This window comes from Kitasatospora sp. MBT66, assembly GCF_000710405.2.
Lineage (GTDB): Bacteria > Actinomycetota > Actinomycetes > Streptomycetales > Streptomycetaceae > Kitasatospora > Kitasatospora purpeofusca.
In genome coordinates this window covers 724,828-771,041 of the sequence record NZ_JAIY01000010.1, presented here as the reverse complement: position 1 = coordinate 771,041, position 46,214 = coordinate 724,828, and the positions used below count along the sequence as shown (strand labels likewise).

The 46,214-nt window shown below is 72.4% G+C and carries 36 protein-coding genes; 29 read left to right on the top strand and 7 right to left on the bottom strand.

Annotated elements, in window-relative coordinates:
• The 14 genes from BI06_RS28130 to BI06_RS28065 form a co-directional block, all read left to right on the top strand.
• Window positions 1-1,948, top strand: a 1,948-nt coding sequence (locus tag BI06_RS28130) for a penicillin-binding protein 2 (protein ID WP_082558718.1), incomplete at its 5' end; no start/stop codon positions are given.
• A 6-nt stretch (window positions 1,949-1,954) separates the two neighbouring features.
• Window positions 1,955-3,616, top strand: a complete 1,662-nt coding sequence (locus BI06_RS28125) for a UDP-N-acetylmuramoyl-L-alanyl-D-glutamate--2,6-diaminopimelate ligase (protein ID WP_078879579.1) — start codon at window positions 1,955-1,957, stop codon at window positions 3,614-3,616.
• Entirely contained in the window at window positions 3,613-5,013 is a 1,401-nt protein-coding gene (murF, locus tag BI06_RS28120) for a UDP-N-acetylmuramoyl-tripeptide--D-alanyl-D-alanine ligase (protein ID WP_030391453.1), read from the top strand. Before BI06_RS28125 ends, murF begins: the two co-directional genes overlap by 4 nt.
• The gene (mraY, locus tag BI06_RS28115; protein WP_030391452.1) at window positions 5,013-6,074 is read left to right on the top strand and encodes a phospho-N-acetylmuramoyl-pentapeptide-transferase; all 1,062 of its coding nucleotides are present in this window, start codon (window positions 5,013-5,015) and stop codon (window positions 6,072-6,074) included. The genes murF and mraY overlap by 1 nt, the downstream gene beginning before the upstream one ends.
• Window positions 6,071-7,561, top strand: coding sequence for a UDP-N-acetylmuramoyl-L-alanine--D-glutamate ligase (murD, locus tag BI06_RS28110; RefSeq protein WP_051741997.1), 1,491 nt, complete (start codon window positions 6,071-6,073; stop codon window positions 7,559-7,561). The genes mraY and murD overlap by 4 nt, the downstream gene beginning before the upstream one ends.
• Window positions 7,562-7,697: 136 nt before the next feature.
• Window positions 7,698-9,011, top strand: coding sequence for a putative lipid II flippase FtsW (ftsW, locus tag BI06_RS28105; protein WP_030391450.1), 1,314 nt, complete (start codon window positions 7,698-7,700; stop codon window positions 9,009-9,011).
• A gap of 6 nt (window positions 9,012-9,017) precedes the next feature.
• Window positions 9,018-10,124 carry an undecaprenyldiphospho-muramoylpentapeptide beta-N-acetylglucosaminyltransferase gene (gene murG / locus BI06_RS28100; protein ID WP_030391449.1) on the top strand — a complete coding sequence of 369 codons (1,107 nt, stop codon included), beginning with the start codon at window positions 9,018-9,020 and terminating at the stop codon, window positions 10,122-10,124.
• Window positions 10,117-10,893 (top strand): cell division protein FtsQ/DivIB, encoded by a 777-nt coding sequence (locus BI06_RS28095; protein ID WP_051741994.1) that lies wholly within the window; start codon window positions 10,117-10,119, stop codon window positions 10,891-10,893. The genes murG and BI06_RS28095 overlap by 8 nt, the downstream gene beginning before the upstream one ends.
• 410 nt (window positions 10,894-11,303) lie before the next feature.
• Window positions 11,304-12,530 (top strand): cell division protein FtsZ, encoded by a 1,227-nt coding sequence (gene ftsZ, locus BI06_RS28090; RefSeq protein ID WP_030391447.1) that lies wholly within the window; start codon window positions 11,304-11,306, stop codon window positions 12,528-12,530.
• On the top strand, window positions 12,527-13,258 hold the full coding sequence (gene pgeF / locus BI06_RS28085; RefSeq protein WP_030391446.1) for a peptidoglycan editing factor PgeF: 732 nt from the start codon (window positions 12,527-12,529) through the stop codon (window positions 13,256-13,258). The genes ftsZ and pgeF overlap by 4 nt, the downstream gene beginning before the upstream one ends.
• Window positions 13,258-14,064, top strand: coding sequence for a YggS family pyridoxal phosphate-dependent enzyme (locus BI06_RS28080; protein ID WP_082558717.1), 807 nt, complete (start codon window positions 13,258-13,260; stop codon window positions 14,062-14,064). The genes pgeF and BI06_RS28080 overlap by 1 nt, the downstream gene beginning before the upstream one ends.
• Before the next feature lie 227 nt (window positions 14,065-14,291).
• Window positions 14,292-14,894 (top strand): cell division protein SepF, encoded by a 603-nt coding sequence (locus BI06_RS28075; protein WP_030391444.1) that lies wholly within the window; start codon window positions 14,292-14,294, stop codon window positions 14,892-14,894.
• 94 nt (window positions 14,895-14,988) lie between these two features.
• Window positions 14,989-15,270 (top strand): YggT family protein, encoded by a 282-nt coding sequence (locus BI06_RS28070; protein WP_030301231.1) that lies wholly within the window; start codon window positions 14,989-14,991, stop codon window positions 15,268-15,270.
• Window positions 15,271-15,329: 59 nt separating this feature from the next.
• Window positions 15,330-16,667 carry a DivIVA domain-containing protein gene (locus BI06_RS28065; protein WP_043472375.1) on the top strand — a complete coding sequence of 446 codons (1,338 nt, stop codon included), beginning with the start codon at window positions 15,330-15,332 and terminating at the stop codon, window positions 16,665-16,667.
• Window positions 16,668-16,833: 166 nt separating this feature from the next.
• Here BI06_RS28065 and ileS read toward each other — a convergent pair whose 3' ends face one another.
• Window positions 16,834-19,965, bottom strand: coding sequence for an isoleucine--tRNA ligase (ileS, locus tag BI06_RS28060; protein ID WP_043472374.1), 3,132 nt, complete (start codon window positions 19,963-19,965; stop codon window positions 16,834-16,836).
• 580 nt (window positions 19,966-20,545) lie between these two features.
• Here ileS and BI06_RS28055 point away from each other — a divergent pair.
• From BI06_RS28055 to BI06_RS28030, 6 genes are all read left to right on the top strand, one after another.
• The gene (locus tag BI06_RS28055) at window positions 20,546-21,061 is read left to right on the top strand and encodes a TraR/DksA family transcriptional regulator (protein WP_233290308.1); all 516 of its coding nucleotides are present in this window, start codon (window positions 20,546-20,548) and stop codon (window positions 21,059-21,061) included.
• 96 nt (window positions 21,062-21,157) lie between these two features.
• Complete coding sequence (gene lspA / locus BI06_RS28050) at window positions 21,158-21,973, top strand: signal peptidase II (protein ID WP_030391439.1); 816 nt, start codon at window positions 21,158-21,160, stop codon at window positions 21,971-21,973.
• An 89-nt stretch (window positions 21,974-22,062) separates the two neighbouring features.
• Window positions 22,063-23,001, top strand: coding sequence for an RluA family pseudouridine synthase (locus BI06_RS28045; protein ID WP_030391438.1), 939 nt, complete (start codon window positions 22,063-22,065; stop codon window positions 22,999-23,001).
• A 64-nt stretch (window positions 23,002-23,065) separates the two neighbouring features.
• Window positions 23,066-23,527 carry a GNAT family N-acetyltransferase gene (locus tag BI06_RS28040; protein WP_043472373.1) on the top strand — a complete coding sequence of 154 codons (462 nt, stop codon included), beginning with the start codon at window positions 23,066-23,068 and terminating at the stop codon, window positions 23,525-23,527.
• A 124-nt stretch (window positions 23,528-23,651) separates the two neighbouring features.
• On the top strand, window positions 23,652-26,483 hold the full coding sequence (locus BI06_RS28035) for an alpha/beta fold hydrolase (protein ID WP_043472371.1): 2,832 nt from the start codon (window positions 23,652-23,654) through the stop codon (window positions 26,481-26,483).
• Complete coding sequence (locus BI06_RS28030; RefSeq protein ID WP_051741992.1) at window positions 26,480-27,346, top strand: ABC transporter permease; 867 nt, start codon at window positions 26,480-26,482, stop codon at window positions 27,344-27,346. Before BI06_RS28035 ends, BI06_RS28030 begins: the two co-directional genes overlap by 4 nt.
• A 98-nt stretch (window positions 27,347-27,444) precedes the next feature.
• On the opposite strand, the gene BI06_RS28025 is transcribed toward BI06_RS28030, so the two are convergent.
• Window positions 27,445-29,079, bottom strand: a complete 1,635-nt coding sequence (locus BI06_RS28025) for an alkaline phosphatase (protein WP_043472369.1) — start codon at window positions 29,077-29,079, stop codon at window positions 27,445-27,447.
• A 193-nt stretch (window positions 29,080-29,272) separates the two neighbouring features.
• Between BI06_RS28025 and BI06_RS28020 the strand changes: the two genes are divergently transcribed.
• Window positions 29,273-29,857, top strand: coding sequence for a dienelactone hydrolase family protein (locus tag BI06_RS28020; protein WP_043472367.1), 585 nt, complete (start codon window positions 29,273-29,275; stop codon window positions 29,855-29,857).
• Window positions 29,858-30,129: 272 nt separating this feature from the next.
• Here the strand turns inward: BI06_RS28020 and aspS are convergent, their stop codons facing one another.
• The 3 genes from aspS to BI06_RS28005 all read right to left on the bottom strand — a co-directional run bounded on the left by aspS (window position 30,130) and on the right by BI06_RS28005 (window position 32,799).
• On the bottom strand, window positions 30,130-31,437 hold the full coding sequence (gene aspS, locus BI06_RS28015) for an aspartate--tRNA(Asn) ligase (RefSeq protein WP_043472365.1): 1,308 nt from the start codon (window positions 31,435-31,437) through the stop codon (window positions 30,130-30,132).
• Window positions 31,438-31,699: 262 nt separating this feature from the next.
• Window positions 31,700-31,927, bottom strand: a complete 228-nt coding sequence (locus BI06_RS28010; RefSeq protein ID WP_030391431.1) for a DUF397 domain-containing protein — start codon at window positions 31,925-31,927, stop codon at window positions 31,700-31,702.
• Entirely contained in the window at window positions 31,924-32,799 is an 876-nt protein-coding gene (locus BI06_RS28005; protein ID WP_043472363.1) for a helix-turn-helix transcriptional regulator, read from the bottom strand. The genes BI06_RS28010 and BI06_RS28005 overlap by 4 nt, the downstream gene beginning before the upstream one ends.
• Window positions 32,800-32,963: 164 nt before the next feature.
• Between BI06_RS28005 and BI06_RS28000 the strand changes: the two genes are divergently transcribed.
• On the top strand, window positions 32,964-33,356 hold the full coding sequence (locus BI06_RS28000; RefSeq protein WP_051741990.1) for an ATP-binding protein: 393 nt from the start codon (window positions 32,964-32,966) through the stop codon (window positions 33,354-33,356).
• A gap of 38 nt (window positions 33,357-33,394) precedes the next feature.
• Window positions 33,395-34,645 carry a hypothetical protein gene (locus tag BI06_RS27995; protein WP_043472361.1) on the top strand — a complete coding sequence of 417 codons (1,251 nt, stop codon included), beginning with the start codon at window positions 33,395-33,397 and terminating at the stop codon, window positions 34,643-34,645.
• Here the strand turns inward: BI06_RS27995 and BI06_RS27990 are convergent.
• A complete protein-coding gene (locus tag BI06_RS27990) occupies window positions 34,615-35,943 on the bottom strand; it encodes a DUF2252 domain-containing protein (protein WP_043472360.1) in 1,329 nt (442 codons plus the stop codon). The two genes, BI06_RS27995 and BI06_RS27990, sit on opposite strands and share 31 nt — an antisense overlap.
• Window positions 35,944-36,134: 191 nt before the next feature.
• Between BI06_RS27990 and dnaE the strand changes: the two genes are divergently transcribed.
• On the top strand, window positions 36,135-39,704 hold the full coding sequence (gene dnaE / locus BI06_RS27985; protein ID WP_051741988.1) for a DNA polymerase III subunit alpha: 3,570 nt from the start codon (window positions 36,135-36,137) through the stop codon (window positions 39,702-39,704).
• Window positions 39,705-39,741: 37 nt separating this feature from the next.
• Here dnaE and BI06_RS27980 read toward each other — a convergent pair whose 3' ends face one another.
• Window positions 39,742-40,629 carry a LysR family transcriptional regulator gene (locus tag BI06_RS27980; RefSeq protein WP_030391425.1) on the bottom strand — a complete coding sequence of 296 codons (888 nt, stop codon included), beginning with the start codon at window positions 40,627-40,629 and terminating at the stop codon, window positions 39,742-39,744.
• 72 nt (window positions 40,630-40,701) lie between these two features.
• On the opposite strand from BI06_RS27980, the gene BI06_RS27975 reads away from it, so the two are divergent.
• The 5 genes from BI06_RS27975 to BI06_RS27955 all read left to right on the top strand — a co-directional run.
• Entirely contained in the window at window positions 40,702-41,592 is an 891-nt protein-coding gene (locus BI06_RS27975; protein WP_043472358.1) for a dihydrodipicolinate synthase family protein, read from the top strand.
• A 108-nt stretch (window positions 41,593-41,700) separates the two neighbouring features.
• The gene (locus BI06_RS27970; protein WP_030391423.1) at window positions 41,701-42,747 is read left to right on the top strand and encodes an aspartate-semialdehyde dehydrogenase; all 1,047 of its coding nucleotides are present in this window, start codon (window positions 41,701-41,703) and stop codon (window positions 42,745-42,747) included.
• Between the two features lie 241 nt (window positions 42,748-42,988).
• Window positions 42,989-44,260, top strand: coding sequence for an NYN domain-containing protein (locus BI06_RS27965; RefSeq protein WP_043472356.1), 1,272 nt, complete (start codon window positions 42,989-42,991; stop codon window positions 44,258-44,260).
• 147 nt (window positions 44,261-44,407) lie between these two features.
• Window positions 44,408-45,406: an ABC transporter ATP-binding protein gene (locus tag BI06_RS27960; protein ID WP_030391421.1), complete on the top strand. Its 999-nt coding sequence runs from the start codon at window positions 44,408-44,410 to the stop codon at window positions 45,404-45,406.
• On the top strand, window positions 45,403-46,214 hold an 812-nt coding region (locus BI06_RS27955), incomplete at its 3' end, for an ABC transporter permease (protein ID WP_030391420.1). The genes BI06_RS27960 and BI06_RS27955, both read left to right, overlap by 4 nt.

Genomic DNA, 46,214 nt, shown 5'->3' with positions numbered 1-46,214 from the left:
CGAGGGGCGCCCGGCGGCCGGTGCGCCGCCGCGCCGCCGCCCCCCGCAGCGCCGTCCGGCCTCCCGGGGGATCCGGCTGGCCGATCCGCGCCGCCGGCTGCGGGTGATCACCGTCGTGCTGTCGGTGGTGTTCTCGGTCTTCGCCGGGCGGCTGGTCCAGCTCCAGCTGCTGGACTCGGACGCGCTGGCCTCCGACGCCAACACCAACCGCTACCTGAACATCCCGATCACCGCCGAGCGCGGCTCGATAACGTCCTCCGACGGCGTCGCGCTGGCCACCACCGTGGACGCCTACGACATCACCGCCGACCCGGCGATGTTCACCCCCGGGGCGACCGGCCTGCCCGACGCCCCCGAGCAGGCCGCCGCCCTGCTGGCGCCGATCCTCGGCGTGCCCAAGGAGAAGATCGCCGCCGATCTGCGCACGCCGAAGACCCGCTACAAGCGGCTCGCCGCCCAGCAGACCCCGGACGTCAAGAACCAGATCACCGACCTCAAGTCCAGCCTGGAGAAGCAGGCCGGCTCGCGTGCCTGCCAGGCCCAGAAGCGGCTGCTGAACAAGCCCGTCGACGAGGGCGGCCGGACCCGGGTCGACAACGAGTGCGTCAATCCGCTGGCCGGCGTCTTCAACCGGGACACCCAGAAGCGGGTCTACCCCTCCGACGGGCTGGCCGCGAACCTGGTGGGCTTCGTCAACGCCGAGGGCGAGGGCGCGGGCGGCCTGGAGCAGCAGTTCCAGAACCAGCTGGCCGGCAAGGAGGGCCACAGCAGCTACGCCCAGGCCGGCGGCCGGCTGGTGCCGACCGCGGGCGGCTCGCTGGAGCCCGCCGTGCCCGGCACCGACCTGCGGCTGACCGTCAACCGGGACATCCAGTGGGCGGCCCAGCGCGCCATCACCGACCAGGTCGCCAACGCCGGGGCGGAGAAGGGCTATGTGATCGTCCAGGACGTCAAGAACGGCCAGGTCCTGGCGATGGCGACCTCGCCCGGCTTCAACCCGAACGACCTGAGCACGGCCAAGAACTCGCAGCTCGGCAACGCCGCCCTGCAGGACGCCTACGAGCCCGGCTCCACCGCCAAGCTGATGACCATGGCGGCCGTCCTGGACACCGGCAAGGCCACCTGGGACACCAAGGTCACCGTGCCGTACCCGCTGGTGCGCGGCGACGTGGCGTTCAAGGACGACGTCGAGCACGACACCTGGTACCTGACCCTGGCCGGCGTGCTCGCCAAGTCCTCCAACATCGGCACCATCGAGGCCGCCCAGACCCTCGGCGCCACCCAGCCCGAGGCCAACCGGGTCCTCTACGACTACCTGCGGAAGTTCGGCATCGGCCAGCAGACCGGTCTGGCCTTCCCCGGCGAGACCGCCGGACTGCTCGACAAGCCGGAGGACTGGAAGGCGTCCAAGCAGTACACCATCCCGTTCGGCCAGGGCCTGTCGGTCAACGCGCTCCAGGCCACCTCGGTGTTCTCCACCATCGCCAACGGCGGTGTCCGGGTGGCGCCCAGCGTGGTCCAGGGCACCACCGCGCCGGACGGCAAGTACACGCCGGCCCCGGCGGGCGCGCAGTCCCGGGTGGTGAGCGAGCAGACCGCGAAGACCCTCACCGAGATGCTGGAATCGGTCGTCTCCGACGAGCAGGGCACCGGTGGCAAGGCCGCGATCCCGGGTTACCGGGTCGCCGGCAAGACCGGCACCGCCAACCGGGTGGACCCGAAGAACGGCGGATACCGCGGGTACACCGCCTCCTTCATCGGTTTCGCGCCCGCCGACCAGCCCCGGGTCACCGTCTCCTGCGTGATCCAGGACCCGGTCAACGGCCACTTCGGCGGCCAGCTGTGCGGCCCGGTGTTCAAGCAGGTGATGGAGTTCACCCTCAAGACCCTCCAGGTCCCGCCGAGCGGGAGCGAGGCGCCCAACCTGCCCGTCGAGTGGAAGCCGTGATCGACCATGGACAACGACCTGGCGGGTGCGGCCGCCGGTGTGCAAAAGGGCCGGTTTGGCCCTGGACACCCTTCGGCGGATAGCCTCTCCGCCGTGCCGAAACCCGATCAAAACACCGTGAGCCCGCCCCGCCCCACGCGGACCGGCGCCCGGACGCTCGCCGAGGTCGCCCGTCTGCTGGGCCTGGATCCCGTCGAGGGGCCCGAGGTCACCGGCGTCACCCACAACGCCCGCGAGGTCCGCCCCGGTGACCTCTACGTGGCGTTCCCGGGGGCCAACCACCACGGCGCGGCCTTCGCCGGACAGGCCGCCGGAGCCGGCGCCGTCGCGGTGCTCACCGACCCGGCGGGCGCCGAGCTGGCGGCCGGCACCGGTCTGCCGCTGCTGGTCGTCGACCGGCCCCGGGCCCGGATGGGCGAGCTCGCCGCGGCCGTCTACGACCGCCCCTCCGAGCGGCTGCTGATGATCGGACTCACCGGCACCAACGGCAAGACCACCACCTCGTACCTGGTCGAGGGCGGCCTGCGCGGCGCCGGGCGCCACCCCGGGGTGATCGGGACCGTGGAGATGCGGGTCGGCGACGAGCGGATCAAGAGCGAGCGCACCACCCCCGAGGCCACCGACCTGCACGCGATCCTCGCCGTGATGGGCGAGCGCGGCGCGGACGCGGTGACCATGGAGGTCTCCAGCCACGCCCTGGTCTACGGCCGCACCGACGGCGTGGTCTACGACGTCGCGCTGTTCAACAACCTGACCCCCGAGCACCTCGACTTCCACCCGGACATGGAGGACTACTTCCAGGCGAAGGCCCGGCTCTTCCAGCCCGGCAAGTCCCGCGCCGGCGTGGTCAACCTGGACGACGCCTACGGCCGCCGGCTCGCTGCCGAGGCCAAGATCCCGGTCGCCACCTTCTCCGCCACCGGCGCCCCGGAGGCGGACTGGCGCGCGGTCGACGTCCAGCTCGGCCCGGTCGGCTCGACCTTCCGGGTGCTCGGCCCCGGCGGTGTCGAGGCCGACGCCGCCGTCCCGCTGCCCGGCCCCTTCAACGTCGCCAACGCGCTGGCCGCGATCGTGCTGCTGGCCACCGCCGGACTCCCGCTGGAGTCGGCCGTGGCCGGTGTCGCCGCCGTCCCCGGGGTGCCCGGCCGGCTGGAGCGGGTGGACGCCGGACAGCCGTACGTCGCGGTGGTCGACTACGCCCACAAGCCGGACGCCCTGGAGGCCGTCCTCGGCTCGCTGCGCGAGGTCACCAAGGGCCGGCTGCACGTGGTGGTCGGCTGCGGCGGCGACCGCGACCCGCACAAGCGCGCCCCGATGGGCGGCATCGCCGCCCGGCTCGCCGACACCGCCGTCCTGACCAGTGACAACCCGCGCAGCGAGGACCCGCTGGCGATCCTCGCCAGCATGCTGAACGGCGCCGCCGCAGTGCCCGAGGCCGAGCGCGGCGCCGTGCTGGTCGTGCCGGACCGCGCCGAGGCGATCGAGCTCGCGGTCGCCCGGGCCCAGGCCGGTGACACCGTGCTGGTGGCGGGCAAGGGCCACGAGCTCGGCCAGTACGTACGAGACGAGATCCGCCCCTTCGACGACCGGGAGGTGCTGCGCGAATCCATCGTGCGGACCACGGCCGCGCAGGGCAGCCAGGGCACCCGAGGAGTGGACCAGCCGTGATCGCACTGACCCTCGCCGAGGTGGCCGCCGCAGTCGGGGGAACCCTGACCGACGCCGACCCGGACGCCCTGGTGACCGCCCCGGTCGAGGTCGACTCCCGCAAGGTCCGCCCCGGCGGGCTCTTCGCGGCCTTCGCCGGCGAGAACGTGGACGGCCACGACTACGCGGACCGGGCGCTCGCGGCCGGCGCCGTCGCGGTGCTGGCCTCCCGCCCGGTCGGCGGCCCGACCGTCCTGGTCGACAGCGTGGTGGACGCGCTCGGCAAGCTCGCCCGCGCCGTCGTCGGCCGCGCCGACGCCGCAGTGGTCGCGCTGACCGGCTCGGCCGGCAAGACCAGCACCAAGGACCTCATCGCCCAGCTGCTCCAGCGCCTGGGCGACACCGTCTACCCGCCGGGCTCGCTCAACAACGAGATCGGCCACCCGATGACCGCCCTGCGGGTCGAGGACACCACCCGGCACCTGGTGCTGGAGATGGGTGCCCGGCACAAGGGCGACATCGAGTACCTCACCTCGATCACCCCGCCCCGGATCGGCCTGGTGCTCAACGTCGGCACCGCCCACGTCGGCGAGTTCGGCTCCCAGGAGGCGATCGCCGAGGCCAAGGGCGAGCTGGTCGAGGCCCTGCCCGCCGACGGCGTCGCGATCCTCAACGCGGACGACCGCCTGGTGCGCGCGATGGCCTCCCGGACGAAGGCCCGGGTGGTGTACTTCGGCGAGTCCGCCGAGGCCGACGTCCGGGCACAGGATGTTCGCCTCGACTCCACCGGACGTCCATCGTTCACGCTGAGCACCCCGGCCGGTTCCGCACCCGTGCAGCTGCGCCTGTACGGTGAGCACCACGTCTCGAACGCCCTCGCCGCCGCAGCGGTGGCGACGGAGCTCGGGATGACCGTCGACGACACCGCCGAAGCACTGAGCGAGGCGGGTGCGCTGTCCCGCTGGCGCATGGAGGTCGTCGACCGGGCCGATGGTGTCACCGTCGTCAACGACGCCTACAACGCGAACCCCGACTCGATGCGGGCCGCGCTGCGGGCGCTGATCTCGATGGGTGGGCGCGGCCCGGAGCGCCGCCGCACCTGGGCGGTGCTCGGCGAGATGCGGGAGCTCGGCGAGGACAGCCTGGCCGAGCACGACGCCATCGGGCGGCTCGCGGTCCGGCTCGACGTCACCAAGCTGGTGGCGGTCGGCGGACGCGAGGCGGCCTGCATGGAACTGGGCGCGAGGAACGAAGGTTCGTGGGGTGAGGAGTCGGTGCTGGTGTCCGACGCGGACGCGGCGGTCGAACTGCTGCGCAGTCAGCTGCGGCCGGGGGATGTGGTGCTGGTGAAGGCGTCCCGTTCGGTGGGGCTGGAGAAGGTGGCCGAGGCCCTCCTCGCGGACGGTGCGGCCGAGTAATGAAGCAGATCCTCTTCTCCGGCATGATCGGTCTGATCCTGTCGCTGGCCGGTACCCCCGCGCTGATCAAGCTGCTCGCCCGGCAGGGCTACGGCCAGTACATCCGCGACGACGGCCCCAAGGCGCACCACAGCAAGAAGGGCACGCCCACCATGGGCGGCATCGCGTTCATCCTGGCGACCCTGATCGCCTACTTCGCCACCAAGGCGATAACGCGCGAGAGCCCGACCGCCTCCGGCCTGCTGGTGCTGTTCCTGACGACCGGTCTGGGCCTGGTCGGCTTCCTCGACGACTACATCAAGGTCGTCAAGCGCCGCTCCCTGGGCCTGCGGGCCAAGGCCAAGCTGGCCGGCCAGTCCATCGTCGGCCTGGCGTTCGCGGTGCTGGCCCTGCAGTTCCCCGACAACGCCGGCCGTACCCCGGCCTCGGAGCACCTCTCCTTCGTCCGGGACTTCGAGTGGGCCGTCGGCCCGGTCCTGTTCGTCATCTTCGCGTACTTCCTGATCGCCGCGACCTCCAACGGCGTCAACCTGACGGACGGTCTGGACGGCCTGGCCACCGGTGCCTCGGTGATGGCCTTCGGCGCCTACACCTTCATCGGCGTCTGGGAGTACGGCCAGAGCTGCGCCTACGTCTCCTCGGCCACCGCCAACTGCTACGACGTCCGCGACCCGCTGGACCTCGCGGTGGTCGCCGCCGCCCTGATGGGCTCCTGCTTCGGCTTCCTCTGGTGGAACACCTCGCCCGCCAAGATCTTCATGGGCGACACCGGCTCGCTGGCCCTCGGCGGCGCGCTGGCCGGTCTGGCGATCTGCTCGCGCACCGAGATCCTGCTCGTCCTGCTGGGCGGCCTCTTCGTGATCATCACCCTCTCGGTGATCATCCAGGTCGGCTCGTTCCGGATGACCGGCAAGCGCGTCTTCAAGATGGCCCCGCTGCAGCACCACTTCGAACTCAAGGGCTGGAGCGAGGTCCTGGTCGTGGTCCGGTTCTGGATCATCCAGGGCCTGTGCGTGGCCGTCGGCCTCGGCCTCTTCTACGCGGGATGGGTGACCGGATGACCGACTCCGACCGGCCCGGCCGCCCGGACACCGATCTGCCCGACCTGCCTGATCTGCCCGACTGGACCGGCCTGCCGGTCACCGTCGCCGGGCTCGGCGTCTCCGGCATCAGCGCCGCCCGGGTCCTGCACGGCCTCGGCGCCCTGGTCACGGTCGTCGACGGCGGCTCCGGCGAGGGCCTGAGGGCCCGCGCCGCCGAACTGGAGACGCTCGGCGTCACCGTCCGCCTCGGCGACGGCGACCCCCTGCCCGAGGGCACCCGGCTGGTCGTCACCTCGCCCGGCTGGCCGCCGAGCAGCCCGCTGTTCGAGGCCGCCGAGCGGGCCGGCCTGGAGATCTGGGGCGACGTCGAGCTGGCCTGGCGGCTGCGCCGGCCGCACCCCGCCACCGGCGAACCGGCCCCCTGGCTGGCGGTCACCGGCACCAACGGCAAGACCACCACGGTCCAGATGCTCGCCTCGATCCTGACCGCCGCGGGCCGGCGCACCGCCGCCGTCGGCAACGTCGGCGTCTCGGTGCTGGACGCGGTGCTCGCCGAGGAGCCCTACGACGTGCTCGCCGTCGAGCTCTCCAGCTACCAGCTGCACTGGGCGTCCTCGCTGCGCCCGCACTCGGCGGCCGTGCTCAACCTGGCCCCCGACCACCTGGACTGGCACGGCTCGATGGAGGCGTACGCCGCCGACAAGGGCCGGATCTACCAGGGCAACACCGTCGCCTGCGTGTACAACCTGGCCGACCCGGCCACCGAGGCGCTGGTCCGCGAGGCCGACGTCGAGGAGGGCTGCCGGGCGGTCGGCTTCGGCCTCGGCGCACCCGCCCTGTCGAACCTCGGCGTGGTCGACGGCCTGCTGGTGGACCGGGCGTTCGTGGCCGACCGGGCCAAGAACGCGGCCGAGCTCGGCTCGGTCGAGGACGTCAGCCCGCCGGCCCCGCACAACATCAGCAACGCGCTGGCCGCCGCCGCGCTGGCCCGCGCCTACGGCGTGGAGCCGAAGGCGGTCCGCGAGGGCCTGCGGGCCTTCCGCCCGGACGCGCACCGGATCGCCGAGGTCGCCGTGGTCGACGGGGTCACCTGGATCGACGACTCCAAGGCGACCAACACCCACGCCGCCGCGGCCTCGCTGGCCGCGTACCGGCCGGTGGTCTGGATCGCCGGCGGCCTGGCCAAGGGCGCGGAGTTCGACGACCTGGTGCGGGGCGCGGCCGACCGGCTGCGGGCCGCCGTACTGATCGGCGAGGACCGCGCGCTGATCCGGGAGGCGCTGGCGCGACACGCGCCGGATGTCCCGGTGATCGAGGCGGCCGAGGGCCAGACTGGCGCGGTGGCGATGACCGAGGTGGTCCGCGCGGCCGCTTCGCTCGCCCGAACGGGTGACACGGTGCTGTTGGCCCCGGCCTGTGCCTCGATGGACATGTTCACCAACTACGGCGAGCGCGGAGACCTCTTCGCTGCGTCCGTCCGGGAGCTGGCGGACGGGGACCAGTAGCGGGACGGACGGCCTCCGGCCGCCGTCGCCGCGCCCGCCGGAGGCCGACGAGGCACGAAACAAGGGGAGCGTTGTGGCCGGGAGCGGCAGGGCGGGCGGTTCGAGCGCGCCGGAGAAGGGCCGCCCGGCCGAACCCCTGCGGGTGATCTCGGCCACCACCACCGCCTACAAGTCGGCCGGTCCGCTGGCCCGCCTGCAGGCCTTCCGGGCCCGCGCGCGGTACACCCTGGACCGGCCGCTGACGCCGTACCTGCTGATCGCCGGCACGGCGCTGCTGCTGGTCGTGCTCGGTCTGATGATGGTCTTCTCGGCCTCGCAGATCCTCGCGCTGGGCCAGCACCGCTCGACCCAGTTCTACTTCTACAAGCAGCTGCTCGCGGTGGTGCTCGGCTTCGCGCTGCTGCTCGGCTTCGCCCTCGTCCCGGTGGCCGTGCTGCGGGTGATCGTCTACCCGGTGATGCTCGCGGTGATCGGGGCCATGGCGCTGGTGGCGATCCCCGGCATCGGCATGGAGGTCAACGGCAACCGGAACTGGCTGGATTTCGGCGTGTTCCAGTTCCAGCCCTCCGAGTTCGCCAAGCTCGCCCTCGTCCTCTGGGGCGCCGACCTGCTCGCGCGCAAGCAGAAGACCGGCACCCTCGGCGAGTGGAAGCACCTGCTGATCCCGCTGGTGCCCGGCACCCTGCTGCTGCTGATGCTGATCATGCTCGGCGGCGACATGGGCACCACGATGATCCTGGTCGCCATGCTGTTCGGGCTGCTCTGGATGGTCGGCGCGCCGCTGCGGCTGTTCGTCGCCACCCTCGGCGTGGCCGTGGTCGTCTGCACCGCGCTGGTGGTCACCGTCCCGCACCGGGCCGAGCGGCTCTCCTGCATCGGGGTGACCAAGCTCGACCCGGCCGGCTCCTGCTTCCAGGCCCTGCACGGCGTCTACTCGTTCGGCCTCGGGGGCCTGTTCGGCTCCGGACTCGGCGCCGGCGTCGAGAAATGGGGCCAGCTCCCGGAGGCGCACACCGACTTCATCTTCGCCACCACCGGCGAGGAACTGGGTCTGGTGGGGACGCTGTCGGTGATCGGTCTCTTCGCGGCACTAGGCTACGCGGGTATCCGTGTGGCCATCGGTACGAGGGATCCCTTCGTCAGGTACGCCGCGGGGGCCGCCACCACCTGGATCATGGCTCAGGCCGTGATCAACCTGGGGTCGGCGCTGGGACTGCTGCCCATCGCGGGCGTCCCGCTCCCGCTGTTCTCCTACGGCGGTTCCGCCATGCTGTCGGCCATGTCCGCGATCGGGGTGCTGCTCTGCCTGGCACGCAGCAGCTCGGGAGCGAAGGCGGCCCTGGCCGCCCGGAGCAAGAACTCCCGGATCAGGAAGCAGCTGGCCCGGGTGCTGCCACGACGACGAACCACAGCGCGCCCGGTCCCAGGACCGGCACGCAGGGAGCGGTGAATTTCGGTGCATGTCGTACTCGCCGGCGGGGGGACCGCCGGTCACATCGAGCCGGCCATGGCCCTCGCGGACGCCCTCCGCAGGCACGACCCGTCCGTCGGGATCACCGCCCTCGGCACCGAGCGCGGCCTGGAGACCCGGTTGGTCCCCGAGCGCGGCTACCAGCTGGAGCTGATCCCGGCCGTCCCCCTGCCCCGCAAGCCCACCCCCGAGCTGATCACCGTACCCGGCCGGCTGCGCGGCACCGTCCGGGCCGCCCAGGAGATCATCGAGCGGGTGAAGGCGGACGCCGTGGTCGGCTTCGGCGGCTACGTCGCGATGCCCGCCTACCTGGCCGCCAAGCGGGCCGGCGTGCCGATCGTGGTGCACGAGGCCAACGCCCGGCCCGGCCTGGCCAACAAGATCGGCGCCCGGTACAGCGACTTCGTCGCCGTCTCCACGCCGGACAGCAAGCTGCGCGACTCCCGGTACATCGGCATCCCGCTGCGCCGGACCATCGCTACCCTGGACCGGAACGCGGCCCGGCCCGAAGCGAGGCACTACTTCGGCCTCGACCAGCGGCTGCCCACGCTGCTGGTCACCGGCGGCTCGCAGGGCGCCCGCCGGCTGAACGAGACGATCACCGCGATCGCCCCCCGGCTCCAGCAGTACGGGGTGCAGATCCTGCACGCGGTCGGCCCGAAGAACGAGCTGCCCCAGGTGGACGACATCCCGGGGATGCCGCCGTACCGCGCGGTGCCGTACCTGGACCGGATGGACCTCGCCTACGCGGCGGCCGACATGATGCTCTGCCGGGCCGGCGCCATGACGGTGGCCGAGCTGGCCGCGGTCGGCCTGCCGGCCGCCTTCGTGCCGCTGCCGATCGGCAACGGCGAGCAGCGGCTGAACGCCCAGCCGATGGTGAAGGCCGGCGGCGGCCTGCTGGTCGACGACGCCGAGCTGAACCCCGACTGGGTGCTGCAGAACGTGCTGCCGGTGCTGACGGACCCGCAGCGGCTGTGGGACATGAGCCGGTCGGCCGCCGAGTTCGGCCGCCGGGACGCCGACGAGCTGCTCGTCGGCATGGTCTACGAGGCCATCGAGGCTGCCCGGGGCGGCCGCCGTCGTGGCTGACGCCCGGCTCGCCGACCCCCTGGACGAGGAGTTCGAGGCCGAGGAGCACGCTCCTCGGCTTCGGCTCTCCCGGCGGGGTGTGGTGGTGCTGGGCGCCCTGGTCGCGCTGCTGTTCGGGGTGCTGTCCTGGCTGGTCTTCTTCTCCTCGGTGCTGGAGGTGCGCTCCGTCGCGGTGCAGGGCCTCCAGGACGAGCGGCTGACGGCCGACGAGGTCAGGACGGCGATCGGCGGGGTCGGTTCGGGGCCGCTGGCCCGGGTGGACCTCGACGACGCCCGCGCGCGGGTGGAGGCGATCCCCCGGGTGGCCGGGGCGGAGGTCTGGCGGGGCTGGCCGAACACCCTCCGGGTGAAGGTCACCCAGCGCACCGCGGTCGCCGCGGTGAAGGGCGAGGACGGCCGCTTCACCCAGGTCGACGCGGGCGGGGTGAGTTTCGCCACCGAGCCGGCCGCCCCGTCCGGGGTGCCGGTGGTGGAGCTGAGGCTCAGCCAGCAGGCGCTGGACACCGAGTCGGTGATCGGCCGGACGCAGCTGGTCGAGGGCGCGGTGGCGGTGGCGGCGGGGCTGCCGGAGGAGGTCCGGCAGCGGGCCGGGGCCGTTCTTGTGCATTCGTTCGACGACATCCAGCTGCAGTTGGCCGGGGGTGCGACGGTGCGCTGGGGGAGCCCCGAGCAGACGGATCGCAAAGCCCGGGTGCTGGTGGCGCTGCTGCGTCAGAAGGGTACGAACTTCGACGTGAGCGCTCCGGACGCGCCTGCGGTGTCCGGATGATCCGGTAGGTTCTGTGCCCAAGGGTGCACGTGGAGCGCGCCGTTCGGAAGGACGGCGGCGGGCCGCGGGCGGGGTTGACGCGGCTTCGTGTCGGCCCGACCCTTGGTGGTCACCCCGGTGTCATCCGCCGGTCGATGATCACATAGGCTCAAAAGAAAAAGGGAAGCTCGGCGTGTTCGTTGAAACACGTGGCCGGAGCCACCTAGTGTCCTGTCTCACCAGACTGTGTTCCCTGGTGATGTGACAGAGGCACAGCACTAACCCTAAAGGTCAAGTTTAGGGTTGGGGTCGGCGGTCGGCATTTCGGACATTACGTCAGGAACCAGGCTCCCTACCCATCGACATCCGTCGGTCCGGCCCTGATCGGGCATTCGGGCCGACCTGGAAATTCGAGGCGAGAGGCCTTCGACGTGGCAGCACCGCAGAACTACCTCGCAGTCATCAAGGTCGTCGGTATCGGCGGCGGTGGTGTCAACGCCATCAACCGGATGATCGAGGTCGGTCTCAAGGGCGTCGAGTTCATCGCGATCAACACCGATGCGCAGGCCCTCCTCATGAGCGACGCCGACGTCAAGCTCGATGTGGGCCGTGAACTCACCCGGGGCCTCGGCGCCGGCGCCAACCCCGAGGTCGGCCGGAAGGCCGCCGAGGACCACCGCGAGGAGATCGAGGAGGTCCTCAAGGGGGCCGACATGGTCTTCGTCACCGCCGGCGAGGGCGGCGGCACCGGCACGGGCGGCGCGCCGGTGGTCGCCAACATCGCCCGCTCGCTGGGCGCGCTGACCATCGGCGTGGTCACCCGTCCGTTCACCTTCGAGGGCCGGCGTCGCGCCAACCAGGCCGAGGACGGCATCGCCTCCCTGCGCGAAGAGGTCGACACCCTCATCGTCATCCCCAACGACCGGCTGCTGTCCATCTCGGACCGCCAGGTCAGCGTGCTGGACGCGTTCCGCTCCGCCGACCAGGTGCTGCTCTCCGGCGTCCAGGGGATCACCGACCTGATCACCACCCCGGGTCTGATCAACCTCGACTTCGCCGACGTCAAGTCCGTCATGTCGGACGCCGGTTCGGCGCTCATGGGCATCGGCTCGGCCCGCGGTGAGGACCGTGCCAAGGCGGCCGCCGTGATGGCGATCTCCTCGCCGCTGCTGGAGGCCTCGATCGACGGCGCCCGCGGCGTGCTGCTGTCCATCTCCGGCGGCTCCGACCTCGGCCTGTTCGAGATCAACGAGTCCGCCCAGCTGGTCAGCGAGGCGGCCCACCCCGAGGCCAACATCATCTTCGGTGCAGTCATCGACGACGCCCTGGGCGACGAGGTCCGGGTCACCGTCATCGCGGCGGGCTTCGACGGCGGCCAGCCGCCGGCGATCGTCCGCGACCCGGTGGTCAAGGCGAGCGCGGCCCCGGCCAACCCGCCGGCCTCCTCGGGCACCCCGGAGCGTCCGGCCGGCCGGCCCTCGTACGGCGGCATCGGCTCGGTCACCTCCCGCTCGGAGGGCGACAGCGCCTCCTCCCGTTCGGCCGAGTCGCCGGCCACCACCACGGCCGCCCCGGTGCCGCCGCAGGTGCAGCCGGCCCGGCAGCCGTTCGTGGAGAGCCCGGCCGAGGAACTCGACGTGCCGGACTTCCTTAAGTGATCGACCACGCGGTCCGCGACGGTGCTCACTTCGCCTTCACCACCCGGTGGGGCGGGGTGAGCACTTCGCCGTACGGGGAGCTGAACCTCGGCGGCGCGGTGGGGGACGACCCGGCGGCCGTCTTGGAGAACCGGGCGATCGCGGCCCGCGAGCTCGGCCTCGACCCGGCCGACGTGGTGTGGATGAACCAGGTGCACGGGGCGGACGTCGCCGTCGTGACGGAGCGCCAGCCGGCGGGGGAGGCCCCGACGGTCGACGCGGTGGTCACCGACCGGCCGCTGGCGCTGGCCGTGCTGACCGCGGACTGCACCCCGGTACTGCTGGCGGACCCGGTCGCGGGGGTGGTCGGCGCGGCCCACGCCGGACGGCCCGGCCTCGCGGCCGGTGTGGTGCCGGCGGTGGTCGGGGCGATGGTGGCGCTCGGCGCCGAGCCCGCGCGGATCACCGCCGCCACCGGCCCCGCCGTCTGCGGCCGCTGCTACGAGGTGCCCGCGCAGCTGCGGGCCGAGGTCGCCGGGCGGGTGCCCGAGGCCCACGCGGTCACCTCCTGGGGGACCCCGGCCCTGGACGTGCCGGCGGGAGTCGCGGCCCAGCTGGCCGCCGCGGGCGTCACCGGGCCGGTGCTGTCACCGGTCTGCACCCTCGAATCCGCCGACCACTACTCCTATCGGCGCGAGCAGCGCACAGGCCGGCTCGCGAGCTACGTCTGGTTGGGCTCTTCACACTGATGACGAATGACATCTACGGACCGTTCCCGGGCGATTCCGCCCGATTCCCGGACAAGTCCTGGCTCGACGCGCTGACGGAGGGCCAGCGGGCCCGGTACGAGGAACTCGGTACCAACCTGGAGGTCGTCGAGCGGCGGATCGCCGACGCCTGCGCCGCCGCCGGGCGGGCCCGCGACGAGGTCCGGCTGATCGTGGTCACCAAGACCTACCCCGCCGAGGACAGCGCGCTGCTGGCCGGGCTGGGCGTCACCGACGTCGCGGAGAACCGCGACCAGGACGCCGGGCCCAAGGCGGAGCAGTGCAGAAACCTTCCTCTTGACTGGCACTTCGTCGGCCAGCTGCAGACCAACAAGGTCCGCTCGGTGGTCCGCTACGCCGACCACGTCCACTCGGTGGACCGGGCGCGGCTGGTGGAGTCGCTCGGCGCCGCGGTCGTCAAGGCCGAACGCGCCGACCTGGGCTGCCTGGTGCAGGTGGCGCTGGACAAGGAGGCCGGCGAGGGCGGGCACCGGGCCGGGGTCGCCCCGGCGGACGTGCTCGCGCTGGCCGACGCGATCGCCGACACGCCCGGACTGCGCATGGACGGTGTGATGACCGTCGCTCCGCTGGCGGGTCCGCTGGCCGGCGATCCGGCCGCGGCCTTCGATCGGCTGGCGGAAATCGCAACCGCAGTACGAGCGGCCCATCCGGCTGCCACCATGGTCTCGGCAGGGATGAGCGGCGACTTGGAGCAGGCCATTGCCGCCGGAGCGACACATGTGCGCGTCGGAACGGCGGTACTCGGAGTGCGGTCACCCCTCAGGTAACGTCACCGGGTAGTAGATCAGACTGCAGGACAAAATAGGACAGAAGCTAGCAGCTTATCGGAGCGCTAGCCAACCGTGGATCGTTGCTCCGCGGCCCTCATCCACGAACTCTGATTGGCCGTCGGCCTGACGAAGCGTCGTGGGCGGACCGCGGAATCCGCGGACGGGGCCGTTCGGCCCGGCCGTCGGGACGGAGTCGGTCCACCACAAGCGGAGGAGACAGGAGCATGGCCGGCGCAATGCGCAAGATGGCGGTCTACCTCGGCCTCGTGGAGGACGAGACGTACGACGGCCAGGGGTACGACCCCGACGACGACTACGACGCGGACCCCGAGCCGATCCGGACCGGACGGACCGAGGACATTCCGCGGCCGGCCTCCCCGGCGCCCGCGCCGGTCTCCTCCATCACCCCGCAGCCGGTGCCGGCCGCGGTCCCGATTCGCCAGGAGACCCCGAGGATGGCACCAGTGTCGTCCATCACACCCGAACGCCGCCACAACCTGGAGAAGAGCGCCCCGGTGATCATGCCCAAGGTAGTGAACGAACGAGAGCCCTACCGCATCACCACGCTGCACCCGAGGACCTACAACGAGGCCCGTACCATCGGGGAACAGTTCCGTGGCGGGACTCCTGTGATCATGAATCTGACCGAGATGGACGACACCGACGCCAAGCGGCTCGTAGACTTCGCCGCTGGACTCGTCTTCGGTCTGCACGGCAGTATCGAGCGCGTGACGCAGAAGGTGTTCCTCCTGTCGCCTGCTAACGTCGATGTCACGGCGGAGGACAAGGCTCGGATCGCCGAGGGTGGGTTCTTCAACCAGAGCTGACCCGACCACGACTTTACGTGTGGATCTGATCGACAGTGAGTTAGCGACAGGCGAGAGCGGCCCGAGGGCCGACAACCGGGGAGAGGGAAGCGCGATGGAGATCGTGTGGGCGGTGCTCTATTACGCACTGACCGTCTTCCTGGTGTTCCTGCTCGTGCGGCTGGTGATGGACTGGGTCTTCCAGTTCGCGCGTTCGTGGCGGCCCGGCAAGGCCATGGTCCTGGTCCTGGAGGCCACGTACACTGTCACGGATCCGCCGCTCAAGCTTCTGCGGCGGTTCATTCCGCCGTTGCGTCTCGGGGGCGTGGCGCTCGACCTGTCCTTCTTCGTACTGATGATCATTGTGTATGTCCTGATCTCGCTTGTGCGGCCCTAGTCGTAGGTGAGCGATGCGACAGGATGCCGGTGTGCCGACGATCACGTTGAGGTGAAGAGATGCCATTGACCCCCGAGGACGTTCGGAACAAGCAGTTCACGACCGTCCGCCTGCGCGAAGGCTATGACGAGGACGAGGTCGATGCCTTCCTCGACGAGGTCGAGGCGGAGCTGACCCGTCTCCTCCGCGAGAACGAGGACCTGCGCGCCAAGCTGGCCGCCGCGACCCGTGCCGCCGCGCAGAACCAGGCCAACATGCGCAAGGAGCCGCCGCAGGACGCGCGCCCCGGCGCCCCGGTACCGGCCGCCATATCCGGCCCGCCGGTTCCCGGCCAGCAGGGTGGCCCCGGTCCGCAGCAGCAGATGGGCCCGGGCGGTCCGCAGCAGCAGCAGATGGGTCCCGGTCCGCAGCAGCAGCAGATGGGCAACCAGCCGCTCGGCCTGCCGTCCGGCGCCCCGCAGCTCCCCGCCGGCCAGGGCGGCCCGATGGGCGGCCCCGGTCAGCAGCAGATGGGCCAGACCATGGGCGGCCAGCAGCAGCTGGTCCAGCCGATGGGCGGTCAGATGCTCCAGCCGATGGGCGGCCCCGGTGGCCCGCAGGGCATGGGCAACCCGATGGGCCAGGGCATGGGCCAGCAGCAGATGCAGCAGATGGGCGGCCCCATGGGCGGCCCGCAGCAGATGGGCGGCCCGATGGGCGCCCCGATGCAGCAGCAGCAGAACCCCGGTGGCGACAGCGCCGCCCGGGTGCTGGCGCTCGCCCAGCAGACCGCGGACCAGGCGATCTCCGAGGCCCGTTCCGAGGCCAACAAGATCGTCGGCGAGGCTCGCAGCCGCGCCGAGGGCCTGGAGCGGGACGCCCGCGCCAAGGCCGACGCGCTGGAGCGGGACGCGCAGGAGAAGCACCGCGTCGCGATGGGCTCCCTGGAGTCCGCCCGCGCCACGCTGGAGCGCAAGGTCGAGGACCTGCGGGCGTTCGAGCGTGAGTACCGGACGCGCCTGAAGTCCTACCTGGAGACCCAGCTGCGTCAGCTGGAGTCGCAGGCGGACGACTCGCTCGCGCCGCCGCGGATCCCGGCCACCGCTTCGCTGCCGCCGGCCGCGTCGTCGATGGCTCCGGCCGGTGCGAGCGCGATGAGCAGCCCGTCGCCGAGCTTCGGCGGCAGCCAGCAGTCGTTCGGCGGCCAGCCGTCCTTCGGCGGGCAGAGCGCCTTCGGCGGGAACGGTGCGCCGAGCTTCGGCGGGCCGTCGGCCGCGGGCAACTCGGGTGCGCCGCAGATGCAGCCGGCCGGGATGACCCAGCCGATGGCGGCCGTCCGTCCGCAGCCGCCGCAGCCGATGCAGCAGGCGCCGGCTCCGATGCGGGGCTTCCTGATCGACGAGGACGGCGACAACTAAGCGGTAGCCGTCGGCAAAGGCGCCCCCTGCTCGACCCTTCGGGGTCGGGCAGGGGGCGCCTTTGTGTGTGCGGGGTGCCGCTTCCGTGCGTGCGGGGCCGTTCCTGACGGGTCGGGGAACGGCGGAGCCGCCGCCGCCCGGTGGGCGACGGCGGCTCCGGGGTGGGTCAGGCCTTGCGCAGCTGGAAGGCGAGGCCGAGGGACTCGTCGGCGAAGGTGTCGGACTCCCAGTCGGCGGCGCCGGCGGCGAAGTCGGTGGCGAGCACCTCCTCGGCGACCAGCGCACCGTGCTCGGCGATGGCCTCGGCGGTCTCGTCGTTGCTCGCCCGCCAGCGCAGCACGATCCGGTCGGCGACGTCCAGGCCGGAGTTCTTGCGGGCCTCCTGGATCTGGCGGATCGCGTCCCGGGCGACGCCGAGGCGCTTGAGCTCGGGGGTGATCGCGAGGTCCAGGGCGACGGTGGCACCGGACTCGTTGGCGACGGCCCAGCCCTCGCGCGGGGTCTCGGTGATGATCACCTCGTCCGGGGACAGGGCCACCGTCTCGCCGTTCAGCTCGACCGAGGTGGTGCCCCCGGCCCGCAGCTCGGCGGCGAGCCGGGCGGCGTCCGCGGCGGCGACCGCCTTGGCGACATCCTGCACGCCCTTGCCGAAACGCTTGCCCAGTGCGCGGAAGTTGGCCTTGGCGGTGGTGTCGACCAGCGAGCCGCCGACGTTCGCGAGCGACTCCAGGGCGGAGACGTTGAGCTCCTCGGCGATCTGCGCGCGCAGGTCCTCGGGCAGCTCGTCCCAGCCCTGGGCGGCGACCAGCGCGCGGGACAGCGGCTGGCGGGTCTTCACACCCGACTCGGCGCGGGTGGCCCGGCCCAGCTCGACCAGCCGGCGGACCAGCGCCATGTGGCGGGAGAGGTCGGTGTCGATCAGCGACTCGTCCGCCTGCGGCCAGGAGGCCAGGTGGACCGAGGCGGGGGCGTCGGGGACGACCGGGACGACCAGGTCCTGCCAGACCTGCTCGGTGATGAACGGGGTGAGCGGGGCCATCAGCCGGGTGACGGTCTCCAGCGCCTCGTGCAGGGTGGCGAGCGCGGCGGCGTCGCCCTGCCAGAAGCGGCGGCGGCCGCGGCGGACGTACCAGTTGGAGAGGTCGTCGACGAAGGCGGAGAGCAGCTTGCCGGCGCGCTGGGTGTCGTAGGCCTCGAAGGCCGCGTCGACCTCGCGGACCAGGGTGTTCAGCTCGGAGAGCACCCAGCGGTCCAGCTGCGGGCGGTCGGCCGGGGCCGGGTCGGCCGCGGACGGCGCCCAGCCGGAGGTGCGGGCGTACAGGGCCTGGAAGGCGACGGTGTTCCAGAAGGTGAGGAGGGTCTTGCGCACCACCTCCTGGATCGTGCCGTGGCCGACCCGGCGGGCCGACCAGGGCGAGCCGCCGGCGGCCATGAACCAGCGGACGGCGTCGGCGCCGTGCTGGTCCATGAGCGGGATCGGCTGCAGGATGTTGCCCAGGTGCTTGGACATCTTGCGGCCGTCCTCGGCCAGGATGTGGCCCAGGCAGACGACGTTCTCGTACGAGCTCTTGTCGAAGACCAGGGTGCCGACGGCCATCAGGGTGTAGAACCAGCCGCGGGTCTGGTCGATCGCCTCGGAGATGAACTGCGCCGGGTAGCGCTTCTCGAACAGCTCCTTGTTCTGGTACGGGTAGCCGTACTGGGCGAAGGGCATCGAGCCCGAGTCGTACCAGGCGTCGATGACCTCGGGCACCCGGGTCGAGGTGCCGCCGCACTCGCGGCAGTCGAAGGTCACCTCGTCGATGAACGGGCGGTGCGGGTCGAGGCCGGACTGGTCGGTGCCGGTGAGCTCGGACAGCTCGGCCAGCGAGCCGACGCAGGTGAGGTGGTTCTCCTCGCAGCGCCAGATCGGCAGCGGGGTGCCCCAGTAGCGGTTGCGGCTGAGCGCCCAGTCGATGTTGTTGTTCAGCCAGTCGCCGAAGCGCCCGTGCTTGACGTTGTCCGGGAACCAGTTGGTGGCCTCGTTCTCCCGGATCATCGCGTCCTTGACCGCGGTGGTGCGGATGTACCAGGACGGCTGCGCGTAGTACAGCAGCGCGGTGTGGCAGCGCCAGCAGTGCGGGTAGCTGTGCTCGTACGGGAGGTGGCGGAAGAGCAGGCCGCGCTCCTTGAGGTCCGCGACCAGGGCCTCGTCGGCCTTCTTGAAGAACTGGCCGCCGACCAGCGGGACCTCGGGGGCGAAGGTGCCGTCGGTGAGGACCGGGTTGACCACCGGCAGGCCGTACTTGCGGCAGGTCGCGAGGTCGTCGGCGCCGAAGGCGGGCGACTGGTGGACGATGCCGGTGCCGTCCTCGGTGGTGACGTAGTCGGCGTTGAGGACGTAGTGCGCGTTCTCGATCTCGACCAGGTCGAACGGGCGGCGGTAGGCCCAGCGCTCCATCTCGGCGCCGGTGAAGGACTCGCCGGTGGCCTCCCAGCCCTCGCCGAGGGCCTTGGCCAGCAGCGGCTCGGCGACCACCAGCTGCTCGGTGCCGTCGGTGGCCACCACGTAGGTGACCTCCGGGTGGACGGCGGCGGCGGTGTTGGACACCAGGGTCCACGGGGTGGTGGTCCAGACCAGCAGCGCGGCCCGGTCGGCCAGCGGGCCGCTGGTCAGCGGGAAGCGGACGAAGACCGAGGGGTCGACGACGGTCTCGTAGCCCTGGGCCAGCTCGTGGTCGGAGAGGCCGGTGCCGCAGCGCGGGCACCAGGGGGCGACCCGGTGGTCCTGGACCAGCAGGCCCTTGTCGAAGATCTGCTTGAGCGACCACCAGACGGACTGCACGTAGGACGGGTCCATGGTGCGGTAGGCCTGGTCGAGGTCGACCCAGTACCCCATCCGGTTGGTGAGCTCGACGAAGGCGTCGGTGTGGCGGGTCACCGACTCGCGGCACTTGGCGTTGAACTCGGCGATGCCGTACGCCTCGATGTCCTGCTTGCCGGAGAAGCCGAGCTCCTTCTCGACGGCGAGCTCGACCGGGAGGCCGTGACAGTCCCAGCCGGCCTTGCGGGCGACGTGGTAGCCCTTCATCGTCCGGTACCGGGGGAAGACGTCCTTGAAGACCCGGGCCTCGATGTGGTGGGCGCCGGGCATGCCGTTGGCGGTCGGCGGGCCCTCGTAGAAGACCCACTCGGGACGGCCCTCGGACTGCTCCAGGCTGCGCTGGAAGACCTTGTTGTCCTGCCAGAACGACAGGATCCGGTGTTCGAGGGCGGGCAGGTCGACCTGCGCGGGGACGGGGTTGTAGGAGCTGGCCATAACGGGCGTCTACCTCCGGCGGATGCATGGACGGGATCCGACGGAGGGACGAGACGGCATGCCGCCCCGCGGTACCACCCTCCTTGGCCGCGATGGTGTCCGCGGCCCTCTTGTTTGGGCTTGCTGCCGGGTCTAGCGGGCCGACGAAGGGGATCGCGGACCGTTCTTCCGGCGGCTCCGGGGTGATCTTCGCGCGGTGCACACCCCCGGGCTCGCACCGTCCCCGGGTCGCTGGTGGCTGCGTACTGCGGTACTCGTCCCCATCTGCGCCTTGCAGGCCCAGTGTATCGGCCGTCGCAAGTCGGTTTCGGCGCGCCGGGGCGGGGGGCACAACTCTGTTCGGCGCGATGGGCGTGTCGCGTGTGGCGGCTGGCTGGGTGGGATCATGGTGAGGCGTCGGTATGTCATGTTGTGACCATTTTTGATCGGGATTATCGTTCCGGCACTGGAGGCCGCCGGGAACCGGCGGCTCGATTCGTTCGTAGATGGGGTCGAAGCCATGGCTGAGAAGACAACCGTCGCGGGTACCGCCACCAAGCGGGCACGCAAGGCCGTGGCAGGCGATCCAGGGGAGGGGACCGTGACCACTACCGCACGGCGCAAGAACACCACCGACACCACTCTCGTGGCCCCCGGCCGCACCCGTACCCCGGCCGGGGCCGGGGCCACCGCCCGTACCGGCGGTGCCGAGTCGGTCGACCCGGCCGAGCTGCCGGTCCGTCCCGGCGAGGACCCGTGGACCTCCGAGGAGGTGCGAGACCTGCATGCCGAGCTGATCAACGACCTGGAGCGGCTCCAGCAGGAGATCGACGCGGCCGAGGCGGCCATCACCGGCCTGATGCGGGACTCCAACGACGGGGCCGGCGACGACCAGGTGGACGCCGGTACGAAGAACATCTCGCGCGAGAGCGAGGTGGCGCTGGCCAACAACGCCCGCGACAGCCTCGCCCAGACCGAGCACGCGCTGGCCCGGCTGGAGGGCGTCGGATTCGGCACCTGCGAGTCCTGCGGCCAGGCCATCGGCAAGGCACGGATGCAGGCCTTCCCGCGGGCGACGCTCTGCGTCCAGTGCAAGGCCAAGCAGGAACGCCGCTGACCGCTCCGGGCGGCCGACCGGGACGACGGGAGGGGTCGGGCTTGCCGTAGGCTCGACCCCGTAACGTCGCCCGATCCGTCGGATGATCCCTCGGAGATCGGGTTTCCCACCGGCCCATCGGCCCCCCACGTCACGGCAGCGGAGCGGATCATCAGTACGCAAGGTTCCCCCCAGACGCGGGACGACTCAGTCCCCACGCCCGCCGACGTCGTGGCCCCGGCCGGGGACGTGGCCGGGCCCGGTGACGGGGCCCCGGCCCGGCCGGAGGCCCCCGAGGCGGCCGCGGCCCCCGCGTCCGCTCCGGTCTCTTCCCCGGTCTCCTCTCCGGCGCCGGTCCCGGTGTCGGCCCCGGCGTCGCTGCCGGTCGAGCCGGCCGCGGCGGAGGAGCCGAAGGGGCGCAGGCGGATCGGCGTGCTCCTGGTCGTCGCACTGCTCGCCTTCCTGGTCGACTTCGGCAGCAAGCTGCTGGTCGTGGCCAGGCTGGAGAACCACTCGGCGATCAAGGTGATCGGCGATGTGGTGACCTTCCAGGTGATCCGCAACTCCGGCGCCGCCTTCGGCATGGGGCAGGCGCTGACCGTCGTCTTCACGATGATCGCCTCGGCGGTCATCGTGGTGATCTGGCGGATCGCCCGGCGGCTGTACAGCCTCCCCTGGGCGATCGCGCTCGGCCTGCTGCTGGGCGGCGCGCTCGGCAACCTGACCGACCGGCTGTTCCGCTCGCCCGGCGTCTTCCGCGGGCACGTGGTCGACTTCATCTCCGTCCAGCACTTCGCGGTCTTCAACCTCGCCGACTCGGCGATCGTCTGCGGCGGCATCCTGGTCGTCCTGCTCTCCTTCCGGGGCAGCAACCCGGACGGCACCGTGCACCAGCAGGCGGACAAGGGCGAGCAGGCGGACAAGGACCAGTAGGCGGACGAGGGCCAGCAGGGCGCGGCGGCCTCCGCTCCCCGCCGGGCATGGCGCGGGCGGGGGCCCGCGCGTCCGGCATACTCGTACGGGTGAGTACCGCAGCGCAGACCCGAAGCCTCCCCGTTCCCGACGGCCTGGAGGGCGAACGCCTCGACGCCGCCCTCGCCCGGATGTTCGGCTTCTCCCGGACCAAGGCCGCCGAGCTGGCCGCCGAGGGCAAGGTGACGCTCGACGGGGCCGTCGCCGGCAAGTCGGACCGGGTCACCGCCGGCTCCTGGCTGGAGGTCGAGATCCCGGCCCCCGCCGCGCCGGTGCAGATCGTCGCCGAACCGGTCGACGGCATGCGCATCGTCCACGACGACGACGACATCGTGCTCGTCGACAAGCCGGTCGGCGTCGCCGCGCACCCGAGCCCGGGCTGGACCGGCCCCACCGTGATCGGCGGGCTGGCCGCGGCCGGCTACCGGATCTCGACCTCCGGCGCCGCCGAGCGCCAGGGCGTCGTGCACCGGCTCGACGTCGGCACCTCCGGGCTGATGGTGGTCGCCAAGTCCGAGCGCGCCTACACCGACCTCAAGCGGCAGTTCCACGACCGGGTGACCGAGAAGAAGTACCACACGCTCGTCCAGGGCCACCCGGACCCGCTCAGCGGCACCGTGGACGCGCCGATCGGTCGCCACCCCAGCGCGGACTGGAAGTGGGCGGTCACCCGCGAGGGCAAGCCGTCCGTCACCCACTACGACCTGATCGAGGCCTACCGGGCCGCCTCGCTGATGGACATCAAGCTGGAGACCGGCCGCACCCACCAGATCCGGGTGCACATGTCCGCGCTGCGCCACCCCTGCGTCGGCGACATCACCTACGGGGCCGACCCGACCCTGGCCAAGCGGCTCGGGCTGACCCGGCAGTGGCTGCACGCCGTCTCGCTCGGCTTCGAGCACCCGTCGGACGGCGAGTGGGTGCAGTTCTCCAGCGAGTACCCCGCGGACCTGCGGAAGGCGCTGGACATCATCGCGTCGGAGAGCTGAGTCGCGGGGTCGGGTCGCAGGGCCCGGTCGCAGGGTCGGGTCGGAGAGCTGAGGAGTACGCGGGATGACGGTGACGATCAGGGTCGCGCAGGGAGAGGCCGACCTCGCGCTGGTGCACGAGGTCCGGCGGGAGGTCTTCATCGTCGAGCAGGGGATCGCCGAGGAGCTGGAGTGGGACGACCTCGACCCCACCTCGGAGCACCTGTTGGCGGTCGGGCCGGAGGGTGAGCCCGTCGGCACGGCGCGGCTGATCTTCGGGGAGCAGGCGCTCGGGATCACCGGCGGGGTCGCCGGACGGGTGCTGCTCGGTCGGCTCGCCGTGCTGAAGACCGCCCGGGGGACCGGGCTCGGCGCCGAGCTGGTGCGGGCCGTCGAGGCCGCCGGGCGGGAGCGCGGGGCGCGCGAGCTGGAGCTGCACGCCCAGGTGCAGGCGCTCGGGTTCTACGAGCGCCTCGGGTACGCGGCGGAGGGACCGGTGTACGACGACGCCGGGATTCCGCACCGGACGATGACCCGGGTGCTGTAGCGCCCGCGGACGACAGGCAGGGCGCGGCCCCCGGGAGAGCTCCCGGGGGTTCGCGCGTTCCCGGGTGCCGTGCGGCCGCTGTTCTTATCGGACGCCTACTCCGGGGGCGACTACGATCACGCCCATGGAGCTCGGTGGGGCGTGGCGCCGGTGGCGAGGCCGTGGGACGGTCGCCGGACGGAGACTGGTGGCCGGGGCGGTGGCCCTGACGGCCGTCGTCGGGGTCGGAGCGGCCGCGGCCGTAGCCGCCGGGGGCGAACAGCCCGTCCGCCAGGAGGACCGCTTCCTCGCGATGGCCGAGACCCCCGGCAGCTCGCAGATCGTCCAGCTCGACACCTCCTTCTTCACCACCGGCAGCAGCCCGCGCCCCGCCGTCCTGCTCGGGCACGGCTTCGGCGGCTCCAAGGAGGGCGAGCGGGAGCGCGCCCAGAAGCTCGCCCGGCAGGGGTACGCGGTGCTGACCTGGTCGGCGCGCGGCTTCGGCCGCTCCGGCGGGAAGATCGGGCTGAACGCGCCGGACCGCGAGGTCGAGGACGTCAAGCACCTGGTCGACTGGCTGGCGCAGCGCCCCGAGGTCCAGCTGGACGGGCCCGGCGACCCCCGGGTGGGCATCACCGGCGCCTCCTACGGCGGCGCGGTGGCGCTGCTCGGCTCCGCGTACGACGGGCGGATCGACGCCGTGGCCAGTGCGATCACCTGGTGGAACCTGGCCGACGCGCTGTTCCCGCAGGGGGTGCGCGGCTCGGGCGCGGTCGACGGCGTGTTCAAGAAGCTGTGGTCCGGGATCTTCTTCACCACCGGTTCGGTGGGCGAGCTCGGCCCGTCCGGCGGCGCGGCGCGTCCGGCCCTCGCCCCCGAGCAGGGCGACGGGCAGGTCGGCTGCGGGCGGTTCCTGGACGAGCTGTGCCGGATGTACGACCGGGTGGCGACCGCCGGGCACGCCGATCCGGAGGCCGTGGCCCTGCTCGACCGGTCCAGCCCCTCCTCGGTCGCGGACCGGCTCAAGGTGCCCACGCTGGTGGTCCAGGGCCAGCAGGACTCGCTGTTCCCGCTCGACCAGGGTGACGCGATCGCCAAGGCGGTGGCCGCCAACGGCGCCCCGGTGGCGGTGGACTGGTTCGCGGGCGGGCACGACGGCGCGACCGACACCAGCGACCGGGTGGACGACCGGGTCACGGCCTGGTTCGACCGCTATCTGAAGGGTGCCGGGGGCGCGGGCGACGGCGCGGCCGGTACCGGCGCGGCGTTCCGGGTGACCCGGACCGGCGGGGTCGACTCGACCGGCTTCCAGGCGGTGCTGCGCGGCGCCACCGCCGACAGCTACCCCGGCCTCGGCGGCACCGGCTCGCGGCAGTTCGAGCTGAAGGCCCCGGACGGCGCTCCCGAGCAGGCCTTCGCCAACCCGCCGGGCGGCGCGCCGTCCAACATCTCCGCCGTGCCCGGCCTCGGCGGCCTGCTCGGCCAGGCGTCCGCGCTGGGCGCGGGTCTCGCGCTGGACTTCCCCGGCCAGTTCGCCACCTTCGAGTCGGCGCCGCTGGACTCCTCGGTCCACCTGACCGGGCAGCCGACGGTGCCGGTCAAGGTCCGGGCCGACCGGCCGGACGCGGTGCTCTTCGCCAAGCTGTACGACGTCGCCCCCGACGGCAAGCAGAGCCTGCCGCAGCAGCTGTCCGCCCCGCTGCGGGTGACCGGGGCGGACGCCCCCGACGGCCGGAGCGTCACCGTGGCGCTGCCCACCGTCGACCACACCTTCGACGCCGGGCACCGGCTGCGGCTGGTGCTCGCCTCCACCGACCTCGCCTACGCCTCGCCGGTCGAGCCGGCCACCTACCGGGCGGCCGTCACCGGGCCGGTCGTCCTGCCCACCGTCGACGGGCTGGTCACCGAGGCCGCGCCGCTGCCGAACCGGACCTGGTTGCTGCCGCTGGTCGCGCTCGCGCTGGCCGCCGGGCTGGTGCTGGTGCCGCGGCTGCGGGCGGCCAGGGCCGGGCGGCGCGCGCACGGACCCGCGTACGACCCGGAGCTCGCCGGGGTGCCGCTGGTGATCACCGGTCTGAGCAAGCGCTACAAGGGCGCCGCCGACCGGTACGCCGTCCGCGAGCTGGGCTTCCGGGTGGAACGGGGCCAGGTGCTCGGCCTGCTCGGCCCGAACGGCGCCGGGAAGACCACCACGCTGCGGATGCTGATGGGGCTGATCCGGCCTGACGCCGGCGAGATCAGGATCTTCGGCCATCTGATCCGGCCCGGGGCACCCGTGCTCTCCCGGGTCGGCGCCTTCGTCGAGGGTGCCGGCTTCCTGCCGCACCTCACCGGGCGGGCCAACCTGCGGCTCTACTGGCAGGCCACCGGCCGTCCGGAGGCCGACGCCCACCTGGACGAGGCGCTGGCCATCGCCGGGCTCGGCGAGGCGCTGGACCGGGCGGTGCGCACCTACTCGCAGGGCATGCGGCAGCGGCTGGCGATCGCCCAGGCCATGCTGGGGCTGCCGGACCTGTTGATCCTCGACGAGCCGACCAACGGGCTCGACCCGCCGCAGATCCGCGAGATGCGCGAGGTGATGATCCGGTACGCGGCGGCCGGGCGGACCGTCATCGTCTCCAGCCACCTGCTGGCCGAGGTCGAGCAGAGCTGCACCGACCTGGTGGTGATGGACCGGGGCCGGCTGGTCACCACGGGCGCGGTCGCGGAGATCGTCGGCGCGGGCACGCAGCTGCTGATCGGCACCGGGGCGTCGTACGACGCGGTGGAGCTGGCGGCGGCGGCCGACAAGGTCGCCGCGCTGGACGGGGTCGGCACGGCGGAGGCCGTGGAGGGCGGGCTGCTGGTCGGGCTGGACGGCATGGCGGCGAGCAGGCTGCTGGCCGAGCTGGTGCGGCTCGGGGTGCCGGTGGAGTCGGCCGGGCCGCAGCGCCGGCTGGAGGACGCGTTCCTGTCGCTGATCGGAGGTACGGCGTGAGTGCCGCGGTTGCTGAGGTGTCGGCCGATCACGCGGCCGGCTACCGGCCCGGACGGACCCTGCCGTTCCGGGTCGAGGTGGTCCGCCAGCTGCGGCGGCGCCGCACGATGGTGATCGGCGGGGTGCTGGCCGCGATGCCGCTGGTGGTGCTGGCGGCGTTCGCGGTGGCCGGGACGCCCGGGCGGGCCGACCGGACCACGTTCATCGAGCTCGCGACCTCGTCCGGGCCGAACTTCGCGACCACCATGCTTTTCATGGGCACCGGCTTCATGCTGGTGATCCCGGTCGCGCTGTTCTGCGGCGACACGGTGGCCTCGGAGGCCAGCTGGTCCTCGCTGCGGTACCTGCTGGCCGCGCCGGTGCCGCGGGCGCGGCTGCTGATGCGCAAGTTCCTGGTCGGGCTGCTGTTCTCGGCGGCGGCGGTGGTGCTGCTGCCGCTGGTCGGGCTGGCGGTCGGCACGGCGGCGTACGGCTGGGGCGACCTGCGGCTGCCGGCCGGGGCGAGTCTGACCGCAGGCGAGGCGCTGCCCCGGCTGGCGGTCGCGGTGGCGTTCGTGTTCCTGAGCGAGGTGGTGATCGCGGCGCTGGCGTTCTGGCTCTCGACCGCCACGGACGCGCCGCTGGGGGCGGTCGGCGGGGCGGTGTTCGCCTCGATCGTCGCCGGGGTGCTGGACGCCATCACCGCGCTGGGCGACCTGCGGGCCTGGCTGCCGGCGCACTGGCAGTGGGCGTGGGCGGACGCGCTGCAGCCGCGGATGGAGTGGGGCGGGATGCTGCAGGGGGTCTCGCTGTCGCTGTCCTACGCGGTGGTGCTGCTGGCGCTCGCGTTCCGGGGCTTCGCGCGCAAGGACGTGGTGTCGTAGCGCGGTTCGGTAGCGCGGTTCGGGAGGCGTGGGAGAGGCGGACCCCGCCCGCCGGGGGACGGCGGGCGGGGTCCGTCGTTCGCGGGACCGCTCCGGGGCTACTTGACGGGGGAGTAGACCCGCTCGACCTGCTGGGTGCCGGACCTGGTGCGGTAGGAGCGCGACCACTTGGTGGTGGCGTCCTTGCGGGTCCGGTCGGAGAGGACGTAGTAGTCCATCTGGGTCTGGGCCGGGGTGACCTCGAGGACGCCGTAGCCGTGGGAGTCGAGGTCGACCCACTGGACGTGGCGGTTGGCGCCCTTGATCGCGGCGGCGGCGACCAGCGAGAGGGTCTGCGGCGCGACCTTGAGGAAGTCGTCGACGTTGTCCGAGGTGACCGAGGTGACCACGAACTCGGTGGCGACGCTGCCCGACAGCGGGTAGGTGGCGGCCTCCTCGGGGACGTCCGAGGCCCAGGCGGAGTGGATGTCGCCGGTGAGGAAGACGGTGTTGGTGATGCCGTTCGACTTCAGGTGGCCGAGCAGCTCGCGGCGGTCGTGGGTGTAGCCGTCCCACTGGTCGGTGTTGACGGCCAGGCCCTCGCCGGGCAGGCCGAGCAGCTTGGCCAGCGGGCGCAGCAGGTAGTCCGGCAGCGAGAAGAGGGCGACCGGGGAGATCATCACCTCGTTGCCGATCAGGCGCCAGGCGGTGTCGGAGGCGGCGAGGCCGGACTTCAGCCAGTCCATCTGGGCGCGGCCGGTGAGGGTGCGGTCGGCCGAGTCGACGTCGCCGTTGCCGACCTTGACCTGCTGGGAGCGGAACGAGCGCTGGTCCATCAGGTGCAGGTCGGCGAGCTTGCCGTAGCGCAGCCGGCGGTAGGTGGTGCCGGCGATGGACGGGCGGACCGGCATCCACTCGAAGTAGGCCTGCTTGGCGGCGGCCATCCGGGCCGTCCAGTCGCCCTCGGTGCCCGGGGTGTGGTTCTCGGCGCCGCCGGACCAGGCGTCGTTGGCGAACTCGTGGTCGTCCCAGATCGCGATGGTCGGGATCTGCGCGTGCAGCGCCTGGAGGTCCTCGTCCGTCTTGTAGCGGCCGTGCCGGGTGCGGTAGTCGGCGAGGCTGAGGATCTCGTGGGCGGGGGCGTGCGGGCGGACCACGGAGCCGCGGGCGCAGAACTCGCCGCTCTTGTACTCGTAGATGTAGTCGCCGAGGAAGAGGAAGGCGTCGAGGTCGCCGCGGGCCGCCAGGTGGCGGTACGCGGAGAAGTAGCCGGCCTCCCAGTTGGCGCAGGAGGCGACGCCGAAGCGGAGCCGGTCGAGGGCGGCGTCGGCGGTCGGGGTGGTGTGGGTGCGGCCGACGGGGGAGACGGTCGCGCCGGCGGTGAAGCGGTACCAGTAGGCGCTGTCCGGGGTGAGGCCGCGGACGTCGACCTTGACGGTGTGGTCGGTGGCGGCGTCGCTGGTCACGGTGCCGCTCGCGGCGATCCGGGTGAAGCCCTTGTCGGCGGCTATCTCCCAGCGGACCTCGGTGCCGGCGCCGAGGCCGGAGCCGGGCACCGCCTCGGGGGCCGGGGTGACCCGGGTCCAGAGCAGGATGCCGTCGGGCAGCGGGTCGCCCGAGGCGACGCCGTGGAGGAACTGCGGGGCGGTGGCGGCCTGGGCGGAGGCGCCGAGGGCGAGCGGCAGGGCGGCGGCGCCCGCGACGACGGCGGTGGCCTTGAGCACCTGGCGTCGGTGGGGGCGGGCGGCGGTCATGTCATTGACAAGGTCAGTCACGGCGGACAGGCTACCGGCGGGTAATGCAGTGTTCCATATGCTGAACTGACTGTTCGTTGTCGCTTCACCGCGACGTGACGTCCCGCCACCCCGCCGGGTGGGCGCGGTCACCCGGCGGACATGCGCGATGATGGGAGGCTGTTCCGGCCCCCGTCGCAAGGAAGTCCCGCCCGTGGCACACGTCCTGCTCCTCCACTCCGTGTACGGCCTGCGCCCTGCGGTCCACGCCGCCGCCGACCGGCTGCGCGCCGCCGGGCACACCGTGCACACCCCCGACTTCTTCGACGGGCGGACCTTCGACGACGTCGAGGAGGCCATGGCCCACAAGGAGGAGATCGGCAGCGACGAACTGCTGCGCCGGGCCGTCGGGGCCGCGGCCCCGCTGCTGGGCGCCGGGACACCGCTCGTCTACGCCGGCCTCTCGCTCGGTGGCTCGCTCGCCCAGAACCTCGCGCTCGCCGACGAGAAGGCCGTCGGTCTGCTGCTCCTGCACGGCACCTCGGACATCCGCGAGGACGCCGCCACCGCGATCCCGGTCCAGCTGCACGTGGCCGAGCCGGACCCGTTCGAGTCGGAGGACTGGCTGAACGCCTGGTACCTGGGGATGCGCAAGGCCGGCGCGGACGTGGAGGTGCACCGCTACCGGGGCGCCGGCCACCTCTTCACCGACCCGGAGCTGCCGGACTACGACGCGGAGGCGGCGGAGCAGACCTGGGCGGTCGCGCTGGACTTCCTGGCGGAGCTGGACGCGGCGTAGGTCCTCTCTTTCGGATCACGCCAGGCGGTCGCCGCCGGAGCACGCACCTCGCCGGCTTGTCGTCGTCGCCGATGGCCCCCAGCCTCCGGCCGGGAGGTGCCCCCACCGCATGGACTTCCTCCTCCGCACCGCCGATGCACGCACTCCAACAACGCCCGCTCGTCCGACGTGATCCGAAAGAGAGGACCTAGTCCGTGGTGCCTGTTGCGCAGGAAGTCGGCGTGGCCGACTTCCTGCGCGAGGCTCGGCGCCGGTCTGCCCCGGCTCAGGGCTCACGGCTCCAGACGGTGCGGGCCGCGGAACAGGAACGTGACCTCGCGGATGCTGGGGGCGTCGAGCAGCAGCATCAGCAGCCTGCCGAGACCCAGGCCGAATCCGCCGTGGGGCGGGGTGCCGAAGCGGAAGCAGTCGAGGTAGCCGGCGAGCGGCCCGGTGTCCATGCCCTTCTCGCGGGCCTGGGCGACGAGGCGCTCGTGACGGTGCTCGCGCTGGGCGCCGGTGGTGATCTCGACACCCTTCCACAGCAGGTCGAAGGACTCGGTGACAGTGGGGTCGTCCTCGGGCCGCAGGTGGTAGAAGGGGCGGACCGAAGCGGGGAAGCGGGTGACGAACACGAACTCGTGCCCGGTCTCCTCGGCGACGAGGGCGGAGAGCCTGCGCTCGCCCTCGGGGTCGAGGTCCTCCTTGACGCCCTCGGGGTCCCAGCCGGTGGCCCGGAGCCTGGTGAGGGCGTCGGCCATCGTGACGCGCGGGAACGGCTGCTCGGGGACGGTGACCCGGGCACCGAAGTGCTCGGCGACGGCGTCGCCGTGGCGCGCCGAGACCCGCTGGAGGACGCGTCGCAGGAGCCGTTCCTCGAAGGCCATGACGTCCTCCACGCCGTCGATCCAGGCGAGTTCGGCGTCGACGCCGGTGAACTCGGTGGCGTGGCGGGAGGTGAAGGACGGCTCGGCACGGAAGACCGGGCCGATCTCGAAGACCTTGTCGATGCCGCCCGCGATGGCCATCTGCTTGTAGAACTGCGGGGACTGCGCGAGGTAGGCGGTGCGGTCGAAGTAGTCGACCTTGAAGACCTCCGCCCCGGACTCGGAGGCGGTGCCCATGAGCTTCGGGGTGTGGAGCTCGGTGAAGCCCTCCTCGGCGGTGACCTCGCGCATGGCCTGCTCGACTGTGGTCTGGACGGCGAACACCAGCTGCTGCGAGGGCCTGCGGACGTCGAGGAAACGCCAGTCGAGCCGCTGGTCCAGCCCGGTGTGCTCGTCGATGGGCAGCTTCGGCTCGGCGCGCGACACGACCTCGACGCGCTCGGGGACGATCTCCAGCCCGCCGAGCTTGACGTGGGGGTTGCCGACGACCTTGCCGGTGATCTTCACGGCGGACTCGGTGGTGACGCTCTCGAAGGCCGCCTCGATCCCGTCGCCCTCGCCGCCCCGGGCATGGGTGACCTGGACGAGGCCGGTGTGGTCGCGGACCAGCACGAACTGCATGCGCCGCTGGAGGCGGAGGGTGTTGATCCAGCCGTAGACGGTGACCGTCCCGTCGAGGTGGCTGGAAAGTTCTGCGACGAGGGTACGCGTCATGACGGCAACTCCCTGATTGCGGGCGCGTTGGTCGCGCCACTGGGTCGGGCGGTAGACGGCCGCCCGGGGACTGGCGCCACGATAACCGGAGGGGTCGCGCGGGTGCCTCCGGATTAACGCCCGTCGCGATCCAGCGACCCCGAGCCCGGCAGGCCGGGGGAACCGGCTTGCCCGTGGAGGTGGTTCCTCCGCATGGGCGGGACATGCGGGAAGACTTCGGCCGCCTTCGTCGTGTGCGACGAAGGCGGCCGTGGGAGTGGGTTCAGCGCAGGTGGTCGAAGGCGCCGGACTTCGCGCCGTCCAGGAGGGCGGCGATTTCGGCGCGGGTGTAGACGAGTGGGGTCTGCGTCGGGGTCTTGGAGTCGCGGATGGCGATGAACTGGCCGATCACGCCGAACTCCACGCAGTTGTCGCTGCCGCCGCTGAACGGGGACTTCTCCCAGATGACATCGGAGAAGTCGAGCTCGGCGGGGTTGGGCTTGTTGATCACGTGCGCTTCTCCTTGAGCAGGCCGGTCAGGTGGGCATGGGTCTCGGGCGGGCCGAGAGCGCGCGCTCGCAGGTGGTCGAAGACCTCGGTGTAGTGGTCGACCTCGTCCGCACCCTCGAAGTACACCGAGTTGGGGCCATTCTCCATCCACACGACCTCCGGGTTGGGGTCGGGAAAGCCCATCAGAACGAACGGGCCGTCGAGGCCGGGGTGGAGTCCCGCGCTGAAGGGCAGGAACTGCACGGTGATGTTCGTCCGCTCTGCCATGGCGAGCAGGTGCTCGAGTTGGCCGCAGAGTACGGCGGGTTCCGGAATCCGGTGAAGCGCTGCTTCGTCGATCACGGCCCACAGCTTGATGGCGTTCTCGCCCTCCAGCAGGTCGCGGCGGCCCATTCGTACCTCGACGAGGGCTTCGATCTGCTGCGGAGTGAGGTCGAAGCGCATGTTGGCGATGACCTGCCGGGCGTACTCCTCGGTCTGCAGGAGGCCGGGAACGAGTTCGGTTTCGTAGGTCCGGAGGGAGTTCGCGCTGGACTCCAGGGCCAGGTAGCCGCCGTACTTCGTCGTGTTGATGACGGCGGAGTACTTCCTCCACCACGGTTGCCGCTGAGCCGCGTCGGCGCGGACCAGGTCGAGGATGTCCTCGCGGGCTGCAGGGTCGGTTATGCCGTAGCAGTCCAGAAGAGCCTTCGCGAGCACCGGGGTTGTCCCACGGTCGCCGTTCTCGATGCGGCTCAGCGAGCCCTGGCTGACCTCCACCACGGCGGACACCTCGGTCAGCGTCAGGCCGGCCTGCGCTCTCAACTCCTTGAAGCGAGCGGAGAGCTGACGTCGGTACACCGATGGTGGTGCCGGGTTCCTCTTCCATGCCATGGGCAGCAGTGTGCCACCTGGAGACCCTTGAGCAACTCGAATGGGGGAAAATCTACTGGGCATATTGCCCACCTTGAGAGCGCCGAGGCATGCTGCCGGAGGTAGCGATACGTGAGGGCATCGTCGCGGCTCGTGTCGGTGCGTGATCTCATAGGAGGCATCCGGTGCCGTCCATCAGGACCGAATCCCGACAGGTCTCATGGGTTGTTCCCTCGCGGGACGAAGCCGTCGGCTACGTGCGGCACAGAACGGTGGCCGAGATCAGAGCATGGGGCATCGAGCTTGCCGATCCGCTCGAAGTGGAGCTGGTGGTCACCGAGCTGGTGACCAACGCGGTCTCGCATGCCGGCGGGCAGGTCGTCGGTGTCGGGATCCAGGTGGCCGAGGCGGGTGCCGTGGTGATCCGGGTCAGTGATTCGCACCCGGGGTTCTTCGGGCGGCGGGTGTGGCGGGAGCCGGGGGAGCACGGGCGGGGGCTCGTCATGCTGCGGCAGTTGGCGCGGTGCTGGTGGTGGGAGCCGTTGCCGGAGGGGAAGGTGGTCTGCGCCTTGGTGTAGGTGTCCGGCTGCTGAACGTCCCGGGGGAGGATGGGGGGATGGTGATGAGTGACGGGCGGTATGCGCCGGCGGGGTCGTTGATCGGGTTGGTGCAGCGGGGGCGGGGGCTCGGGGCGCGGATGGCCGCCGAGGATCCGGCCGCTGCTGCCGAGCTGGTCCACGGGTGCATCCGGTGGGACTGGCGGTGGGACTCCGTGGATCAGCGGGCGCTGTATCTGGCCCGGCTGGTGCGGGACTTGGAATTGCCGCTCGGGCCGGTGGCGGAGGGGCTCGGCGCGGGGGAGGAGTCGAGCGAGCGGGCCGCCCGAGTGCTGGCGCTGCTGGCGCTGGACGGGTCGGGGGAGGCCCGGGAGGTATTGCGGGCATACGCGGAGGAGGGGGAGCACTGGGTCGCCGCGCTGGAGGAGATGGCGCACCGGTGGCCGGTGGAGTGGTGGGACGACCTGGAGGGCACGGCCCGCGAGCGGCTGGGCGACCGGGACCGGGCGGAGTTGTGGGCCGATCCGTGGGACCGGTGGGGGCTGGCCGGGCCGCGTCCGGTGCGCGGGCCCCGGGGGCCGAAGCCGTTGGCGGAGGTCGACAGCGCCGGGCTCCTGGAGCTGCTGGCGGACCCCGGGGAGTCGAAGGAGCGGAGGACCGCCGCGCTCGATGTACTGGACGACCGGGGGCCGGAGCCCGGGGTGATCCCGTTGGTGCCGTCGCTGGGTACGGCGGACGGGAAGTACATGCTGTGGCCGCTGATCGGGGTGGTCGACAAGCTCGGGGCGCTGGCGGTGCCCGCCGCGCGGGAGTGGGCCGCGGTGACGGAGCCGGAGTGGTTGCGGCTGCGGGGCCTCAGTGTGCTGGCCGAGTGCGGGGAGGCCGAGGACATCCCCGTACTCGTCGCGGACCTGGAGCGGGACTGGGTGGAGCGGCGGTGGTGCGGGCCGAAGCGGACGGCCGACGGGTTGGCGCGGTTCGGCGCCGAGGCGCGGGGGGCGGTGTCGCTGCTCAGGCGGTTCTGGCTGTGGACTCCGCACTCCTACGAGCGGGTGAGCTATCTGGAGGCGTTGGGGGAGATCGACCCGACGGGGTTGGAGTCGGTGTACGTGGAGTGTCTTTGGGACTGTGAGGACGACGCCCGGTTGTTGGGGGTCGAGCGGGCTCCGGATCAACCCGAGGTGCGGGGGAGGTTGGAGTACCTCAGGGACGACGAGTTGGAGGAGCCCGCGGTCAGGGCCGCCGCGCGCGAGCGGCTGGCGGCCCTGACCGGGCAGTCCTACAGGCCCGGGATGCGGCCGTTGCGGTAGAGGTCGACGAAGAGCTGGTGGTCGGCGCGGGCGCGGGCGCCGTAGGCGTGGGCGAAGTCGACCAGCATCGCCGTGAAGCCCGCCTCGTCGCGGGTGACGGCCTCGTGGATCGCGTGCTCGGTGGAGAACGGGACCAGGGTGTGGCCGCTGGACGACTCGTCCGCCGCCGCGTGCATGGTGGCGGTGGCGCGGCCCAGGTAGCGGGTGACGGCGAGCAGGTCGGGGACTTCGTTGAGGTCCCGCCAGTCGAGGTCGGTCGCGTACGGCGACACCTCGGCGACCAGCTGGCCCCGGCCCCGCAGCGTGGTGTACCCGAGCCACGGGTCGCTGTGGGACTGGAGGGCGCGCTGGGAGATCACCGTGCGGTGGCCCTCGTGCTCGAAGTAGCCGGCGATGGCGGGGTCGGTGACGTGATGCGACACGGCCGGGGTCTGGCCCTGCTTCATGTAGATGATCACGTCGTTCTCGAGGGCGTCGGTGTGCCCTTCGAGGAGGACGTTGTAGGAGGGCAGCCCCGCCGAGCCGATGCCGATGCCCCGGCGGCCGACCACGTCCTTGACCCGCAGGGCGGTGGGGCTGACCCGGGAGGAGGGCGGCAGGGTGGCGAGGTACCGCTCGAAGGCGGCGAGGACCTCGGCCTTGGTGGCCTCGTCCAGTTCGAACGCGCCGCCGCCGAGGCGGAAGCGGCGGTCGTAGTCCTCGACCACCGTGTCGCCGTCGAGCAGGGAGACCCGGGTCTGCAGCCGGGCCTTCCGGAGCGTGTCGAGGATCGGGCCGGTGGCGGTGTCCAGGGTGTACGGGTCGGCGTCGCCGGAGGTGACGTGGGCGGCGATCCGGGCCCGGTACGCCTCGGCGAAGGCGGTGACCAGCTCGGTGATGGTGGTGTCCGACAGGGCCTTGGCGTAGCCGATCAGGGCGAGCGAGGCGGCGAGCCGCTGGACGTCCCAGGTGAAGGCGCCGACGTAGGCCTCGTCGAAGTCGTTGACGTTGAAGACGAGCCGGCCCTCGGCGTTGAGGTAGGTGCCGAAGTTCTCCGCGTGGAGGTCGCCGTGGATCCAGACCCGGCCGGTGCGGTCGTCGAGGAAGGACGCGCCGTAGGAATCGAACGGGGCGGTGGTGAGGTCCGCGTAGTAGAGGGCGGCGGTGCCCCGGTAGAAGGCGAACGCGGAGGCGGCCATCTTGCGGAACTTCACCCGGAACGCCGCCGGGTCCTGGGCGAGGAGGTCGCCGAAGGCCGTGTCGAAGACGCCGAGGATGGTCTCGGCACGGTCGGTGGCGGGGGTCGGCGGTTGCGACATTCGGGATCCTTCGGGCTCGGCGGGTGGCCGGTAACAGGGCAGCCTCAGGAGGCTAGAGTAGGAGCGTGAACGTGTGAGTGCTGGTCCGGGCCCGGTGAGTGGCTCGGGCCGCAATTGTTTCCGGGCGTCCTCTGTGACCTGCGCGTTCACCGGCTCCCCAGCTGCCAGTACGAGCCTACGGAGGCCCCGCCTTGAGCGATCAGCCGTTCGCGCACCTGCACGTCCACACCGAGTACTCGATGCTGGACGGCGCAGCCCGGCTGAAGCAGATGTTCAAGGAGGTCGAGCGGCTCGGGCAGACCCATGTCGCGATGACCGACCACGGCAACATGTACGGCGCCGCCGAGTTCCACAAGCAGGCCACCGGCGCGGGCATCACCCCGGTGATCGGGATCGAGGCGTACGTCGCCCCGGAGTCCCGTTCGAACACCAAGCGGATCCTGTGGGGCCAGCCGCACCAGAAGCGGGACGACGTCTCGGCGTCCGGCGCCTACACCCACAAGACCATCTGGGCCCGGAACAAGGAGGGCCTGCACAACCTCTTCAAGCTGACCTCGCGCTCGTACTCCGAGGGCTGGTTGGTCAAGTGGCCGCGGATGGACAAGGAGCTGATCTCCGAGCTCTCCGGCGGCCTGATGGCGACCACCGGCTGCCCGTCCGGTGAGGTGCAGACCCGGCTGCGCCTGGGGCAGTTCGACGAGGCGCTGCGGTCGGCCGGCGAGTACCAGGAGATCTTCGGCCGGGAGAACTACTTCCTGGAGCTGATGGACCACGGTCTCGACATCGAGAAGCGGGTCCGGGACGGGCTGATCGAGATCGGGCGCAAGCTCGGGATCCCGCCGGTGGTCACCAACGACTCGCACTACACCACCGAGGCCGACGCGGGCGCGCACGACCTGCTGCTCTGCGTGCAGACCGGCAAGAACCTCTCCGACCCGGACCGCTTCCGGTTCGACGGCACCGGCTACTACATCAAGTCGGCCGCCGAGATGTACGCGCTGGACCAGTCGGACGCCTGGCAGGAGGGCTGCCGCAACAGCCAGCTGCTGGTGGCCTCGCGGGTCGACACCGCGGGCATGTTCGAGTTCCGCAATCTGATGCCGCGCTTCCCGATCCCGGAGGGCTTCGAGTCCGAGGCGGAGTTCTTCCGGTCGCAGGTCTGGCAGGGCATGGAGTGGCGCTTCCCGAACGGGTACGACGAGGAGCACCGCAAGCTCGCCGAGTACGAGATGGACACCATCGTGCAGATGGGGTTCCCGGCGTACTTCCTCGTGGTCGCGGACTTCATCATGTGGGCGAAGGGGCAGGGCATCGCAGTGGGCCCCGGCCGCGGCTCGGCGGCCGGCTCGCTGGTCGCGTACGCCATGGGCATCACCGACCTGGACCCGATCCCGCACGGTCTGATCTTCGAGCGCTTCCTCAACCCCGAGCGCATCTCCATGCCCGATGTCGACATCGACTTCGACGAGCGCCGGCGCGGCGACGTGATCCGGTACGTGACCGAGAAGTGGGGATCCGACAAGGTCGCCATGATCGTGACCTACGGCACCATCAAGGCGAAGGCCGCCATCAAGGACTCCTCGCGGGTCCTCGGCTACCCCTACGCGATGGGTGACCGGATCACCAAGGCGATGCCGCCGGACGTCATGGGCAAGGGCATCCCGCTGTCCGGCATCACGGACAGCAGCCACCCGCGCTACAGCGAGGCGGGGGAGATCCGCGGGCTGTACGAGAACGACCCCGACGTGCGGAAGGTGATCGACACCGCGCGCGGCATCGAGGGCCTGATCCGCCAGCCCGGTGTGCACGCGGCGGGCGTCATCATGTCCGCCGAGCCGCTGACCGACCACATCCCGGTCTGGACCCGGCACACCGACGGCGTCACCATCACGCAGTTCGACTACCCCACCTGTGAGGGCCTCGGCCTTCTCAAGATGGACTTCCTCGGCCTGCGCAACCTGACGATCATGGACGACGCCGTCAAGGCGATCGAGAAGAACAAGGGCATCAAGATCAATCTTCTTGAGCTGCCCCTGGACGACAAGCCGACCTACGAACTGCTGGCCCGGGGCGACACGCTCGGCGTCTTCCAGCTCGACGGCGGTCCGATGCGCTCGCTGCTGCGGCTGATGAAGCCCGACAACTTCGAGGACATCTCCGCCGTACTGGCGCTGTACCGGCCCGGCCCGATGGGCGTCAACTCCCACACGAACTACGCGCTGCGCAAGAACGGCCAGCAGGAGATCACCCCGATCCACCCGGAGCTTGAGGCGCCCCTGGAGGAGGTGCTCCGGCCCACCTACGGCCTGATCGTCTACCAGGAGCAGGTGCAGAAGGCGGCGCAGATCCTGGCCGGCTACTCGCTCGGCCAGGCCGACCTGCTGCGCCGGGCGATGGGCAAGAAGAAGAAGGAGATCCTGGAGGCGGAGTTCGTCCCGTTCCAGAAGGGGTGCCGGGAGCGCGGCTACTCGGACGCGGCGATCCAGGCGGTGTGGGACGTCCTCGTCCCCTTCTCCGGCTACGCGTTCAACAAGGCGCACACGGCGGGGTACGGGCTGGTCTCGTACTGGACGGCGTACCTCAAGGCCAACTTCCCGGCCGAGTACATGTCGGGCCTGCTGACCTCGGTCAAGGACGACAAGGACAAGTCGGCGGTCTACCTCAACGAGTGCCGCAAGATGGGCATCAACGTCCTGCCGCCGGACGTCAACGAGTCGGACGCGGACTTCACCCCGCACGGGGACACCACGGTGCGGTTCGGCCTGACCGCGATCCGCAACGTCGGCGGGCCGGTCGTGGAGTCGATGATCCGGACCAGGAGGGCCAAGGGGAAGTTCACCTCCTTCCCGGACTTCCTGGACAAGGTGGAGTCGGTGGTCTGCAACAAGCGGACCGTCGAATCGCTGATCAAGGCCGGTTCCTTCGACTCGCTCGGGCACACCCGCAAGGGCCTGAGCGCGGAGTTCGAGCCGATGATCGACAACGTGGTGGGCATCAAGCGCAAGGAGGCCGAGGGGCAGTTCGACCTCTTCGGCGGCGACGCGACCAGCGACGAGCCGACCTTCGGGCTGGACGTCGTCTTCTCCGAGGAGGAGTGGGAGAAGTCCTTCCTGCTCGCCCAGGAGCGGGAGATGCTGGGCCTGTACGTCTCCTCGCACCCGCTGCACGGCATCGAGCACGTGCTCGCGGAGAAGGCGGACTGCGCGGTGGCGGAGCTCGCCGAGCGGCCGGACGGGTCGTTCGTCACCATCGGCGGCATCATCTCGGGCCTCCAGCGGAAGATGACCAAGCAGGGCAACGCCTGGGCGATCGCGACGGTCGAGGACCTCGCGGGCTCGATCGACTGCATGTTCTTCCCGGCCAGCTACCAGCTGGTGTCCTCGCAACTGGTCGAGGACGCGGTGGTGTTCGTCCGGGGCAAGGTGGACAAGCGGGAGGACGTGCCGCGGCTGATGGGGATGGAGCTGAGCGCCCCCGACCTGTCGAACGCGCACGCCGAGCCGCCGATCGTCATCATCATCCCGGACGGCAAGGTGACGCCGCCGCTGGTGGCGCGGCTCGGCGAGGTGCTGAGCAGCCACCGGGGGACGACGGAGGTCCGGGTCCGGCTGGAGGAGGAGCACCGGACGACGCTGCTGCGGCTGGACCGGCACCGGGTGAAGTCGGACCCGGCGCTGTTCGGCGACCTCAAGCAGCTGCTCGGGCCGAGCTGTCTGGCCGCCAACGGGGCCGCCAACGGGCCGGGCGGCGCGGCGGGCTGACGCTGCGGCGGGGGCGCCCGGGCCGGGCGCCCCCGGCTCAGGCGGAGTTGCGCAGCGGGGCCGGGACGGCCGTGTGCAGGGCGGAGACGAAGGCGGAGATCGCCGGGTGGGCCCCGGCGCCGGCGCGGAAGGCGGCGCGGGTGCGGCGGTACATCGGCAGCCGGGTGAGGACGACCCCGGGCGGGGGCCGGTCGATGCCGAGGTGCGGGACCAGCGCCACGCCCTGACCGGCCGCCACCAGGGCGAGCACGGTGGCGAAGTCGTCGATCCGGTGCCGGATCCGGGGCGCGAAGCCGGCGCTCTCGCAGGCACGGACGGCCATGCTGTGGCACAGGGTGCCGGGCGGGGAGAGGATCCACGGTTCGGCGCGCTGGTCGGCGACGGTGCCGGGGGCGCGGGCGGCGAGGTACATCGGTTCGGTGAAGACGGGCCGGGTCACCGCCAGGCCGGGTTCCGGGTCGGCCGGGACCAGGTCGTACTCGTGCACCAGGGCGACGTCCAGCTCGCCGGCCCGCAGCGCCGCCGCGACCTCGGCCGGGTCGACCTCGGTCACCATCGGCTCCAGCCCCGGGTGCCAGCCGGCGAGTTCGGCGAGCACGGCCGGGACGATCGCGCGGGCCGCCGACGGGTAGGTGCCGATCCGCAGCGGTCCGGCCAGGCCCTCGCGGGCGTGGGCGAGTTCGGCGCCCGCCTGCTCCAGCCGTTCGAGCACGGCCTCCGCGTGCCGGACCAGGTTGCGTCCGGCGGGGGTGAGGACGACCCGGCGGCCGGTGCGTTCGAGCAGCGGGACGCCGGCCTCCTTCTCCAGCACGGACAGCTGCTGGGACACCGCCGAGGCGCTGAAGCTGAGCGCCTCGGCGACGGCGGCGATGGTGCCGAGGTGGGCGAGTTCGCGCAGCAGGCGCAGGCGTCGGACGTCGAGCATCGGCCCAGCTTACGAGAAGCGTCGGAAACATGAACTGGACCTGGGGGTTCGCCCGGCCGCAGGATCGTGGCCATGGAACTCAAGGGCATTCTCGTCCCCCTGGTCACCCCGTTCGCGGCCGACGGCTCGGTGGCGCTGGACGCGCTGGAGAAGCTGGCCGGCTCGCTGCTGGACGAGGGCGCGGCCGGTCTGGTCGCGCTCGGCACCACCGGTGAGCCGGCCGCGCTGACGGCGGACGAACGGCAGGCGGTGATCGGCGTCTGCGCGGCGCTCTGCGCCGACCGGGGCGTGCCGCTGCTGGTCGGCGCGGGCGGGCCGGGCACCGCCCTGGCCGCCGAGGAGCTGGCCGGGCTGGCCGGGCGGGTGCCGGGGGTGGCGGGCGCGCTGGTCACCGTGCCGTCGTTCGTCCGGCCGGGCGAGGCCGGGACGGTGGCGCACTTCCGGGCCCTGGCCGAGGCCAGCTCGGTGCCGCTGGTCTTCTACCACATCCCCTACCGGACCGGGCAGCAGCTGTCGGGTGCCGCGCTGCTGGAACTGGCCGCGCTGCCCGGGGTGGTGGGGGTGAAGTACGCGACCGGCGGGGTGGACCAGGCGGTGGTGGAGCTGCTGGCGTCCGCTCCGGCCGGGTTCTCGGTGCTGGGCGGGGACGACGCGGTGCTCGCGCCGCTGCTCGCGCTGGGCGCGGCCGGCGGCATCCTGGCCTCCGCCCACCTGGCCACCGCCCACTGGGTCGAGCTGGCCGAGGCGTGGCGGGCCGGGGACGCGGCCCGGGCCCGGGTGCTGGGCCACCGGCTGGCCGGGCTGGCGGTGGCGGCCTTCGCGGCGCCGAACCCGGCGGTGGTCAAGGGGGTGCTGCACGCCCAGGGGCGGATCCCGACGCCGGACGTGCGGCTGCCGCTGCTGCCGGCCGGGCCGGCGGAGGTCGAGCGGGCGCTGGAACTGCTCAGTGGTCTGGACCACTGAGACCACAGGGTGGAATATCCGGCTGTCCGACGCCCGTGACAAGGCATGATGGGCGGAGTGCGGCCGTGCACGGCGACATCGAACGGCGACATCAAGAGGAGCAGACGGATGAAGATCGGCATTGTCGGGGCCACCGGTCAGGTCGGCGGCGTGGTCCGCGAGATCCTGGCGCAGCGCGCGGACCTCCCGGGCGGCGTCGGCCCGGTGGAGCAGCTGCGGCTGTTCGCCTCGGCGCGTTCGGCCGGGCGCACCCTGCCCTGGCAGGGCACCGAGATCACCGTCGAGGACGCGGCCACGGCCGACTACACCGGCCTGGACATCGTGATCTTCTCCGCCGGCGGCTCCACCTCCAAGGAGCTCGCCCCCAAGGCCGCCGCCGCGGGCGCCGTCGTCATCGACAACTCCTCCGCCTGGCGCCGCGACCCCGAGGTCCCGCTGGTCGTCTCCGAGGTCAACCCGCAGGCCATCGCCGACCGCCCCAAGGGCATCGTCGCCAACCCGAACTGCACCACCATGGCCGCCATGCCGGTGCTGCGCCCGCTGCACGACGAGGCCGGCCTCGCCGCCCTGGTCGTCTCCACCTACCAGGCCGTCTCCGGCAGCGGCGTGGCCGGCGTGGCCGAGCTCCAGGAGCAGGCCGCCAAGGTCGTCGACGGCGCGGCCGCGCTCGCCCACGACGGCTCCTCGGTCGAGTTCCCCGAGCCCAAGGTCTACAAGCGCCCGATCGCCTTCAACGTCGTCCCGCTGGCCGGCTCGATCGTCGAGGACGGCTCCAACGAGACCGACGAGGAGCAGAAGCTCCGCCACGAGAGCCGCAAGATCCTCGGCATCCCCGAGCTCAAGGTGGCCGGCACCTGCGTGCGCGTCCCGGTCTTCTCCGGCCACTCGCTGCAGATCAACGCCCGCTTCGAGCGCCCGATCAGCCCCGAGCGCGCGGTCGAGCTGCTCACCGGCGCCCCCGGCGTCGAGCTGAGCGAGATCCCCACCCCGCTCCAGGCCGCCGGCCAGGACCCGAGCTACGTCGGCCGGATCCGGGTCGACGAGACGGTCGAGAACGGCCTGTCGCTCTTCGTCTCCAACGACAACCTGCGCAAGGGCGCCGCGCTCAACGCCGTCCAGCTGGCCGAGCTGGTCGCCGCCGAGCTCCGGGGCTGACCTGCCGCATCCCGCCGAAGGGCCCCGTCCACGACCGGACGGGGCCCTTCGGCCTGTCGCGGGACAGCGGCGGAGCCCGAGGTTCGGCGGGCGGGTCAGTGGGAAAAGGTGACCCAACGATCGGGCGGCAGCGGGCACCCCCTCACCCCACCCCGCCCGGCCGCCGGGCGGAGCGCGCCCACCCCGGCACCGTCGGCCCGGCGGAGCCCCCACCCCGAGGGCGAGCGGAAAGAGGTGCGCGATGGACCGCTGTGTCGTCCTCGTGGATGCCGGATACCTGCTGGGCGCCGCCGCCAGCCTGCTCGCCGGTGACCCGTCCCGCTCCAAGGTCACCGTCGACCACATCGCGCTGATCGCCGCCCTGCGCGAACGCGCCGAGGCCGAGACCGGCCTCCCGCTGCTGCGGATCTACTGGTTCGACGCCGCGCCCGAGCGCCGCCCGATGCCCGAGCACCGGAGGCTGCGGGTACTGCCCCGGGTCACCGTGCGGCTCGGCGCGCTCACCCGGGCCGAGGGCCGCTGGGTGCAGAAGGGCGTCGACGCCGCGATGCACGCCGAACTCTCCGAACTCGCCCGCAACCGGGCCTGCGCCGACGTCGTGCTGATCACCGGCGACGGGGACCTGCTGCCCGGCATGATGTCCGCCAAGGAGCACGGCGTGGTCGTCCACCTCTGGGCGCTCCAGGCCGCCGACGGCGACTTCAACCAGTCCGAGGACCTGGTCGGCGAGGCCGACGAACGCCGGGTGCTGGACCGCGAGTGGATCGAAGGATCGTTCAGCCTGCGCGACACCTCCAGCGTGTTCCCCGCCCCCGGCGCCCGGCACGACATCGCCAAGATCCTCGCGGCCCCGCCCGCCGCGCCCCCGGCCGGACTGCCCGGCCCGCTGCCCGCCGAGCCGGTGCCCGGCCGTCCCGCCGCCGGGGCGCCAGCCGCGGCGGCCGTCGCCTCGGTCGCCGCCGGCCCGGTCGCCGACGGACGCCCCCAGCCGGCCTCCGCCGTCGGACTCAAGGTCGTCCCCACCCCCAAGGACCTCGCCGGACGCAGCGCCGACCGGCAGGCCACCGCCGCCGACCGCCACCAGAGCGGCCCGGTGCTGCGCTGGTCATCGGACCGGGGCTGGATCGAACGGCCCGCCCAGGAGCCCGCCGTCACCGCCGGGGACGGCCTGCCCACCCTCGCCCAGCTCACCACGGCCGAGCAGCGCTGGGCCGACCGCGAGGAGGACATCACCTCCATCGGCGGCGACGCCCACGAGGTCGGCCAGGTCTTCGCCCGCCGCTGGACCACCCGGGCCGGCGACGTCGAACGGCTCACCGTGCTGTGGCCCGACTACCCCCGGATCCCGCACCGGGTCGACGGCGAGCTGCTGCGCTACGCCGCCCGGTTCGGGCTGCTCGCGCACAAGGACGACCAGATCGACGAGCACGACCGGTACGCGATCCGGGCCGGGTTCTGGAAGGAGCTCGCCACCCGGGTCCCCGGCGGGAACCTGATCGTGGTCGACGACTGAACCGGGCGGGAACCCGGCTGCGGTCGGTGATCGACCCCGGCGGGAACCCGGCCGCGGCCGGCGGCCGACCCCGGCGGGCGACCGGGACCGGGGCGGAACGGGCCCCGTTGTCCGGTTCGCCGGTTGCACCGCGTAGAGTCTTCGGTCGTGAGCGAGTCGGCCGGGCGGGCACCCCAGGACACCGCGCCGTGCTGCGCCGTACGGGACCTGGTGAGGACGTACCGCGCCGGGCGCGGCGGCGCCGCCGAGACGGTCCGGGCCAACGACGGCATCAGCCTGACCGTGCGGCAGGGCGAGATCTTCGGCCTGCTCGGACCCAACGGCGCGGGCAAGTCCACCCTGGTCCGCCAGCTCACCGGCCTGCTGCGGCCCGACTCCGGCAGTATCGAGATCCTCGGCCACGACGTGGTCCGGCACCCCGAACGGGCCGCCCGGCTGCTCGGCTACCTCGGCCAGGAGTCCACCGCGCTCGACGAGCTGACCGTCGCCCTCGCCGCCGAGACCACCGGGCGGCTGCGCGGCCTCACCCGGACCGGGGCCCGGGCGGCGACGGACGCGGTGATCACCGAACTGGGCCTGGAACCGCTCGCCCACCGGCCGCTCGCCAAGCTCTCCGGCGGGCAGCGCAGGCTCGCCTGCTTCGCCGCCACCCTGGTCGGCGACCGGCCGCTGCTCGTCCTCGACGAGCCGACCACCGGCATGGACCCGGTCGCCCGGCGGGCCGTCTGGTCGGCGGTCGAGCGCCGCCGGGCCGAACGCTCCACCACCGTGCTGCTGGTCACCCACAACGTGATCGAGGCGGAGACCGTACTGGACCGGGTCGCCGTGATCGACGAGGGCCGGGTGATCGCCTGCGACACCCCCGGCGGGCTCAAGGCGCTGGTCGACGGCGACGTCCGGCTCGACCTGGTCTGGCGGGACGAGGCGCCGCTGGGCGTCCCCGCCGTGGCGGCGCTGGCCGAGCGGGCCGAGCGCACCGGCCGCCGCTGGACCGTCCGCACCACTCCCGAGCAGGCCCGCGAACTGGTCTCGGCCGTCACCACCGGCCCGGCGTTCGCCGCCCTGGACGACTTCACCCTGGCCACCCCGAGCCTCGAGGACGCGTACCTCAAGCTGGGCGGCCGCCACGGAGGACTGGCCAAGTGACGCTGCTCTCGGCACCGCCGCGGACCACCCCGGCCGCGGCCGGCGGACCCGCTCCGCTCGCCCCCGCCGCCCGGCTGCTGCCCGCCCTCGCGGCCGTCTACCGGGCGCAGCTCGCCCGGGCCAGGGTGGCGCGGATCCCGCTGCTGTTCGTGGCCACCTTCCAGTCGCTCGGCATCCTGGTGATGATGCGCGGCGTCGTCGACTCCGGGCAGACCTCGGCCGCCCAGTACGTGGTGGCCGGCTCCAGCGTGCTGGTGGTCGCCTTCGTGGCGCTCAACCTGCTCGCCCAGTACTTCGGGCGGCTGCGGGCCAGCGGCGGCCTGGACCACTACGCGACGCTGCCGGTGCCGGCCGCCTCGGTGGTGCTCGGCGCGGCCGCCGCGTTCGCCTCGTTCACCCTGCCGGGGGCGCTGGTCACGGCGGCCGCGGGCGCGGTCATGTTCGGACTGCCGCTGGGGCAGCTGTGGGTGCTGCTCGCCGTGGTGCCGCTGGCCGGGGCGGCGCTGGCCGGGCTGGGCGCGGCCTGCGGGCTGCTCGCGCCCCGGCAGGAGATCGCCACCATGCTGGGGCAGCTCGGCATGTCGGCGGCGCTGCTGCTCGGCGTCCTGCCGGTCGACCACCTGCCGCAGCCGGTGCTGTGGCTGCGCGACCTGCTGCCGTCGACCTACGGGGTGGAGGCGTTCGCCCGGACGTTCCGGCCGGACCCCGACTGGGCGGCGGTGGTCGCGGACCTCGGGGTGTGCGCGGGGGTGGGCGTGGTCTCGCTGGCCGTGGCCACCTGGGCGTACCGGCGGGCGACCCGCCGCTA

Bases quoted from the DNA above. Each gene is read 5' to 3' on its own strand.
- BI06_RS28125 (WP_078879579.1), top strand. From the start codon at position 1,955: ATGGACAACGACCTGGCGGGTGCGGCCGCCGGTGTGCAAAAGGGCCGG.
- mraY (WP_030391452.1), top strand. From the start codon at position 5,013: ATGAAGCAGATCCTCTTCTCCGGCATGATCGGTCTGATCCTGTCGCTG.
- murD (WP_051741997.1), top strand. From the start codon at position 6,071: ATGACCGACTCCGACCGGCCCGGCCGCCCGGACACCGATCTGCCCGAC.
- BI06_RS28080 (WP_082558717.1), top strand. From the start codon at position 13,258: ATGACGAATGACATCTACGGACCGTTCCCGGGCGATTCCGCCCGATTC.
- BI06_RS28075 (WP_030391444.1), top strand. From the start codon at position 14,292: ATGGCCGGCGCAATGCGCAAGATGGCGGTCTACCTCGGCCTCGTGGAG.
- BI06_RS28070 (WP_030301231.1), top strand. From the start codon at position 14,989: ATGGAGATCGTGTGGGCGGTGCTCTATTACGCACTGACCGTCTTCCTG.
- BI06_RS28065 (WP_043472375.1), top strand. From the start codon at position 15,330: ATGCCATTGACCCCCGAGGACGTTCGGAACAAGCAGTTCACGACCGTC.
- ileS (WP_043472374.1), bottom strand. From the start codon at position 19,965: ATGGCCAGCTCCTACAACCCCGTCCCCGCGCAGGTCGACCTGCCCGCC.
- BI06_RS28040 (WP_043472373.1), top strand. From the start codon at position 23,066: ATGACGGTGACGATCAGGGTCGCGCAGGGAGAGGCCGACCTCGCGCTG.
- BI06_RS28035 (WP_043472371.1), top strand. From the start codon at position 23,652: ATGGAGCTCGGTGGGGCGTGGCGCCGGTGGCGAGGCCGTGGGACGGTC.
- BI06_RS28025 (WP_043472369.1), bottom strand. From the start codon at position 29,079: ATGACCGCCGCCCGCCCCCACCGACGCCAGGTGCTCAAGGCCACCGCC.
- aspS (WP_043472365.1), bottom strand. From the start codon at position 31,437: ATGACGCGTACCCTCGTCGCAGAACTTTCCAGCCACCTCGACGGGACG.
- BI06_RS28005 (WP_043472363.1), bottom strand. From the start codon at position 32,799: ATGGCATGGAAGAGGAACCCGGCACCACCATCGGTGTACCGACGTCAG.
- BI06_RS27995 (WP_043472361.1), top strand. From the start codon at position 33,395: ATGGTGATGAGTGACGGGCGGTATGCGCCGGCGGGGTCGTTGATCGGG.
- BI06_RS27990 (WP_043472360.1), bottom strand. From the start codon at position 35,943: ATGTCGCAACCGCCGACCCCCGCCACCGACCGTGCCGAGACCATCCTC.
- BI06_RS27980 (WP_030391425.1), bottom strand. From the start codon at position 40,629: ATGCTCGACGTCCGACGCCTGCGCCTGCTGCGCGAACTCGCCCACCTC.
- BI06_RS27975 (WP_043472358.1), top strand. From the start codon at position 40,702: ATGGAACTCAAGGGCATTCTCGTCCCCCTGGTCACCCCGTTCGCGGCC.
- BI06_RS27970 (WP_030391423.1), top strand. From the start codon at position 41,701: ATGAAGATCGGCATTGTCGGGGCCACCGGTCAGGTCGGCGGCGTGGTC.
- BI06_RS27965 (WP_043472356.1), top strand. From the start codon at position 42,989: ATGGACCGCTGTGTCGTCCTCGTGGATGCCGGATACCTGCTGGGCGCC.